This is a genomic window from Ferrimonas balearica (assembly GCF_019802085.1).
Lineage (GTDB): Bacteria > Pseudomonadota > Gammaproteobacteria > Enterobacterales > Shewanellaceae > Ferrimonas > Ferrimonas balearica_B.
In genome coordinates this window covers 279,224-336,894 of sequence record NZ_JAHVHV010000004.1, presented here as the reverse complement: position 1 = coordinate 336,894, position 57,671 = coordinate 279,224, and the positions used below count along the sequence as shown (strand labels likewise).

47 protein-coding genes and 1 tRNA gene (1 of these 48 cut by a window edge) are annotated in these 57,671 nt (G+C 61.5%); 28 read left to right on the top strand and 20 right to left on the bottom strand.

The window, feature by feature from the left end; translation table 11 throughout:
* Positions 1–26 precede the first annotated feature (26 nt).
* Positions 27–1,361, bottom strand: coding sequence for an outer membrane channel protein TolC (gene tolC / locus KUV81_RS16590; protein WP_222545006.1), 1,335 nt, complete (start codon positions 1,359–1,361; stop codon positions 27–29).
* Positions 1,362–1,573: 212 nt separating this feature from the next.
* Here tolC and KUV81_RS16585 point away from each other — a divergent pair, with 212 nt between their 5' ends.
* The 10 genes from KUV81_RS16585 to rraB all read left to right on the top strand — a co-directional run bounded on the left by KUV81_RS16585 (position 1,574) and on the right by rraB (position 11,391).
* Positions 1,574–2,200 carry an NUDIX domain-containing protein gene (locus tag KUV81_RS16585; protein WP_222545005.1) on the top strand — a complete coding sequence of 209 codons (627 nt, stop codon included), beginning with the start codon at positions 1,574–1,576 and terminating at the stop codon, positions 2,198–2,200.
* Entirely contained in the window at positions 2,197–2,655 is a 459-nt protein-coding gene (locus KUV81_RS16580) for a DUF1249 domain-containing protein (protein ID WP_222545004.1), read from the top strand. Before KUV81_RS16585 ends, KUV81_RS16580 begins: the two co-directional genes overlap by 4 nt.
* Positions 2,652–3,479 (top strand): 3',5'-cyclic-AMP phosphodiesterase, encoded by an 828-nt coding sequence (gene cpdA / locus KUV81_RS16575; protein WP_315900096.1) that lies wholly within the window; start codon positions 2,652–2,654, stop codon positions 3,477–3,479. Before KUV81_RS16580 ends, cpdA begins: the two co-directional genes overlap by 4 nt.
* A gap of 26 nt (positions 3,480–3,505) precedes the next feature.
* Positions 3,506–4,102 (top strand): YqiA/YcfP family alpha/beta fold hydrolase, encoded by a 597-nt coding sequence (locus tag KUV81_RS16570; protein ID WP_222545003.1) that lies wholly within the window; start codon positions 3,506–3,508, stop codon positions 4,100–4,102.
* 55 nt (positions 4,103–4,157) lie between these two features.
* Positions 4,158–6,050 carry a DNA topoisomerase IV subunit B gene (parE, locus tag KUV81_RS16565; RefSeq protein ID WP_222545002.1) on the top strand — a complete coding sequence of 631 codons (1,893 nt, stop codon included), beginning with the start codon at positions 4,158–4,160 and terminating at the stop codon, positions 6,048–6,050.
* Positions 6,051–6,111: 61 nt separating this feature from the next.
* Complete coding sequence (locus KUV81_RS16560; protein ID WP_222545040.1) at positions 6,112–7,197, top strand: PQQ-dependent sugar dehydrogenase; 1,086 nt, start codon at positions 6,112–6,114, stop codon at positions 7,195–7,197.
* A 5-nt stretch (positions 7,198–7,202) separates the two neighbouring features.
* Positions 7,203–9,467 (top strand): DNA topoisomerase IV subunit A, encoded by a 2,265-nt coding sequence (gene parC, locus KUV81_RS16555; RefSeq protein ID WP_222545001.1) that lies wholly within the window; start codon positions 7,203–7,205, stop codon positions 9,465–9,467.
* Between the two features lie 54 nt (positions 9,468–9,521).
* Positions 9,522–10,175 (top strand): CatA-like O-acetyltransferase, encoded by a 654-nt coding sequence (locus KUV81_RS16550; protein WP_222545000.1) that lies wholly within the window; start codon positions 9,522–9,524, stop codon positions 10,173–10,175.
* Positions 10,176–10,264: 89 nt separating this feature from the next.
* Positions 10,265–10,999 carry a 1-acylglycerol-3-phosphate O-acyltransferase gene (locus KUV81_RS16545; protein WP_222544999.1) on the top strand — a complete coding sequence of 245 codons (735 nt, stop codon included), beginning with the start codon at positions 10,265–10,267 and terminating at the stop codon, positions 10,997–10,999.
* Between the two features lie 26 nt (positions 11,000–11,025).
* Complete coding sequence (gene rraB, locus KUV81_RS16540) at positions 11,026–11,391, top strand: ribonuclease E inhibitor RraB (protein WP_222544998.1); 366 nt, start codon at positions 11,026–11,028, stop codon at positions 11,389–11,391.
* A gap of 247 nt (positions 11,392–11,638) precedes the next feature.
* On the opposite strand, the gene KUV81_RS16535 is transcribed toward rraB, so the two are convergent.
* Genes KUV81_RS16535 through KUV81_RS16525 form a run of 3 tightly spaced genes read right to left on the bottom strand, consistent with a single transcriptional unit; the run spans position 11,639 to position 14,049 of the window.
* Positions 11,639–12,142 carry a GNAT family N-acetyltransferase gene (locus tag KUV81_RS16535; protein ID WP_222544997.1) on the bottom strand — a complete coding sequence of 168 codons (504 nt, stop codon included), beginning with the start codon at positions 12,140–12,142 and terminating at the stop codon, positions 11,639–11,641.
* Positions 12,139–13,083, bottom strand: a complete 945-nt coding sequence (locus KUV81_RS16530) for a sensor domain-containing diguanylate cyclase (RefSeq protein WP_222544996.1) — start codon at positions 13,081–13,083, stop codon at positions 12,139–12,141. The genes KUV81_RS16535 and KUV81_RS16530 overlap by 4 nt, the downstream gene beginning before the upstream one ends.
* A 3-nt stretch (positions 13,084–13,086) precedes the next feature.
* Complete coding sequence (locus KUV81_RS16525) at positions 13,087–14,049, bottom strand: response regulator (RefSeq protein ID WP_222544995.1); 963 nt, start codon at positions 14,047–14,049, stop codon at positions 13,087–13,089.
* 117 nt (positions 14,050–14,166) lie between these two features.
* Between KUV81_RS16525 and KUV81_RS16520 the strand changes: the two genes are divergently transcribed.
* Positions 14,167–14,964 carry a crotonase/enoyl-CoA hydratase family protein gene (locus KUV81_RS16520; RefSeq protein WP_222544994.1) on the top strand — a complete coding sequence of 266 codons (798 nt, stop codon included), beginning with the start codon at positions 14,167–14,169 and terminating at the stop codon, positions 14,962–14,964.
* A 54-nt stretch (positions 14,965–15,018) separates the two neighbouring features.
* On the opposite strand, the gene rpoD is transcribed toward KUV81_RS16520, so the two are convergent.
* The 4 genes from rpoD to rpsU all read right to left on the bottom strand — a co-directional run bounded on the left by rpoD (position 15,019) and on the right by rpsU (position 19,475).
* The gene (gene rpoD, locus KUV81_RS16515; protein ID WP_222544993.1) at positions 15,019–16,842 is read right to left on the bottom strand and encodes an RNA polymerase sigma factor RpoD; all 1,824 of its coding nucleotides are present in this window, start codon (positions 16,840–16,842) and stop codon (positions 15,019–15,021) included.
* 76 nt (positions 16,843–16,918) lie between these two features.
* On the bottom strand, positions 16,919–18,715 hold the full coding sequence (gene dnaG, locus KUV81_RS16510; protein ID WP_222544992.1) for a DNA primase: 1,797 nt from the start codon (positions 18,713–18,715) through the stop codon (positions 16,919–16,921).
* 98 nt (positions 18,716–18,813) lie between these two features.
* Positions 18,814–19,257, bottom strand: a complete 444-nt coding sequence (locus tag KUV81_RS16505) for a GatB/YqeY domain-containing protein (protein WP_222544991.1) — start codon at positions 19,255–19,257, stop codon at positions 18,814–18,816.
* Positions 19,258–19,259: 2 nt separating this feature from the next.
* Positions 19,260–19,475, bottom strand: coding sequence for a 30S ribosomal protein S21 (gene rpsU / locus KUV81_RS16500; protein ID WP_013346774.1), 216 nt, complete (start codon positions 19,473–19,475; stop codon positions 19,260–19,262).
* A gap of 184 nt (positions 19,476–19,659) precedes the next feature.
* Here rpsU and tsaD point away from each other — a divergent pair, with 184 nt between their 5' ends.
* A complete protein-coding gene (gene tsaD / locus KUV81_RS16495; RefSeq protein ID WP_222544990.1) occupies positions 19,660–20,673 on the top strand; it encodes a tRNA (adenosine(37)-N6)-threonylcarbamoyltransferase complex transferase subunit TsaD in 1,014 nt (337 codons plus the stop codon).
* A gap of 30 nt (positions 20,674–20,703) precedes the next feature.
* Here the strand turns inward: tsaD and plsY are convergent, their stop codons facing one another.
* On the bottom strand, positions 20,704–21,300 hold the full coding sequence (gene plsY, locus KUV81_RS16490) for a glycerol-3-phosphate 1-O-acyltransferase PlsY (protein WP_222544989.1): 597 nt from the start codon (positions 21,298–21,300) through the stop codon (positions 20,704–20,706).
* A gap of 125 nt (positions 21,301–21,425) precedes the next feature.
* Here plsY and folB point away from each other — a divergent pair, with 125 nt between their 5' ends.
* The 3 genes from folB to KUV81_RS16475 are packed head-to-tail and all read left to right on the top strand — an operon-like array spanning position 21,426 to position 23,097.
* Entirely contained in the window at positions 21,426–21,782 is a 357-nt protein-coding gene (gene folB, locus KUV81_RS16485; RefSeq protein ID WP_222544988.1) for a dihydroneopterin aldolase, read from the top strand.
* Positions 21,782–22,276 carry a 2-amino-4-hydroxy-6-hydroxymethyldihydropteridine diphosphokinase gene (gene folK, locus KUV81_RS16480; RefSeq protein WP_222544987.1) on the top strand — a complete coding sequence of 165 codons (495 nt, stop codon included), beginning with the start codon at positions 21,782–21,784 and terminating at the stop codon, positions 22,274–22,276. Before folB ends, folK begins: the two co-directional genes overlap by 1 nt.
* A 26-nt stretch (positions 22,277–22,302) precedes the next feature.
* A complete protein-coding gene (locus KUV81_RS16475) occupies positions 22,303–23,097 on the top strand; it encodes an undecaprenyl-diphosphate phosphatase (protein ID WP_222544986.1) in 795 nt (264 codons plus the stop codon).
* Between the two features lie 60 nt (positions 23,098–23,157).
* Here the strand turns inward: KUV81_RS16475 and KUV81_RS16470 are convergent, their stop codons facing one another.
* Positions 23,158–24,381: a multifunctional CCA addition/repair protein gene (locus KUV81_RS16470; protein WP_222544985.1), complete on the bottom strand. Its 1,224-nt coding sequence runs from the start codon at positions 24,379–24,381 to the stop codon at positions 23,158–23,160.
* 107 nt (positions 24,382–24,488) lie between these two features.
* Between KUV81_RS16470 and KUV81_RS16465 the strand changes: the two genes are divergently transcribed.
* Together KUV81_RS16465 and KUV81_RS16460 are read left to right on the top strand one after the other, a co-directional pair.
* Entirely contained in the window at positions 24,489–26,024 is a 1,536-nt protein-coding gene (locus KUV81_RS16465) for an ExeA family protein (RefSeq protein WP_222544984.1), read from the top strand.
* A complete protein-coding gene (locus KUV81_RS16460) occupies positions 26,024–26,827 on the top strand; it encodes a general secretion pathway protein GspB (RefSeq protein WP_222544983.1) in 804 nt (267 codons plus the stop codon). Before KUV81_RS16465 ends, KUV81_RS16460 begins: the two co-directional genes overlap by 1 nt.
* A 55-nt stretch (positions 26,828–26,882) precedes the next feature.
* Here KUV81_RS16460 and lptG read toward each other — a convergent pair whose 3' ends face one another.
* Positions 26,883–27,944, bottom strand: a complete 1,062-nt coding sequence (lptG, locus tag KUV81_RS16455) for an LPS export ABC transporter permease LptG (RefSeq protein ID WP_222545039.1) — start codon at positions 27,942–27,944, stop codon at positions 26,883–26,885.
* Positions 27,944–29,062 carry an LPS export ABC transporter permease LptF gene (lptF, locus tag KUV81_RS16450; protein ID WP_222544982.1) on the bottom strand — a complete coding sequence of 373 codons (1,119 nt, stop codon included), beginning with the start codon at positions 29,060–29,062 and terminating at the stop codon, positions 27,944–27,946. The genes lptG and lptF overlap by 1 nt, the downstream gene beginning before the upstream one ends.
* Before the next feature lie 234 nt (positions 29,063–29,296).
* Here lptF and pepA point away from each other — a divergent pair, with 234 nt between their 5' ends.
* The 3 genes from pepA to KUV81_RS16435 all read left to right on the top strand — a co-directional run bounded on the left by pepA (position 29,297) and on the right by KUV81_RS16435 (position 34,197).
* Positions 29,297–30,805 (top strand): leucyl aminopeptidase, encoded by a 1,509-nt coding sequence (gene pepA, locus KUV81_RS16445; RefSeq protein WP_222544981.1) that lies wholly within the window; start codon positions 29,297–29,299, stop codon positions 30,803–30,805.
* Positions 30,806–30,880: 75 nt separating this feature from the next.
* On the top strand, positions 30,881–31,327 hold the full coding sequence (locus tag KUV81_RS16440) for a DNA polymerase III subunit chi (protein ID WP_222544980.1): 447 nt from the start codon (positions 30,881–30,883) through the stop codon (positions 31,325–31,327).
* 23 nt (positions 31,328–31,350) lie between these two features.
* The gene (locus tag KUV81_RS16435; protein WP_222544979.1) at positions 31,351–34,197 is read left to right on the top strand and encodes a valine--tRNA ligase; all 2,847 of its coding nucleotides are present in this window, start codon (positions 31,351–31,353) and stop codon (positions 34,195–34,197) included.
* Positions 34,198–34,297: 100 nt separating this feature from the next.
* Here KUV81_RS16435 and KUV81_RS16430 read toward each other — a convergent pair whose 3' ends face one another.
* The 3 genes from KUV81_RS16430 to KUV81_RS16420 form a co-directional block, all read right to left on the bottom strand.
* Complete coding sequence (locus KUV81_RS16430; protein WP_222544978.1) at positions 34,298–35,239, bottom strand: DUF2167 domain-containing protein; 942 nt, start codon at positions 35,237–35,239, stop codon at positions 34,298–34,300.
* Positions 35,240–35,345: 106 nt separating this feature from the next.
* Positions 35,346–39,164, bottom strand: coding sequence for a S8 family serine peptidase (locus KUV81_RS16425; RefSeq protein WP_222544977.1), 3,819 nt, complete (start codon positions 39,162–39,164; stop codon positions 35,346–35,348).
* A gap of 90 nt (positions 39,165–39,254) precedes the next feature.
* Entirely contained in the window at positions 39,255–42,842 is a 3,588-nt protein-coding gene (locus tag KUV81_RS16420) for a S8 family serine peptidase (protein ID WP_222544976.1), read from the bottom strand.
* A gap of 333 nt (positions 42,843–43,175) precedes the next feature.
* Here KUV81_RS16420 and KUV81_RS16415 point away from each other — a divergent pair, with 333 nt between their 5' ends.
* Complete coding sequence (locus tag KUV81_RS16415) at positions 43,176–45,230, top strand: winged helix-turn-helix domain-containing protein (protein WP_222544975.1); 2,055 nt, start codon at positions 43,176–43,178, stop codon at positions 45,228–45,230.
* 3 nt (positions 45,231–45,233) lie between these two features.
* Here KUV81_RS16415 and KUV81_RS16410 read toward each other — a convergent pair whose 3' ends face one another.
* A complete protein-coding gene (locus KUV81_RS16410; protein WP_222544974.1) occupies positions 45,234–45,662 on the bottom strand; it encodes a VOC family protein in 429 nt (142 codons plus the stop codon).
* Between the two features lie 40 nt (positions 45,663–45,702).
* Positions 45,703–46,329: a peroxiredoxin-like family protein gene (locus KUV81_RS16405; protein WP_222544973.1), complete on the bottom strand. Its 627-nt coding sequence runs from the start codon at positions 46,327–46,329 to the stop codon at positions 45,703–45,705.
* Positions 46,330–46,535: 206 nt separating this feature from the next.
* Between KUV81_RS16405 and KUV81_RS16400 the strand changes: the two genes are divergently transcribed.
* The 7 genes from KUV81_RS16400 (at position 46,536) to dndE (ending at position 54,855) form a co-directional block, all read left to right on the top strand.
* Positions 46,536–46,612: transfer RNA gene (locus tag KUV81_RS16400), tRNA-Ile, on the top strand.
* Between the two features lie 153 nt (positions 46,613–46,765).
* Positions 46,766–47,284, top strand: coding sequence for a hypothetical protein (locus tag KUV81_RS16395; RefSeq protein ID WP_222544972.1), 519 nt, complete (start codon positions 46,766–46,768; stop codon positions 47,282–47,284).
* A complete protein-coding gene (locus KUV81_RS16390) occupies positions 47,285–49,306 on the top strand; it encodes a DNA phosphorothioation-associated putative methyltransferase (protein ID WP_222544971.1) in 2,022 nt (673 codons plus the stop codon).
* 175 nt (positions 49,307–49,481) lie between these two features.
* Positions 49,482–50,591: a DNA sulfur modification protein DndB gene (dndB, locus tag KUV81_RS16385; RefSeq protein WP_222544970.1), complete on the top strand. Its 1,110-nt coding sequence runs from the start codon at positions 49,482–49,484 to the stop codon at positions 50,589–50,591.
* A complete protein-coding gene (locus KUV81_RS16380; RefSeq protein ID WP_222544969.1) occupies positions 50,584–52,509 on the top strand; it encodes a DNA phosphorothioation system sulfurtransferase DndC in 1,926 nt (641 codons plus the stop codon). The genes dndB and KUV81_RS16380 overlap by 8 nt, the downstream gene beginning before the upstream one ends.
* A 1-nt stretch (position 52,510) precedes the next feature.
* Complete coding sequence (gene dndD, locus KUV81_RS16375; protein WP_222544968.1) at positions 52,511–54,505, top strand: DNA sulfur modification protein DndD; 1,995 nt, start codon at positions 52,511–52,513, stop codon at positions 54,503–54,505.
* A gap of 2 nt (positions 54,506–54,507) precedes the next feature.
* Positions 54,508–54,855: a DNA sulfur modification protein DndE gene (gene dndE, locus KUV81_RS16370; protein ID WP_222544967.1), complete on the top strand. Its 348-nt coding sequence runs from the start codon at positions 54,508–54,510 to the stop codon at positions 54,853–54,855.
* Between the two features lie 161 nt (positions 54,856–55,016).
* On the opposite strand, the gene KUV81_RS16365 is transcribed toward dndE, so the two are convergent.
* The 3 genes from KUV81_RS16365 to KUV81_RS16355 all read right to left on the bottom strand — a co-directional run.
* Positions 55,017–56,243: a DGQHR domain-containing protein gene (locus KUV81_RS16365; protein ID WP_222544966.1), complete on the bottom strand. Its 1,227-nt coding sequence runs from the start codon at positions 56,241–56,243 to the stop codon at positions 55,017–55,019.
* The gene (locus tag KUV81_RS16360; protein ID WP_222544965.1) at positions 56,240–56,650 is read right to left on the bottom strand and encodes a hypothetical protein; all 411 of its coding nucleotides are present in this window, start codon (positions 56,648–56,650) and stop codon (positions 56,240–56,242) included. The genes KUV81_RS16365 and KUV81_RS16360 overlap by 4 nt, the downstream gene beginning before the upstream one ends.
* A 208-nt stretch (positions 56,651–56,858) precedes the next feature.
* A protein-coding gene (locus tag KUV81_RS16355) for a restriction endonuclease (protein ID WP_222544964.1) crosses the window boundary here: on the bottom strand, positions 56,859–57,671 show its 3' portion. It continues 9 nt past the right edge of the window; the window shows 813 of its 822 coding nt (coding positions 10–822); the start codon falls outside the window, past its right edge; the stop codon is at positions 56,859–56,861.

Below are 57,671 nucleotides of genomic sequence, written 5' to 3'. Positions count from 1 at the left end.
GGCGGGTTTTTTTATTGGGGCTTGGCTTACTTCTTGTCGCCGTCGCTGTCCGCCGCGGTGGCGGCCCGCAGCCCCTGGTTGATCATGGCGACGTCTTCCTCCGCCAGGGTGCCGGCGGCCTGTTTCAGGGCCAGCACCGCCACGATGTAGCCGTAACGGGCATCAGACAGCTGCTGCTTGGCGCTGTACAGCTGCTGGGTGGAGTTGAGCACGTCGACGATGGTCCGGGTGCCCACCTCGAAGCCCGCCTCGGTGGCCTTCAGGGCGCTTTCCGCGGACACCACGGACTGCTCGAAGGCGCGAATGGAGCTGATGGAGGCGTTGACGTTGTTCAGGCTGGCCCGCAGGTTACGCACCACGTTGCGGTGACTCTCTTCCAGGCTCTGCTGGGCACCGACGAAGTTGTAGTTGGCCTGCTTGACCTGGCTGGAGACGGCGAAGCCGGAGAAGATCGGGATCGCCACCTGGACGCCCACCGCCCCTTCACCGGTGTCCGGGGTGTTGGTGAAGGAGGCGTTCTCGTTATAGCTGGCGGTCAGGCCCACGCTCGGGAGGTGACCGGTCTTGGCCAGGCTGATCTGCTGTTTGGCGATCTCCACGCCCAGGCGGTCGATCAGCAGCTGCAGGCTGGAATCCTCGGCGATGGTCTGCCACTGCTCGTGGCTGGTCGGGCTGGGCTGGCTCGGGCTGAAGCGGGCGGTATCGAGGATGTGCAGATCGCTGTGGGCGATGCCGGTGATCTCCCGCAGGGCCTCGTAGCTGTTCTCCAGGCTGTTCTGGGCCTGGATCTCGTTGGCCACGGCCAGGTCAAACTGGGCCTGGGCTTCGTGCACGTCGGTGATGGCGGTCAGGCCCACGGCGAAACGCTGCTTGGTCTGCTCCAGCTGGCGTTCGATGGCGCGCTTGTTGGCCTGGACAAAATCCAGGTTGTCCTGGGCGGACAGCACGTCGAAGTAGGCCTGGGAGACCCGCACGATCAGCCCCTGCACCTGCAGGTTGTAGGCCAGCTCGGCCTGGCTGGCGGCCTGCTTGGTCAGGTCCAGGTTGACGTAGTTGGCGTGGTTGTAGATGGTCTGGCTCAGGGACAGGCCACCGGTGAAACCGTCGTCTTCACGGGTTTCGATCTCACGGTTGTAGAAGGTGTTGTTGTAGCCCAGGGTGGCGTTGATCTGGGGCAGCAGGGTGGCGCGGCTCTCGCCAATCGCCTCGTAGGCCGCGTCGCGGTTGGCCTTGGCTTGCAGCAAGATGGGGTCCTTGCTGAGCGCTTGCTGGTAGATCTGCAGCAGGTCATCGGCCTGGGCTGACAGGGAGGCGGAGGCCAGACCGACAGCCAAGCAGACGGAACGGAGTTTGAAGTTCATTCCCAATCCTTAAAATTTCACAAAAACGAGCCCACCTGTGGGCAGGCTGGCTGGGTAGTTGGCGGGTACCCCGCGAGATCCCCTAGACGACGATGACTTTGACAGCGATAGTTAACTGAATCGTCGCCTGTTAAGTCAACGTAAATTATCAGGCTAAGTGTAACAGAACACATATAAATCTGGCTGAATGACAGATAAATAGCAGTGGAAAAATGGCAAAACCCAAACCGCAACGATATGGACAGGCCGACCTCGAGTTTTTGACCACCGAACCCCTGTTTCAGGGCTTCTTCGCCATGGACGCCGTCACCGTGCGCCACCGTCGCTTCGATGGCCAATGGAGCGACCCCGTGCGCCGGGAGCTTTTTGAGCGCGGCGACGCCGTGGTGGTGTTGCCCTACGACCCGGTGAGCGACCGGGTGATCCTGGTGGAACAGCTGCGGATTCCGGCGGCTCGGACCAGCGAGACCCCCTGGCTGCTGGAGCTGCCGGCGGGGATCATCGAAGCCGGAGAACCCCGGGAGTCGGTGGCGCGACGTGAGCTTATCGAAGAGACGGGACTGGAAGCCAAGTCTTTGACCTTTCTTTACAGTTTCCTGCCAAGCCCCGGTGCCTGCTCGGAGCGGCTCTACCTCTACCTGGCCGAGGTGGTGGCCCCTGAACCCGGCGAGGCCCGTTTTGGTCTGGACCACGAGCAGGAGGACATCCTGCGTCACGTGGTCAGCCGGGAGCAGGCCCTGGCCTGGGTGGCCGACGGCACCATCGACAACGCCAGTGCCATCATGGGCCTGCAGTGGTTGGCCCTAAACCACGCCAAGGTGTCGGGCAGTCCAGCATGAGCTCCCGACGCTATGTGCCCAACCTCAACCGCTTCCTGGCACTGTGTGGGCGCAACTACGTCACCCTGCAACGGCTCATCAATCGCGCCCGGCGCCACCAGGGGCAGGGGCCCTACCTGTGGCGCCACATCGACCACAACCTCGACCTGACCATCCGCATCCTGGAGCAGACCCCCTACACGGATCTGCTGGAGCTGGAGCGTCACTCGGCCCCCATTCCACACGTGACGGTGCCAAAAATGACCATCCGGCTGTATCATGACGCCCGATTGGCAGAAGTGTTAAGCAGTCAACAGATTTCGAGGTTGATGGCGGTGTATGAGTATCCGAATGACAAGATGCTGCAGCGAAACGAGAAATTTCAAGTTAATCTATTCCTCGCTGAGCTGCTGGCTCAGTTCAACCAGCGGGATTGGCTGACCGTCAGCCAGAGTGAGGAGAGTCGGAAAACGTGACCATTCGTGTGGACAGCATCGCCCCGAAACACCAGGACGGGGTGATCCGTTTGGCGCAGATCAGCGATCCCCACCTGTTTGCCAACAAGCACACCGGCTTTCTCGGCATCAATCCCTGGCGCAGCCTGAGCGCCGTGGTGGATCAGCTGCACCAGGCCGAGGGCCTGGACATGCTGCTGGCCACCGGCGACATCAGTCAGGATCACAGCGCCACCGCCTACCTCCACTTTGCCGAAGCGGTGGGCCCCCTGGGCCTACCTACCTACGCCCTGCCGGGCAACCACGATGCCCCGGAGCTGATGATCCGCGCCCTGTCGCAAACTCCGGTTAAGTACGGCCGTCGCGTCCTGGCTGGCAACTGGCAGATCCTGATGCTGGACTCCACGGTACTGGGCCTGCCCGCCGGCCACCTGGCGCTGGATGAGCTGCGCTGGCTGCACGCGGTGCTGGAATCCGCGCCCCTGTGTCCCACCCTGGTGGCGCTGCATCACCACCCCAAACCCACGGAATGCGCCTGGCTGGATCAGCACGGGCTGGATAACGGCGCTGAATTCCTGAGTCTGCTGTGTCGCTATCCCCAGGTGAAAGGGGTGATCTGGGGGCACGTCCACCAGAGCATGGACATGATGCACGAGCACATTCGCCTGCTGGCGGTGCCCTCCACCAGTATCCAGTTTCTGCCCAAGAACGACGGTTTCGCCCTGGACCGGGCGCAGCCGGGCTATCGCTTGCTGAATCTCCACCCGGACGGCACCCTGGAAACCCAGGTCAAACGGGTGCCCGGTGCCGACTTCCAGCCGGACCCCAGCGCCACCGGCTACTGACGGCCCCGGGACAAGGAAAGGATCCCATGCTGCTCTACCTGCACGGCTTCAACAGCGCCCCCAGTTCCACCAAGGCCACCCAGGTGGCCCGTTATTTGGCTCGCCACCACCCCAATGAACCGGTGGCCATCCCCCATCTGGCCACGGCGCCGAACCGGGCCCGGGATCAGATCCTGCCGCTGGCGGCGTCGGCCCTGAAGACGGGGGAGCCGCTGAGGCTGATGGGCAGCTCCCTGGGGGGTTACCTGGCCAGTTTCCTGCTGGAGTCTCTGGTGGCCGAGGTCGGTGAAGGGGATCTCAGGGCGGTGCTGATCAACCCCGCGGTGCGCCCCTACGAGCTGCTGGCGGATTACATCGGCGAGCAGGAAAACCCCTACACCGGCGAGCGATACCGGGTGGAGGCGGAACACATGGGCCAGCTGCAGGCGCTGGATACCCCGGTGCTGGCCCAGCCTGAGCGTTACCTGGTGCTGCTGCAGACCGGCGATGAGGTACTGGATTACCGCCAGGCCGAAACCAAGTACCGCCAGAGTGAGCTGCGGATTGAACGCGGCGGAGACCACAGTTTTCAAGGCTTTGAGCAGCGCCTGCCGGAAGCCATGGCCTTCCTGGGCCTGGCTTGAACCCACCACGGGGCCCTCGCTATGATGGCCCGATAACCCCGACTTGGAACACCCGATGAGCACGCAATACACCTCTGATGCCATTGAGGTACTCAGTGGACTGGAGCCGGTGCAGAAGCGTCCCGGCATGTACACCGAGACCACCCGCCCCAACCACATGGGCCAGGAAGTGATCGACAACAGCGTCGATGAAGCCCTGGCCGGCCACGCCAGCGAGATCCAGGTGATCCTCCACCCGGACCAATCCCTGGAAGTGATCGACGACGGCCGCGGTATGCCGGTGGACATCCACCCGGAGGAGGGGGTTCCCGGGGTGGAGCTGATCCTCTGTCGCCTCCACGCCGGGGGCAAGTTCTCCAACAAGAACTATCAGTTCTCCGGGGGCCTGCACGGGGTGGGGATCTCCGTGGTCAACGCCCTGTCCCGTCGGGTAGAGGTCACGGTGCGCCGGGACGCCCAGGTGTACGAGATCGCCTTCGAGCACGGCAACAAGGTGCAGGATCTCACCGTCACCGGCACCTGCGGTCGGCGCAACACCGGTACCCGGGTCCACTTCTGGCCGGATCCCAAGTATTTCGACTCCGAAAAATTTTCCGCCACCAGGCTGATTCACCTGCTGCGGGCCAAGGCGGTGCTCTGCCCCGGGCTCAAGATCCGCTTCGACGACAAGGTCAAGGGTGAGAAGCACGAGTGGCACTTCGAAGATGGCCTGCGGGATTACCTGGTCGACGCGGTGAAGGAGTGGCCCAAGCTGCCCGAAGAGCCCTTTGTCGGCACCTTCTCCGGCAACAACGAGGCGGTGGACTGGGCGGTGCTCTGGCTGCCCGAGGGTGGCGACAGCGTCGGCGAGTCCTACGTGAACCTCATCCCCACGGCGTTGGGGGGCACCCACGTCAACGGCTTCCGCCAGGGTCTGCTGGAGGCGATGCGGGAGTTCTGTGAGTTCCGTAACCTGCTGCCCCGGGGCGTGAAGCTGGGGCCGGAGGACATCTGGGACAAGGCCAGCTACATCCTCTCCACCAAGATGCAGGATCCCCAGTTTGCCGGCCAGACCAAGGAGCGGCTCTCCTCCCGTCAGGCCTCCGCCTTCGTCTCCGGGGTGGTGCGGGACGCCTTCAGTCTGTGGCTGAACGAGCACACCGACCAGGCCGAGCTGCTGGCGGAGCTGTGCATCAGCAACGCCCAGAGCCGGTTGCGCAAGGCCAAGAAGGTGGCGCGCAAGAAGGTCACCTCCGGACCGGCCCTGCCGGGCAAACTGACCGATTGCGCCGGCCAGGACGCCAGCCGCGGTGAGCTGTTCCTGGTGGAGGGGGACTCCGCCGGCGGCAGCGCCAAGCAGGCCCGTGACAAGGAGTTCCAGGCCATCATGCCGCTGCGGGGTAAGATCTTGAACACCTGGGAGGTGGACGCCGCTCAGGTGCTGGCCTCCCAGGAGGTGCACGACATCTCCGTGGCCATTGGCTGCGATCCGGACTCCGACGACATCTCCGGCCTGCGTTACGGCAAGATCTGCATCCTGGCGGACGCCGACTCCGATGGTCTGCACATCGCCACCCTGCTGTGCGCACTCTTTATGCAGCACTTCAAAACCCTGGTGGAGAACGGCCACGTTTACGTGGCGATGCCGCCACTGTTCCGCGTCGATGTGGGCAAAGAGGTGTTCTACGCCCTGGACGAGGGCGAGAAGCAGGGGATCCTCGACCGCATCGCCGCCGAGAAACTGCGGGGCAAGGTGCAGGTCACCCGCTTTAAGGGCCTGGGTGAGATGAACCCGGTGCAGCTGCGGGAGACCACCATGGATCCCAACACCCGCCGCCTGGTGCAGCTGACGGTGGACGACGCCGAGGCGACCATGGCGCTGATGGACATGCTGCTGGCCAAGAAACGGGCCGGCGATCGCAAGGAGTGGCTGGAGCGCAATGGCGATCTGGCCGAGCTGGAGAACTGACAAGGAGCAGCCGATGAGCGCGTTGAAGGGACGGATCCTTCCCCTGGCCCTGCTGGGGGCGATGACCATGACCACCGGAGCCCAGGCGGCCGAACCGGCGGCCGTGACCCAGGCTAACCTGCCCGCGGGTTTCAGCCTGGAGGTCTACGTCGACGGGGTCGAGAACGCCCGCCAGATGGCCTGGGGCGATCAGGGCACCCTGTTTGTCGGCTCCCGCAAGGCCGGCCGGCTCTACGCGGTGACCGACAGCAACGAGGATGGCCAACCGGACAAGGTACAGGTGCTGGCGGACGGGCTCTTCCTGCCCTCGGGCATCGCTTTTCGCGACGGCGATCTCTACGTCGCTGCGGTGAGCGAGATCCTCCGCTATGCCGACATCGAGTCCCGGCTGGTCAACCCCGGCGAGCCGGAGGTGGTGTACGACGATCTCCCCTCCGACGCCCACCACGGCTGGAAATACCTGGATTTTGCCCCGGACGGACGCCTAGTGGTGCCGGTGGGCGCCCCCTGCAACATCTGTAACCCCGCCGAACCCTACGCCACCATCCTGGCATTGGACCTGGAGCGGGGCCGGCGGGAGGTGTTGGCCCGGGGGGTGCGCAACTCCGTGGGCTTCGATTTCCACCCCGAGACCGGGGAGCTGTGGTTCTCCGACAACGGCCGGGACTTTATGGGGGACGATCTGCCGCCGGATGAGATCAACCGCCTGGAGAGCGTTGGGGCCCACTTCGGCTACCCCTACTGGCACGGCGGCCAGGTGGACGATCCGGAGTTTCCGCCGCCCAAGTCGATGCGCGCCGAGTTCGTGGACCCGGTGGCCCGGTTGCAGGCCCACGTGGCCCCGCTGGGGGTGCACTTCTACCAGGGCAGCCAGTTTCCCAAGCGCTATCAGCAGGCGCTCTTTATCGCCGAGCACGGCAGCTGGAACCGCAGCACCAAGGTGGGCTACCGCATCAGCGCGCTGATCCCCGATGGGGGTGAGAATGGCGGCTACGAAGTGGTGGTGGACGGTTGGCTGGAGGGCGAAACGCCCCTGGCCCGACCGGTGGCCTTTTTGCCCCACCCGGACGGCTCTTTGCTGATTTCTGACGATTATAAGGGCCGGATCTACCGGCTCAGTTACAACCCCGGCGACGCCGGAAAGTGAGTACCATGACCGACCATACCGCGATGAGCCTGGAGGGCGTGGAGCAGCAGCCTCTGCGCCAGTTCACCGAGCAGGCGTACCTCAACTACGCCATGTACGTGATCATGGACCGGGCCCTGCCCCACGTGGGGGATGGCCTCAAGCCGGTGCAGCGGCGCATCATCTACGCCATGAGCGAGTTGGGCCTGTCCGCCACCGCCAAGTACAAGAAATCCGCCCGCACCGTGGGCGACGTGCTGGGTAAATACCACCCCCACGGGGACAGCGCCTGTTACGAGGCGATGGTGCTGATGGCCCAGCCTTTCACCTACCGCTACCCGCTGGTGGATGGTCAGGGCAACTGGGGGGCGCCGGACGATCCCAAGTCCTTCGCCGCCATGCGTTACACCGAATCCCGCCTGTCCCGCTTCTCCGAGGTGCTGCTGTCCGAGCTGGGGCAGGGCACCGTCGACTGGGGGCCCAACTTCGATGGCACCCTGAAAGAGCCCAAGCTGCTGCCGGCCCGATTGCCCCACATCCTGCTCAACGGGGTGACCGGCATCGCCGTGGGCATGGCTACCGACATCCCGCCCCACAACGCCCGTGAGGTGGCCGACGCCTGTGCCCACCTGCTGGAGCACCCCAAGGCGGAACTCGAGGAGTTGATGCAGTTCGTTCAGGGGCCCGATTACCCCACGGCGGCGGAGATCATCACCCCCAAGGCCGACATCGCCAAGATCTACAGCACCGGCAAGGGCTCCATCAAGATGCGCGCCGTCTACCAGGTGGTGGACGGGGAGGTGGTCATCACCGCGCTGCCTCACCAGGTTTCCGGGGCCAAGCTGATTGAACAGATCGCCAGCCAGATGCAGGCCAAGAAGCTGCCCATGGTGACGGACTTGCGGGACGAGTCGGACCACGAGAACCCGGTGCGTCTGGTGGTGGTGCCGCGCTCCAACCGCATCGACACCGAGCAGCTGATGGCCCACCTGTTCGCCACCACGGATCTGGAGAAGAGCTACCGGGTCAACCTCAACATGCTGGGGCTGGACAACCGTCCCGGGGTGCGGGGCCTGAAGTCGATCCTCAGCGAGTGGCTGGTTTACCGGACCGAGACGGTGCGCCGTCGTCTGCAGCATCGCCTGGATAAGGTGCTGGCCCGGCTGCACATCCTCGAAGGCCTGCTGATCGCCTTCCTCAACATCGACGAGGTGATTGAGATCATCCGCACCGAGGAGGATCCCAAGGCCGCGCTGATGAGCCGCTTCGGTCTGTCGGAGAAGCAGGCGGAGGCGATCCTAGAGATCAAGCTGCGTCAGTTGGCCAAGCTCGAGGAGATGAAGATCCGCGGCGAGCAGGAGGAGCTGGCTAAGGAGCGGGACAAGCTGGAGCTGATCCTCTCCTCCGAGCGCCGCCTCAAGACTTTGGTGAAAAAGGAGCTGCTGGCGGACGCCGAGACCTACGGCGACGATCGACGCAGCCCGCTGGTGGCCCGGGCTGAGGCCAAGGCCCTCAGCGATCAGGATCTGACCCCCGCCGAACCGGTCACCGTGGTGATGAGCGAAAAGGCCTGGGGCCGCTGCGCCAAAGGCCACGACGTGGACCCGGAAGGCCTCTCCTACAAGGCCGGCGATGGCTACCTGGCCCACGCCCGGGGACGCAGCAACCAGCCGGTGGTGTTCCTGGAAAGCTCGGGGCGCGCCTACACCACCGAGCCTCACAGTCTGCCCTCCGCCCGCAGTCAGGGGGAGCCCCTGTCCGGGCGCTTCAACCTGGTGGCCGGCTCCCGTCTGGAGCACGTGCTGATGGGGGCCGAGGAGGAGCATTACCTGCTGGCCAGCGACGCCGGCTACGGCTTCATTGGCCAGTTCAAGGAGATGGTCAGCCGCAACAAGGCGGGCAAGGCCCTGCTGACGGTGCCTGTGGGGGCGGAGATCCTGCCGCCACGGCGGATTGCGGACCAGGCCAGTGATCGCCTGCTGGCCATCAGCACCGAGGGGCGGATGCTGCTGTTCCCCCTGTCCCAGCTGCCGGTGCTGGCCAAGGGCAAGGGCAACAAGATCATCGGCATCCCCGGCGAGCGGGCCAAGAGCCGGGAGGAGTACGTCAAACACCTGCTGGTGCTGCCGCAGAACGCCCAGGTCACCCTCTGGGCCGGCAAGCGCAAGCTGACCCTCAAGCCCGACGATCTGGAACACTACCTGGGCGAGCGCGGCCGACGAGGCAACAAACTGCCCCGAGGCCTGCAGCGGGTCGACCGGGTGGAGCTGCAGCTGCCCGACGAAGGTTAACCTCCAGGGGCCGCAGCGCGGCCCCTGCTTCTTTTCATCCAAGCGAGCCGAGTCATGCGCGTACTGAGTCCCGAAACCTTTCCCCGTCAGCAGCAGTTTGATCACTTCCAGCAGGTGGCGGTGCCCTATGTGGGGATCTGTGCCGACGTCGAAGTGCAGGCCTTGCTGGCCCTGTGCCGGGCCGAGGGCTGGTCCGCCTACCGGGCCACGCTCTACGCCATCGCCCAGGTGGCCGAAGAGCTGGAGTGGCTGCGCTGGCGCATCCGCGACGGCCAGGTGATCTGCCACGACCGCCTGGACAGCGCCATCACGGTGCTGGGGGAGGACAACCAGGTGCGTTTCACCACGGTGCCCTGGCAGCCTGACTGGCCGGCGTTCGATCGCGCGGCGCAAAAGGTCAGTGCCGAGGCGGCGGCCTCCACCGCCCTCTACAACGGCAACCCGGCGGGCGATGAGGACGATGATCTGCTCTACCACTCCTGCGTGCCCTGGCTGCGCTTTACCCAGATGATCCAGCCGATGCCGCTGAACCCGGCCTGCTCCATCCCGCGCATCATGTGGGGCAAGTACGACGTCCAGGGGGCGCGCACCCTGATGCCGGTGGTGATCCAGGCCCACCACGCCCTGGCGGACGGTTTGCACCTGGCCCAGTTCTTCCAGGTGCTGCAGCGCAAACTCGATGAACCGGGCTTGTGGCTTCGATCCTGAATTCGGCGCACAAGCGTTAACCGAAATCGTTGCCTGGGGGGGCGACTGTCCCTATACTGGGCGCCCCCTGAGTTTCCGGAGTTGTGTGCGTGCTGTTACTCTTCCGATCCTTGATCCTGTCAGTCCTGCTGGTACTGGTGTTCCTTCTGTCCCTGGTCTATTCGCTGTTTCAGCCGTTTCACCGGGACAACGTGCATCGCATCGCTCGTTACTTTGGCAAGGTGTCCCCGCTGCTGGGCCTCAAGGTGATCCGCCGTGGGGAGGAGCGCATGAAGCCGGAGCCGGCGGTGGTCTACGTCGGCAACCACCAGAACAACTTCGACCTCTTTATCCAGAGCTCCATGGTGCCCAAGGGCACCGTCAGCATCGGCAAGAAGAGCCTGGTGTGGATCCCCTTTTTCGGTCAGCTCTACTGGCTGACCGGCAACATCCTGATTGACCGGAAAAACCGTTCCAAGGCCATCGCCACCATCGAAAACGCCGCCCGCAAGATCCGGGACAAGGCGCTGTCGGTGTGGATCTTCCCCGAGGGCACCCGTTCCCGGGGCCGCGGCCTGCTGCCGTTCAAAAGCGGCGCCTTCCACACCGCCATCCAGGCCGGGGTGCCTATTGTGCCGGTGATCTCCTCCTGCCAGGGGGACATCAAGCTGGGTCGACGTAAAAACGGCGTGGTGATCGTCGAAGCCCTGGAGCCCATCTGCACCAAGGGGCTGAGCCGGGAAGACGTGCGGGAGCTGGCGCAGAAGGTCTACGATGTGATGCAGAAGCGTTTTGAAGAGCTTAACGCCGAAGCGCGCAGACTCAGCCAGGCCAGCGCGGTATAATGGCCGCATTGCGTTAGGAGAAAACCATGGCCCTGGAACAACTGATTGCCGAGCAGCAGGAAGAGACCCGCGAGATCGTCGAGGCCCTGCTGGAGGATGGCTCCGTCAAGGACGCCAAGTACACCATCGAACACCACTTCGCCAGCGCCAACTTTGATGCCCTGGAGAAGGCGGCGGTGGACGCCTTTAAGGCCGGCTACGAGGTGGAGGACGCCGAAGAGGTGGAGCTGGACGACGGCGCCATCGTGTTCTGCTTCGATGCAGTAACCGAGCATGAGCTGGACATCGAGCGGCTGGACAAGGATTGCGAGGCGCTGATCCGGCTGGCGGACAAGCACGATGTGCTGTACGACGGTTGGGGCACCTACTTTATCGAGCCGGAAGAGGCTTAAAGTTAACGGAAAAGGCAGCCAGGGGGCTGCCTTTTTAGTGCCTTGTCCGCCGTGCAAACTGGCTGAATCGACTATAGTTATTCGCTGTTGTCCCCCAAACCGGAGAGGCAAGAGATGAAAGAGTTCAGCGGAGAAGATCGACGCCACCTCCAGCGTCGGCAGCAGGTGGACCGGCGGCTGGAGCTGCGTTGGGAGCCGGGTAAAGAGGACCGACGTCAGGGTTCCGGACGGCGCAAGGAGGACCGGCTCAGGACTTACGGTCTCTAAGATCCTTCTGCCAAAACTCGATGTCGAGCCAGCGGTCGAACTTGTAGCCCACCCGAAGCAGCTGGCCTTGCTGCACAAAGCCCAGCTTCTGGTGCAGCGCGGCACTGGCGGGGTTGGGGCTGGTCACCACGGCGATGGCCTGCTGGATCCCCTGGGCGGTGAGCGCTTGGAGTAAGGCCTGGTAGAGGCGCGTTCCCACCCCTTTTCCCTTGGCGGACTCTGCCAGGTAGACCGTAGTCTCGGCACAGTAGCGGTAAGCGCTGCGGGGCTTGAACGCCGTGGCGTAGGCGTACCCCAAACACTCCCCCCGTTCACTCTCCGCCACCAGCAGCGGGTAGCTACTCTGGATGGCGCTCAGCCGCTCGGCCATCTCGGCCTCGCTCAGCGGCGTCTCCTCGAAGGTCGCGGTGTGGTGACACACATGGTGGTTGTAGATGGCGGTGATGGCCGCGGTGTCCCGCGCCTCGGCCGGGCGGAGCTTCATGCCAGCTCCAGCCGGTTACGGCCATTCTGCTTGGCCTGGTACAGCGCCTTGTCGGCCCGATCAAACCAGGCCTGGGCCGAGTCCAGTTCGTGGCTGTAGGCGCACAGGCCCAGACTGACGGTGATCTTGAGCTTCTGGGGCACCGCCAGGGTCATCTCGGCCACCGCTTCGCGCAGCCGCTCCGCCAGGATCTTGCCCTGCTCCACCCGGGTCTCCGTCAGTAGGATGACAAACTCCTCCCCCCCGTAGCGGGCCACCAGATCGGTTTTGCGCAGCGAGTGGCCCAGCAGCTTGCCCAGCTCGTTGAGCACCTGATCCCCGGCGCCGTGGCCGTACTGGTCATTGACCGACTTGAAGTGATCGACGTCCACCACCACCAGGCAGCTGGGGGGCTGGTAGCGGCGGCAACGCTGATACTCCTGCTCCAGGGCCCGCTCCCACTGGCGTCGATTGGCCAACCCGGTGAGCGGGTCCAGCTGGCTGAGCTGCTCCAGCTTCTCGTTAGCGGTACTGAGCTGTTGCCGGTCTGCCGCCTGCACGCTGACGTCATAGAGGATGAGCGCCGCGTGGCTGACCTCGCCCCGGGTGTCCTGCAGCGGCTGGATGGTCATGTTCTGACACATCATCTGGTTGCCGCCGGTGACCGGACGGGAGTAGGCAAAGGGAAAGACAAAGGGGCGCTGCTCCCACACGGTAAAGGAGCGGCTGTTGAGCAGAAAGGCGGCTTCCAACTTACTGATCAGCCACTGGCGGGGCAGATCGGGAAAGAGTTCGAACAGCGACTGCTGACGCACCTCGCGGGCGCTGAGCCCGGAGTGGTTCTCCATAAAGCCGTTCCACATCTCCACCTGGTAATCCCGGTTGATCACCACCAGCCCCACCTCGATGCCGTGCAGCAGCTGGGACAGTCGGTGCAGATGCTCCATCTCGTGTTGTTTCACAGGCTACTCCAGCAGGTACTGCAAGTTGTGCTCAAGGCGAGTGAGGCTGTTCTGGGGGAAGAACAGCAGCAGATCGCAGAGGATCCGGTGGTTGGTAAGCCGATAGCTGATCTCCACCGCCAGGGTCTGGCCCTCCAGGTGGCAGGTGGGCACGCTGCTGAGCACCACAGGGTGGCTCTGGCAGAAGGGGATGTGCAGCTGCTGCGACAGGCCGCTTAAGAAGGAGGCGAACAGCAAATTGGCGGTGTCCATCTGCACCTCCAGCCGGGCAGCTTCGGTGTCCACCTCCACCAGCCCCATCAGCTTGCCCATGCTCTCGTAGCAGCTGCGCTCGAACAGCAGCAGGGCCTCCCCGGCAATGCCGTTGCCGATAAAGCCCTGGGAGATCACCTTGAGGTTGTCGTCGCTGAATGACTCGGCCAGCAGCATCTCCATCTCGCTGGAGCGCAGGCGGCGCAGTTTGGGCACCGGCAGCTCGATAAAGGCCCCCAGCACCTGGGCCATGGCGTCGGCAGCCCGTCCCATGGCGATGTTGCAGATCTCCCGCAGGGCGTCGTCCATGGCCACTTCGCTCAGCCCGTGGTGATTGAGTTCACCACTGCGGTAGAGATCGAACTGGACCAACTGGGATTTGAGCTCGGCGGCGCCGACGGGTTTTTTCAGGAAGTGCAGGGCCCCCAGATCCATCACCCGCTGGTAGGCCTGGGGCTGGATGTCGGCGGAGACCACCAGCACCTTGGGGGCGCCGGGTTGGCCCTGGAGTCGCTCAAGCACACCGTAGCCATCGAGCTTGGGCATGTTGAGATCGAGAAACAGCAGTTCGGCGGGGCGCTGGGCCAGTTGGGCCAGGGCGTCTTCACCGTCAACGGCATAGCGGATCTGGGCGTCCCAGTCCTGGGGCAGGCTGCGCGCCAGTTGCTTGCGCGCCATGGCGGAATCGTCGCAGATCAGTACCTGTACAGCCAACAGCCCGCCTCCTGCAGGATTGCCGATGAGTCTGCCCGCTAGTGTATTGAAATGCCTTAGGGTTGTCAGCAATTTAACAATCCTGATACGTTACTGGTCGGAGCAGAGGAGGCGCAGATGGAAGATCGGATTTTGTACCAGGTTCGGGATGGGGTGGCCTACGTCACTCTCAACCGACCAGAGAAGCGCAACGCCCTGGACACCGCCAGTTTCAAGGGGATCCTGGCGGTCCAGAAAAAGATCGCCAAGGACCGGGGCGTGCGGGCGGTGATCCTCAGTGGCGCCGGGGAGGATTTCTGCTCCGGCCTGGACGTCAAGTCGATGCTGAGCCAGCCCCGCAAAGCGGTGGAGCTGCTGGCCAAGTGGCTGCCCTGGCAGGCCAACAAGGCCCAGCGGGTGAGCACCGGCTGGCGGGACCTGCCGGTGCCGGTGTTTGCGGTGCTGCACGGGCGGACCTGGGGCGGTGGTCTGCAGGTGGCCCTGGGGGCGGACTTTCGCCTGGCCACGCCGAACAGTGACCTGTCGGTGATGGAGGCGCGCTGGGGCCTGATCCCCGACATGGGGGGCAGTCTGGCGCTGCGGGAGCTGATGGCCGCCGATCAGGCCCTGTGGCTGGCGATGAGTGCCGAGCGGGTGGACGCCAAGCAGGCGCTGAAGCTGGGGCTGTTGACCGAGGTGTGCGACGATCCCCTGGCCCGGGCCGAGGCCATGGTGGCCACCCTGGCCAGCCGCTCACCCGATACGGTGGCGGCGGTGAAGGGGCTGTTCCGACGCCGGGCGCTGCCCGGGGCCGGGCGTCTGCTGGCCTCGGAGACCTGGCGGCAAATTCGCGTCATGCTGGGCAAGAACCAGCGCATTGCGGTGGCCCGTCAGCAGGGGAAGGAGAAGGCCTACCTGCCGAGGAAAAGCTGGTGATGCCGGCATAAAAAAAGCCCCGCTTGGCGGGGCTTTTTTTTTGGCTCAGAGCGCTTACTCGTCGAGGAAGCTCTTGAGGATCTCGGAGCGGGAGGGGTGGCGCAGCTTGCGCAGGGCCTTGGCCTCGATCTGACGGATCCGCTCACGGGTCACGTCAAACTGCTTGCCCACCTCTTCCAGGGTGTGGTCGGTGTTCATCTCGATACCGAAGCGCATCCGCAGCACCTTGGCTTCCCGGGCGGTCAGACCGGCCAGCACCTCGGCGGTGGCCGCCTTGAGGCTCTCGGAGGTGGCGGAGTCCACCGGCTGGGCCAGGGTGGTGTCCTCGATGAAGTCCCCCAGATGGGAATCTTCGTCGTCGCCGATGGGGGTCTCCATGGAGATGGGTTCCTTGGCGATCTTCAACACCTTGCGGATCTTGTCCTCCGGCATCAGCATGCGCTCGGCCAGCTCCTCCGGGGTTGGCTCGCGGCCCATCTCCTGCAGCATCTGACGGGAGATGCGGTTGAGCTTGTTGATGGTCTCGATCATGTGCACCGGGATCCGGATGGTCCGGGCCTGGTCCGCAATGGAGCGGGTGATCGCCTGACGGATCCACCAGGTGGCGTAGGTGGAGAACTTGTATCCGCGACGGTACTCGAACTTGTCCACCGCCTTCATCAGGCCGATGTTGCCCTCCTGGATCAGATCCAGGAACTGCAGGCCGCGGTTGGTGTACTTCTTGGCGATGGAGATCACCAGACGGAGGTTGGCTTCCACCATCTCCTTCTTGGCGCGGCGGGCCTTGGCCTCACCGATGGACATGCGGCGGTTGATGTCCTTGATCTTGGCGATGGAGAGGCCGGTTTCCACCTGGATCTGGGCCAGCTTCTGAACGCAGCGGTTGATCTCGTCCTGATGCTCGGCCAGGGCCGCGCTGTAGGATTTGCCGGCGTCGATCTCGGCCTGCACCCACTCGGTTTCGGACTCGTGGCCAGCGAAGCACTTGAGGAAGTTCTTCTTCGGCATCTTGCACTGCTCGACACAGGTCTTCATGATCAGGCGCTCTTGAACCCGCACGCGGTCCATCATGGAGCGCATGTTGTTCACCAGCACGTCGAACTGCTTGGGCACCAGACGGAACTCTTTGAACAGCTCCGACAGCTTGGTGATGATCATCGCCGCTTCGAGGGAGTCCCGACCGTGGTCTTCGAAGGCTTTCTGCACCAGCTCGTAGTGCTCACGCAACGCGGTGAACTTCTCCTTCGCCTGGACCGGATCCGGGCCGCTCGGAGTGTCGTCATCGTCGTCGTCCTCCTCCTCCTCGTCCTCGTCCTCCAGCTCCTCCTTGGGCAGCTCGGAGCCAACGTGGGTGGCGGTGGGGGCTTCCTCCTCCTCGGTGACGAAGCCGGCGATGATCTCCGCCAGACGGATCTCTTCCGCCTCGAAGCGGTCCCACTGCTCCAGCAGGAAGCTGATCGCTTCGGGGTACTCGGCGATGGAGCACTGCACCTGGTTGATGCCGTCCTCGATGCGCTTGGCGATCAGGATCTCGCCTTCGCGGGTCAGCAGCTCGACGGTACCCATCTCACGCATGTACATGCGCACCGGATCCGTGGTGCGTCCCAGCTCACCCTCAACGCTGGCCAGGGCCTGGGCGGCCGCTTCGGCCGCGTCTTCGTCGGTGGCGTCTTCGGACATCATGAGCTCGTCCTGGTCCGGAGCGGACTCAAAGACCTGGATGCCCATGTCGTTAATCATCTGGATAATATCTTCGATCTGGTCGGAATCGACCATGTCCGCCGGCAGGTGATCATTCACCTCGGCGTAAGTCAAATAGCCTTGCTCTTTGCCTTTGGCGACCAAGAGCTTAAGTTGCGACTGCGGAGTTTGATCCATTGATATCATCCACTTAAGGTTAGGAACTCGGTGTAGCGGCTGTTGACGCGCAAATAGCCAATTATAACGGTCTTGTCTAGTGGCCGCTAGCCTTAGACGATTGCCTCAGGGCTGCCAAGGCCTCATGGAGCCCCTGCAGTTGGCGCAGCTCATCGGTAGTGATGGTGCCGTCGCGGGCTTTCTGATCCAGGGACTCGGATAAGTGTTCCAGGAAACGTTGGTTAAGCCACTGTAAACAATCGAAAAACTCTTTCTCCAGGTGGTCATCCACCTCGATCTGCCAGCCCAGCAATTTGCGCAGGATGGCGTGGTTGGGGGTCCCCCGGTAACGCTCCATCAGCTGCGCGGTGCTCAAGGGCGCCGGCCGGCAGATCTCCAGCATCTCCTTAAAGAGTGAGACGCCGCCAAGCGACAGGTGTTCCAGTGCCACCTGGGGTTCCAGGTTGTGCCCCAGCTGGGGCGACTGCAGCAGCAGGGCGATGGCCCGGCGAATGGGGGTGCCGCGGCCCTGTTGCGCCTGCTTCTGCGGGGCCGAAACCGGCTTGGCCGCCTGGAAGTGCTGTCGTGCGCCCCAGCCCAGCTCCTTCTCCAGGCGCTGGATGAGGGCCTCCTGCAATACGCCGTCACCAATCTGGGCGATCAGTGGCCGGATGCGGTTGAGGAAACTGGCCTTGCCCTCGTCGCCCCCCAGCTCCACCTCCTGTCGCAGGTGGTTGAATAGGTAATCCGACAGCGGGATCGCCTTCTCGATGCGGGCCTCGAAGGCGGTCTGGCCCTCTTTGCGCACCAGGCTGTCCGGATCTTCCCCATCCGGCAGGAACATGAACTTCAGCGCCTTGCCGCTTTTGAGCATCGGCAGGGCGGTTTCCAGGGCCCGCCAGGCGGCCTCGCGTCCGGCCCGGTCGCCGTCGTAGCAGCAGACCACCTCCTGGCTGGCGGTGCGCATCAGCATCTGTACGTGATCTGCGGTGGTGGAGGTGCCCAGGGACGCCACCGCGTAGTCGATGCCGTGTTGGGCCAGGGCCACCACGTCCATGTAGCCCTCCACCACCAGCACCCGCTCGGGGCTGCGGTGCTGTTGGCGCAACTCATAAAGGCCGTACAGCTCCCGGCCCTTATGGAAGATCGGGGTCTCCGGGGAGTTGAGGTACTTGGGGGTGTCATCGCCCAGCACCCGACCGCCGAAGGCGATCACCCGACCGCGACGGTCCAGGATGGGGAACATCAGTCGATCGCGGAAGCGGTCGTAGCGTTTGCCCCCCTCCTTCTCGATCAGCATGCCGCACTCGGCCAGCTTTTTCTGACCGGCGTTGTTGCCGCGCTGCTGGGCCAGCAGGTTGTCCCAGCCCGGGGGCGCAAAGCCGATGCCGAAACGTTTGACCGTTTCGCCATCCAGGCCCCGACCCTTGACGTAGTCGATCACCTTCTCTTTTTCCGGGTGCTGACGCAGCTGCTGCTGGTAGTACTTGGCCGCCCAGGCCATCAGGGCGTAGTGATCGTCCAGCTTGGGACCCTGGGCCGGTTTGCCCCCGCCGCTCCCGCCCCCGCGGCCACTACGGCCGGGGCCGGAGGATTCCCGGGGCACCTCGATGCCCAGAGTGCCGGCCAGCTCTTCGATGGCATCGACAAACTCCAGCCGGTCGTACTCCATCACGAAGTCGATGGCGTTGCCGTGGGCGCCGCAGCCGAAACAGTGGTAGAACTGCTTGTCCTGGCTGACGGTAAAGGAGGGGGTCTTTTCGTTGTGGAAGGGGCAGCAGGCGTGGTAGTTCTTGCCCGCCTTTTTCAGCTTCACTCGGCCGTCGATCAGCTCGACAATGTCGAGGCGCGATAGCAGTTGATCGATGAAATCTCTTGGGATCCGACCGGCCACGTGTCGCCTAACCTCCAGTTTGGAATTCGGTGTTCTTTATCACAAACAAGCAAGCCGTGCAGTAGGCACGGCTTGTTGCTGTGATCGGGGTTGAGCGTTCAGCTCAGCTGAGCCTTGATCTTCTGGCTCACCACGGCCATGTCGGCCCGCCCCTGGACCTGCGGTTTCAGCAGACCCATCACTTTGCCCATCTCCTGCATCGAGCTGGCGCCACTGTCAGCCAGGGCCTTCTCAATCAGGGCAGTCAGCTCTTCCTCGCTCAGGGGCTGAGGGAGAAACTCCTGGAGCACCACCACTTCGGCGGCTTCCACGTCGGCCAGGTCCTGACGACCGGCTTCCTCGTACTGTTTGATGGAATCCCGACGCTGCTTAACCATCTTGGTCAGCACCGCGGTGATCTCGTCATCGCCGAGGGTCGACTGGGAGTCAACTTCTACCTGTTTGATGGCCGCCAAGGCCAGGCGGATGGTGCCCAGGCGTGCCTTTTCTTTGGCACGCATGGCCGCCTTTTGGGCGTCTTTCAGTTGCTCGATCAGAGACATGATCAGTACAGACGAGTACGACGGGCGTTTTCGCGAGCCAGCTTCTTAGCTTGACGCTTGGAAGCGGCCGCTTTGGCGCGCTTGCGAGCAGTGGTCGGCTTCTCGTAGTGCTCACGGCGACGAACTTCAGACAGGACACCTGCCTTTTCGCAGGAACGCTTGAAGCGACGCAGAGCTACGTCGAAGGGCTCATTTTCACGAACTTTGATTACCGGCATGTGCCTTTCACCTCGAAAAAACTTCGGTTGGGGCTGGTCACTCTTTGAGCAGCCACGATTCAAAATGGTGCGAAATTCTACTTCGAACACGACCGGCTTGTAAAGCCCATCGATGACACGGCTGGCTTAAGAATTACAGCAACGCTAGAATTGCGCCACTTTGACCATAAGACGAGAGTTTACCATGCGGGTTTTGGGCATAGAAACCTCCTGCGATGAAACCGGCATCGCCATCTACGATGAGCGTGAGGGCCTGCTCTCCCACGCCCTCTACAGCCAGGTGAAACTGCACGCCGACTACGGTGGGGTGGTGCCCGAGCTGGCCTCTCGGGATCACGTTCGCAAACTGGTGCCCCTGGTGCGCCAGGCGCTGGCCGACGCAAAGGTCGACCCCCAGTCCCTGGACGGCGTGGCCTATACCGCCGGCCCCGGGCTTATCGGTGCCCTGCTGGTGGGCGCCTGCGCCGGTCGCTCCCTGGCCTACGCCTGGGGGATCCCCGCGGTGGCGGTGCACCATATGGAGGGCCACCTGCTGGCGCCCATGCTGGAGGAGACGCCGCCGGCGTTCCCCTTTGTGGCGCTGCTGGTCTCCGGCGGCCACACCATGCTGGTGCGGGTGGACGGCATCGGTCAGTACCAGGTGCTGGGGGAGTCCATCGACGACGCCGCCGGCGAGGCGTTCGACAAGACCGCCAAGCTGATGGGGCTGGACTACCCCGGCGGCCCCCTGCTGGCCAAGCTGGCGGCCCAGGGCAGTGCTGGCCGATTCAAGTTCCCCCGGCCGATGACCGACCGTCCTGGCCTGGACTTCAGCTTCTCCGGCCTTAAGACCTTTGCCGCCAACACCATTGCCGCCCACGGTGAGGAGGCCCTGGCGGACATCGCCCGGGCGTTCGAGGACGCGGTGGTGGATACCCTGGCGATCAAATGCCGCCGGGCGCTGGATCAGACCGGACTCAAGCGCCTGGTGGTGGCCGGGGGCGTCAGCGCCAACCGGCACCTGCGGGCCCAACTGGCCGAGATGATGGCCAAGCGGGGGGGCGAGGTGTTCTACCCCCGGCCGGAGTTTTGCACCGACAACGGCGCCATGATCGCCTACGCCGGTCTGCAGCGCCTTAAGGCCGGCGAGACCCAGCCTTTGGCGGTGAAGGGGCAGCCCCGCTGGCCGCTGGATCAGCTGTCGGCACCGGGCGCCTAAGAAAAGGGGCCCATCAACGCCGCGCGAGACTCAGTCCGCGCGGCGTTTTTTTTGCCCGAGTTTGGGCTCGGTGCCGCGCCACAGCCGGACGATGTTGGCGCGGTGGCGCCAGAGGATGAGCAGGGAGACCAGCACCACGGAGCCGGTGTACTGGGCTTTAAAGAGGTAGGTATATAGTGGGGCCACGATGCAGGTGACGATAGCGCCCAGGGAGGAGTAGCGGGTCACCAGGGCCACCAGCAGCCAGGTCACCACCAGAGCGCCGGTCATGTCCCAGCCGATGGGGGCCATGGCGCCGAAGGCAGTGGCCACCCCTTTGCCCCCCTTAAAGGCGAAGAACAGGGGGTAGATGTGGCCCAGGCAGGCCGCCGCGCCCACCAGGGCCAGGGCCAGGGGATCCAGACCGAGGAAGTAGCCGCCCCAGACCGGGATGGTGCCCTTGAGGATGTCGAACAGCAGCACCAGGATGGCGGGGAGTTTGCCTCCCAAACGCAATACGTTGGTGGCGCCGGGGTTGTGGGAGCCGTGCTCCCGGGGGTCCGGCAGGCCCCAGAGGCGACACACCAGCACGGCGCTGGAGATCGATCCCAGCAGGTAGGCGCAAAGGATGAAAACCCCTGTCAGCATCACCGTCACCGTGCTTTTTTCCCCCAGTCAGTTACGTTATCATCCGTCGCCCAAACCGGGGAACTTCCCCCGTTGCTGCAATCGAACTAGGGTATCCGACCCACCGCGGGAGCGCCAGTAACAACATGACCGACCACGTATTTATCCAAGGACTCGAATGCCAGGCCGTGATTGGCGTGTTCGAGTGGGAGAAAGCGATCCGGCAGACCCTGGTGCTGGACCTCGAGATGGCGTGGGATAACCGCAAGGCGGCCGCCGCCGACGACTACTCCCAAGCGCTCTGCTACGACAGCGTCAGCAAGGCGGTGACCGAGCTGGTGGAGGGCACCCCTCACGAGCTGGTGGAGACGGTGGCGGAGAAGGTGGCGGCCCTGGTGCAGAGCCGCTTTGCCGTGGCCGGGGTGCGGGTCCGGGTCAGCAAGCCCGGCGCGGTGGCCAACGCCCGCACCGTGGGCGTGCAGATCCAGCGTGGCCAGCTCTGATGGCCATCATCTACATCAGCCTGGGCAGCAACATCGACGCCGAGGCCCACATCCGCAAGGGGCTGGATGACCTGGCCGCCGAGTACACCAACCTGACCCTCTCGACGGTGTTCGAGTCCGAGGCGGTGGGGTTCGAGGGGGAGAACTTCCTCAACCTGGTGGCCCGGGCCGAAACCGAGCAGAGCATCGAGCAGGTGGTGGCCCGCTTCAAGGCCATCGAGGCGGACCACGGCCGCACCCGCGGGGCCAAGAAGTTTGCCCCCCGCACCCTGGATCTGGACCTGCTGCTCTACGACCAGGTGCGCTGCGAACGCCCCGTGGTGCTGCCGCGCCCGGAGATCTACCACAACGCCTTTGTGCTCTGGCCATTGGCGGAGCTGGCACCGGATCTGGTGCCGCCGGGCCAGCCCCACAGTCTGGGCGCGCTCTGGCAGGCGTACGACAAAACCCAACAACAACTCTGGCCGGTGCCCTTTCACTGGCCGACCCTTTGATTCTTCTTTAACAAGGAACGCAACTCGTGGATCCGATTCAGGCGATAGTCCTGGCCATCATTCAGGGCCTGACCGAATTTCTGCCCATCTCCAGCTCGGCTCACCTGATCCTGCCCGCCCAGATGTTTGGCTGGGAAGACCAGGGGCTGGCCTTCGATGTGGTGACTCACGCCGGCACCCTGGCGGCGGTGATCCTCTACTTCCGCAAGGACATCGCCAACCTGCTCTCCCATTGGCTGGTCTCCTTTACCGGTGAGCACAGCGAGTACAGCCGCCAGGCCTGGCTCATCATCCTGGCCACCATCCCGGCGGGCCTGGCGGGGCTGATGTTCAACGACGTCATCTCCACCTCCTTGCGCTCCACCACGGTGATCGCCACCACCACCTTGGTGTTCGGTCTGCTGATGTGGTACGCCGACGCCAACCCCAGCCAGCAGAAAGAGCTGAAGGACATCACCTGGCAGCTGGCCCTGCTGATCGGTCTGGCTCAGGCACTGGCGCTGATCCCCGGCACCTCCCGCTCCGGGGCCACCATCACCGCGGCCCTGCTGCTGGGCCTGACCCGCCTCAGCGCCGCCCGCTTCTCCTTCCTGCTGTCCATCCCGATCACCCTGGCGGCCAGCGGCTACGAGTCCCTGGGACTGCTGAAGAACCCCGAGCCGGTGGACTGGCTGCCCCTGACCCTGGGCGCCGTGGTGGCCTTCTTCTCGGCCTATGCCTGTATCCACCTATTCCTCAAGGCCATCGGCCGCATGGGCTTGATGCCCTTCGTGGTCTACCGACTGGCGCTGGCGGGGATCCTGTTCGCCTTCTTCGTCTGAAGAACCGCACGCAAAAAAGGGACGCCAATGGGCGTCCCTTTTTGTTGTTTGAGGCTCGGGTTATTGCGCCGCTTTCCAGCGGGCCAGCACCTGGGTGCGGCGCCGGGCTAGCTCATCGCGGATCGCCGCGCCGGTAAAGCCATCCGCCACCACCGCTTTGACCGCCACCCGGTTGGCCTCGGCCAAGGCGGCTCTCAGGTAGTCGGAGGCGGGGTAGGGGGTTTCGTCCTGACCCGGACGGCCCTGGGCATCGCACTGGCAACACAGCAGCACCTGCTCGAAGCGTTCGACCTTGCGCCAGGCATCCAGCTGGTCAAACAGCCGCACCAGGGTGCTGGGTTTGAGCTCCGCGGCCCGGTGGACAATCAGGTGGAACTCGGCCACCAGCTGCGCCAGCTCCCGGTAGTCGTTGGGCACCCGCAGCCGCTCGCACAGGGCCTTGAGTGGCTTCAGTCCGGCACGCTCATGGCCGATGTGGCGGGGCCACTGGGCTTCGGGGGTCAGCCCCTTACCCAAATCATGCACCAGCACGGCGAAGCGCTGTGCCGGTTCGGCTTTCAGGGTCACCGCCCGGGCCAGAGCCTTCAGGCTGTGCTGCCAGGCGTCCAGGCCCCCGTGCCACTGGGTCGGCTGGGGCACCCCTTGCAGCGCCGCTAACTCGGGAAACAGCACGGTTAGGGCGCGACACTCGGCCAGCACCTGGAAGTAAACCTCCGGGTGGGGCTCGGTCAGGGCGCGGGCGGTCTCCTGCCAGACCCGCTCGGCACTGAGAAAATCCAGCTCGCCGCTGTCGCTTAGGCGGCCCATCAGCGCCAGGGTCTCATCCGCGACGGTAAAACCCAGGTGGTGGAAACGGGCGGCGAAGCGGGCCACCCGCAGCACCCGCAGCGGATCCTCCTCGAAGGCGGGGGAGACGTGGCGTAGCTGGCGAGCCTTAAGGTCGGCCTGGCCGCCGTAGGGATCATGCAGGGTGCCATCCTGGCCCCGGGCCATGGCGTTGATGGTCAGGTCCCGGCGCTTGAGATCCGCCTCCAGGGTCACCGAGGGGGCGGCGTCGAAGTCGAAGCCACCGTAGCCGCGGCCGGTCTTACGCTCGGTGCGGGCCAGGGCGTACTCCTCGCCGCTGTCGGGGTGCAGAAACACCGGAAAGCTCTTGCCCACCTGGCGATAGCCCAGGGCCGTCATCTGCTCGGCGCTGGCCCCCACCACCAGGTGGTCCCGATCCTTCACCGGGATCCCCAGTAACTCGTCGCGGACGGCGCCGCCCACCAGATAGATCTCCACAGGCACTCCTTGGTTCTCAGAACCGCCATTATAGGCAGGGAGCGTTTTGACAAGCCATGGGGAACCTCGTACCTTGAATCCGATCCCCAATTTTGCTTTGGATAGCCATGTACAAAGGGTTCTATGGGCTGAATTCCAGCCCCTTTTCCATCGCGCCCAACCCCGCTTTCCTGTTTCTCAGCGACCGTCATCGGGAGGCCCTGGCTCACCTGACCTACGGCCTTGGCGAGAACGGCGGCTTTGTGCTGCTGACCGGCGAGGTGGGCACCGGCAAAACCACGGTCTCCCGCAGCCTGCTCACTCAGCTGCCGGAGAACACGGACCTGGCCTTCATCCTCAACCCGGCGCTGACCGAGTCTGAGCTGCTGGCCACCCTCTGCGATGAGCTCAAGATCCGTTACCCGGAGGCGCCCACCCTCAAGCAGCTGACCGATCAGATCAGCGCCTTTTTGATGGACAACCATCAGAAGGGGCGTCGCACCCTGATGGTGATCGACGAAGCCCAGCACCTCAAACCCGAGGTGCTGGAGCAGCTTCGCCTGCTGACCAACCTGGAGACGGACACCCGCAAACTGCTGCAGGTGATCCTCATCGGTCAGCCGGAGCTGCAGGCCCTGCTGCGCCGCCAGGAGCTGCGCCAGTTGGCCCAACGGATCACCGCCCGCTACCACCTGCTGCCCTTGCAGGAGGATGAGGTGGCCGCCTACGTCAACCACCGTCTGCACGTGGCCGGTCGCAGCCAGCCTTTGTTCCAGCGCGGCGCCATCAAGGCGCTGCACCGCTACAGTGGTGGCGTGCCGCGCCTTATTAACCTGCTCAGCGAGCGGGCCCTGATGGGGGGCTACGGTGCTCAGAAGCCGATGATTGACGGCAGTGATATCGACGCCGCGGCGGTGGAGGTGCTGGACGTGGCGCCCAAACGGCGCCGCCGCTGGCCCGCCCTGGTGGCGTCGCTGGTCACCGCGGCCCTGGGCTTTGCCGGGGCGCGGGCCCTGGCGCCGTTGCCTGAAGCCGTGGCGGTGGAACCGGTGGCCGTGCCGACGGCGGATCTGACGCGCTTGATCCCCACCCAGGGGCGGGAGCTTAACGCCTTCCAGGCGCTGTTCCACCACTGGGGGGAGCCGGTGCCCGCCGAACTGCCCTGCCGCTTTGCCGAGCTGCGCGGCCTGGCCTGCGAAGCGGCCCGGGGGGACTGGGCCCAGCTGGTGGCCCTGGACCGCCCGGCGGTGATCGCCCTGACCGACGAAAACGGCGCCCCCTTCTACGGCGCCTTGCTGGCCCGCGAAGCGGACCGCCTGCTGGTGCAGCTGGGGGAACAACAGCTGTGGATGAGCCCCGACTGGGTGCGTCGCCACTACCTGGGCAACTACACCCTGCTGTGGCGCCCGCCCCAAAGCCTGCCCAACCTTATCGGCCCGGACAGCGCCACCGGTCAGCTGCAGTGGCTGGAGAACCGGCTGGCCCGGGTGCAGACCCGTGACGCTCGCCTGCTGAGCGGCTTCGACCGTCAGCTGGAGGCGGACCTGCGTGCCTTCCAGCGCCAGCAGGGGCTGGCCATCGACGGCCTGGCCGGCCGCCATACCCTGGAGCGGCTGAGCATGCTGGGCTCGGAAACGGGCCCCCGATTGACGGAGGTGCAGTAATGTCCCTGTTGCTTGATGCGGTAAAGCGCGCCCGCCACAGCGAAGCGGCACAGCACGATCCCGCCCTGGCCCCGGAGCTACCCACCCGGCGCAAGCCCGCGCGGCCCTGGATCTGGAGCCTGCCCCTGGTCACCCTCGCCGTGGGCGCTGCCGCCGGCTGGGCCAGCGTGGTGCTGACCGCGAACCCCAATGACACCGCCGCCGCACCGCCGGAGGCGCCCCCCTACACCCTGGCCGGGCGGGTGAACCTGCCCCTGCCCACCGCCGTGGTTTCGACCCCGGCCTCTGAGCGCGTGCCGCTGGATGACCTCCCCGTGGTGGTGGAGCGTCCGTCGGCCCCGGCGGACACCCCGGTGCGCCAGCCGGCTCCGGAGCCCCAGCCGCAACTGGCGGCTGCCAGCGAGCCGGTGGCGCAGGCGGATCCCGCCCTGCTGGCGGCGTTCGAGCAGGCCCTGGCGGAGATGGGCGACGACGTCCTGACACCCCAGCCGCGCCTGGCCCAGCCGGTGGAGTCGCCGCTCGACTTGCAGCCGGATCCCGGCGTCACCACGGTGCCCGCCGCCGAGGTGCCCAAACTGGGGCAGATGCCCTGGGCGTTCCAGAAGCGAGTGCCCGATGTGGCGATCACCGCCCACGTCTACGCCACCAACCCGGCGGATCGCTGGCTGCGGGCCAACGGCCGGGAGCTTCAGGAGGGGGACGAGGCGGCCCCGGGGCTGACGGTCAGTGAGATCCTGCCCAACGAGGTGGTGCTGGAGATGGACGGCGAACGCTTCCGGATCCCGGCCTTGGGCTCCATCTGACGATGCGAACAACGAAAAAGGGCGCCCCTGGGGGCGCCCTTTTTGATGGGATGGGCTAACGCCTCTGCAAGAGATAAAACGCCGCCACCGCGAACAGCATGCTGGGCAACATGGCCCCAAGGAAGGTGGGCAGGCCCATCACCAGGCTCATGGGGCCGAAGATCTCGTTGGCGATGTAGAAGGTGAAACCGGTGATCACCCCCAGCAACACCCGGGCACCCATGGTCACGGTGCGCAGCGGGCCGAAGATGAAGGAGAGGGCCAGCATCATCATCACCCCCACGGTGACCGGCTGGGCCACCTTGCGCCACAGGGCCAGCTCGTAGCGGGTGGTGTCCTGACGGTTGGCTTCCAGGTAATCCAGGTACTCCAAAAGCCCCTCGATGGAGAGGGCCTCCGGCTTGACCGTCACCACCTGCAGCTTGTCCGGGGTCAGGGTGGACTGCCAGCGCTCCTCGTCGCGCTGGGAGGTGCTGACCTGCTCGTCTTCCATGGTGGTCTCGGTCACCCCCAGCAGACGCCAGGCCTTGCCGTCGTAGTAGCCCTGCTCGGCGTGGGTCACCTCCCGCAGCAGGTTGTCGCCATCGAAGCGGTAGATGGTGACGTCCTTGAGGGTGCGGGCGTCCTGCACCTCGGTGATGTTGACGAACAGCTCCCCATCCTTGGCCCAGGTGCCGCTTTTGGAGCTGATCAGGCTCCCCCCGGAGGTCTTCTGGGCCCGCATCTCCCGGGCGGTCTGCTCAGAGACCGGCGCCAGGTACTCGCCAATCAGCATGGAGAGCAGCATCAGGGGGATGGCGGTTTTCATCACCGAAGTGGCGATGTTGAGCCGCGACAGCCCCGCTGCCTGCATCACCACCAGCTCGGAGCTGGAGGCCAGCATGCCCATGCCGATCAGCGCGCCGAGCATGGCGGCGATGGGGAAGAACATCTCGATGTCCCGGGGCACCAGGAAGAGCACGTAGAGGGCCACGTCCCAGGTGGTGAAATCGCCGCGGCCCACCAGGCGCAGCTGGTCAACGAACTTGATGAGGCCGGACAGGCCGGTGAGCACCAGCAGGCATAACGCCGAGGTGTTGATGATGGTGCGGGCGATGTAGAGATCGAGGATGCGGATCATGCCTTGGCCTCCTTGCTGCGACGGAAGCTCAACATTCGCATCCATTTACGCCAGGCCGGGCGGCCACGGCCAATGAGCACCATGCCGATCACCAGTGCGGCCAGGTGGATCCACCACAGCCCCAGGGCCGGGGGGATCGCCTCGTTCTCGATCGCCTTGCGTCCGGCCATCAGCAGGCCGAAGTAGCCCAGGTAGATCAGGATGGCGGGCATCAGTTTGGCGAACTTGCCCTGGCGGACGTTGACCCGGGACATGGGCACGGCGATGAGGATCAGCAGGGGCAGGGCGATGGGCACCGCCAGACGCCAGTGGATCTCGGCCCAGGCGTGAGGGCTGCCCTCGTCGAACAGCTGCTCCATGGAGTAGGCCGACAGTTTGCGCCGCTTGTGGGACGCCTCCTGGGACTTAATCTCCATCTCGTACTCGCCGAACTGCACCAGGTTGTACTCTTTCTGGTTGATGACGCCGCTGAAGCGGTTGCCGTCGGTCAACTGCAGGCGCTGGGAGCCGTCCGACCCCTCGACGATGCGGCCGCCCTCGGCCAGCACCAGGGCGGTCTCCTCTTCCGACTTGTCCCGGTCCGGCAGCTGGGCCACGAACACCGTATCCAGCTTGCCCTTGGACAGCCCCTCAACGTAGATCACCGCCTTGCCGTTGGCGGCACGCTGGAAACGGCCCTGCACCAGGGCGGCCAGGCCGGCTTCCGACTCCGCCCGCTCCAGCACCTGGTACTCGGTTTCCTTGGCCCAGGGGGCCACGTAGATGGCGGTCAGGCCGGCCAGCAGGGCCATGATAAAGGCCAGCACCAGGGTCACCCGGGTGACGTACCACTCGGAGACCCCCACCGCGTGCAGCACCGTCATCTCGCTGTCGGCGTACATCCGCCCGTGGGCCATCATGACGCCCAGGAACAGGGAGAGGGGGAGGATGAGGGAGAGCAGCTCCGGCATGTTCAACGCCAGCAGGGTGGCCACCAATTTGCCGGGAAACTGGCCTTCGGCCGCGTCGGCCAGAATTTTCACAAACTGCTGACTGATGAAGATGGTCACCAGGACGGCAAGCACGGCGATCTGCGCCCGAAATGCTTCTCTCAGCAGGTACCTAAAAATGATCAAGGCCGGTGTCCGCTTAGTAAACTTGTAATTTCTCTGGAAACAGCTTGTTTTTTAAGTAAACTAGTTACTTTTGATACTTTTTGAACAGTCCCAGGGCCCTTGTGAGCCGAGAAAAGTAGGAAAATCCTACTATTCTGAGAGTTCAACGGCTGCCTCTCGAGGCGGCCCAAGCGTCAACAAAGGGATCATTATCTAACAATAAAAAGGCAATGTCTTTAAGAACCGGGAGACGCCATGGAGTTCAGTGTAAAAAGCGGCAGTCCAGAAAAGCAACGCAGTGCGTGCATTGTCGTGGGAGTCTTTGAGCCGCGCCGTTTGTCCGCAGTCGGTGAACAGTTGGATAAGATCAGTGACGGCTACATCAGCAACCTGCTGCGTCGCGGCGATCTGGAGGGCAAGCCCGGCCAGGTCCTGCTGCTGCACCATGTACCCAACGTGCTGTCCGAGCGCGTGCTGCTGGTGGGCTGTGGCAAGGAGCGTGAGCTGGACGAGCGCCAGTACAAGCAGATCATCGCCAAAACCATCAGCACCCTGAACGAAACCGGCTCCATGGAAGCGGTCTGCTTCCTGACCGAGCTGCACGTTAAGGGTCGCGATACTTACTGGAAGGTGCGCCAGGCGGTGGAGACCACCGAGTCCAGCCTCTACACCTTCGACGTGATGAAGAGCAAGAAGGACGAGACCCGTCGTCCCCTGCGCAAGATGGTGTTCAACGTGCCCACCCGCCGTGAACTGACCGTCGGCGAGAAGGCGATCAACCACGGCCTGGGCGTGGCCGCCGGCACCAAGCTGTGCCGCGACGTCGCCAACATGCCGCCCAACGTCTGCAACCCCGCCTACCTGGCCAGCCAGGGCCGGCAGATGGCGGAGAAGTACGAGAAACTCTCCGTCCAGGTGGTGGGCGAAGAGGAGATGGCGGATCTGGGCATGCACGCCTACCTGGCGGTGGGCCGCGGCTCCGAGAACGAGTCCATGATGACCGTTCTCAAGTACCAGGGCGCCCCGGACTCCGAGCAGAAGCCCATCGTGCTGGTGGGTAAGGGCCTGACCTTCGACTCCGGCGGCATCAGCCTGAAGCCCGGCGAAGGGATGGACGAGATGAAGTACGACATGGGCGGCGCCGCCGGTGTCGTGGGCACCATGAAGGCCCTGTGTGAGCTGGACCTGCCCATCAACGTGGTGGCGATCCTGGCCGGCTGTGAAAACATGCCCGATGGCAAGGCCTACCGCCCCGGTGACATCCTCACCTCCATGTCCGGCCAGACCATCGAGGTGCTCAACACCGACGCCGAAGGCCGCCTGGTGCTGTGCGATGCCCTGACCTACGTCGAGCGTTTCGATCCGGAACTGGTGATCGACACCGCCACCCTGACCGGTGCCTGCGTCATCGCCCTGGGTAAGCACGCTTCCGGGCTGCTCTCCAACCACAACGCCCTGGCCCACGAGCTGCAAAACGCCGGTGACGCCTCTGGCGACCGCTGCTGGCGCCTGCCCCTGTGGGACGACTACCAGGAGCAGATCGAGAGCCCCTTCGCCGACATGGCCAACATCGGTGGCCGTCCGGCGGGCACCATCACCGCCGGGGCCTTCCTGTCCCGCTTCACCAAGAAGTACCACTGGGCTCACCTGGACGTGGCCGGTACCGCTTGGAACAGCGGCAAGGATAAGGGTTCCACCGGTCGTCCGGTGCCGATCCTGACCCAGTTCCTGCTCGCCCGAGCCGGGGTGATGGATCAGGAGTAACGGCCGAGGAGTAACGCCGTTACAATGCAAGGCGGAGCGCAAGCTCCGCCTTTTGATTTTGGTATGGGGAACCGCATGGCCAACGCCCTTTTCTACGTCTTGACCGCCGACACCGCCGGTCCCGCTGCGCTGGCCTGCCAGGCCGCCGCCCGGGCCTACCGCAAGGGTCAGCGGGTCTACCTGCACTGCGCCAGCCAGGCCGACGCCGAGGCCCTGGATGAGCAGCTGTGGCAGTTCGAGCCGGACAGCTTCATTCCCCATAACCTGGTGGGGGAGGGCCCCCGCGGCGGTGCCCCGGTGGAGATCGGCTGGGACACGGCCCAGGCGTCGTCGCCGACAAATCGTCCGTTGTTGATCAACCTCGCCCCCGAGGTGCCGAATTTTGCGGTACAATTCGCCCACATCATCGATTTTGTCCCGGCTGACGAGCAGGCCAAGGCGCAGGCGCGAAGACGATTCGCCCACTACCGCCATCTGGGGGTGACCCTCACCACCCAGGATCTCGCCCGTCAGCCGTTTTGAGTTTTTCACGAGTCAAAGACCCCATGGATAAGACCTACAACCCCCAGTCGATTGAGCAGCGCCACTACCAGCGCTGGGAAGAGGCGGGCTACTTCAAGCCCCACGGTGACACCAGCCAAGATCCCTACTGCATCATGATCCCGCCGCCGAACGTCACCGGCAGCCTGCACATGGGTCACGCCTTCCAGGACACCATCATGGACACCCTGATCCGCTACCAGCGGATGCAGGGCAAGAACACCCTGTGGCAGGTGGGCACCGACCACGCCGGCATCGCCACCCAGATGGTGGTGGAGCGCAAGCTGGCGGCCGAGAACATCACCCGCCAGGACCTGGGCCGCGAAACCTTCATCGACAAGGTGTGGGAGTGGAAGGAAGAGTCCGGCGGCACCATCACCCAGCAGCTGCGCCGCATGGGCGCCTCCGTGGACTGGGACCGTGAGCGCTTCACCATGGATCCGGGCATGTCCGCCGCGGTGCAGGAGGTGTTCGTTCGCCTCTACAAAGAGGATCTCATCTACCGCGGCAAGCGCCTGGTGAACTGGGACCCGAAACTGCACACCGCGATCTCCGATCTCGAGGTGGAGAACAAGGACAAGAAGGGCCACATGTGGCACTTCCGCTACCCGCTGGCGGATGGCGTGAAAACCGCCGACGGCAAAGACTACATCGTGGTGGCCACCACCCGTCCGGAAACCATGCTGGGCGACACCGGCGTGGCGGTGAACCCGGAAGACCCGCGCTACAAAGATTTGATTGGCAAGGAGCTGATCCTGCCCATCGTGGACCGTCGCATTCCGATTGTCGGCGACGAGCACGCCGATATGGAGAAGGGCACCGGTTGTGTGAAGATCACCCCGGCCCACGACTTCAACGATTACGAGGTGGGTAAGCGTCACGCCCTGCCGATGATCAACGTGTTGACCTTCAATGCCGAGATCCGCGCCGAAGCCGAGGTGCTGGACACCAACGGCGAGGCCTCCGACGTCTACGCCGCCGCGCTGCCGGCCAAGTACGCTGGGATGGATCGCTTCGCCGCCCGCAAGGCGATCGTCGCCGAGTTCGATGAGCTGGGCCTGCTGGATGAGATCAAAGATCACGACCTGACCGTGCCCTACGGCGACCGCGGTGGCGTGGTGATCGAGCCCATGCTGACCGACCAGTGGTACGTGCGTGTGGCCCCCATGGCCAAGACCGCCACCGAAGCGGTGGAGAACGGCGACATCCAGTTCGTGCCCAAGCAGTACGAAAACATGTACTTCGCCTGGATGCGCGACATCCAGGACTGGTGCATTTCCCGTCAGCTGTGGTGGGGACACCGCATCCCGGCTTGGTACGACGAGTCCGGCAAGGTCTACGTTGGCAACACCGAAGCCGAAGTGCGTGCCGCCCACGGCCTTGGCGCCGACGTGGTGTTGCGCCAGGACGACGACGTGCTGGACACCTGGTTCTCCTCCGCCCTGTGGACCTTCGCCACCCTGGGCTGGCCGGAAGACACCGACGCGCTCAAGACCTTCCACCCCACCGACGTGCTGGTGACCGGTTTTGACATCATCTTCTTCTGGGTGGCCCGGATGATCATGATGACCATGCACTTCATCAAGGATGAGAACGGCAAGCCCCAGGTGCCGTTCAAGACCGTCTACGTGACGGGCCTTATCCGTGATGAGCAGGGCGACAAGATGTCCAAGTCCAAGGGCAACGTGCTGGACCCGCTGGATATGATCGACGGGATTGACCTCGAGAATCTGGTGGAAAAGCGAACTGGCAATATGATGCAGCCCCAGCTGGCCGCCAAGATTGAGAAGAGCACCCGCAAGCAGTTCCCGGAGGGCATCGCCGCCCACGGCACCGATGCGCTGCGCTTCACCCTGGCAGCCATGGCCTCCACCGGCCGTGACATCAACTGGGACATGAACCGTCTCGAGGGCTACCGCAACTTCGCCAACAAGCTGTGGAACGCCAGCCGCTACGTGCTGATGAACACCGAAGGGGAAGATTGCGGCAAGGACGGCGGCGAGATGGAGCTGAGCCTGGCGGATCGCTGGGTGCTGGCCCAGTACAACGACACCGTCAAGCACATCCGCGAAGCGATGGACACCTACCGCTTCGACATCGCCGCCAACATCGCCTACGAGTTCACCTGGAACCAGTTCTGCGACTGGTACCTGGAGCTGACCAAGCCGGTGCTGCAAAACGGCACCGAGGCCCAGCAGCGTGGCACCCGCCACACCCTGCTGACCGTGCTGGAGTCCCTGCTGCGCCTGATGCACCCGCTGATGCCCTACATCAGCGAGGAGATCTGGCAGACCGTGGCCCCCATGGTGGGCAAGGGCGGCGACACCATCATGCTGACCGCCTACCCGCAGTTCGATGAAGCCCTGGTGAACGAAGACGCCAAGGCGGATCTCGAGTGGGTGAAGCAGTTCATCGTTGCCGTGCGTAATGTCCGGGGTGAGCTCAACGTGGCCCCCTCCAAGCCGCTGAACGTGCTGCTGAAAAACGCCTCCGAGCAGGACCTGGCCCGAGTCGAAGCCAACCGCATCATGCTCAACAAGCTGGCTAATCTTGAGGCCATCTCTGAGCTGTCCGGCGACGCGCCCATGTCCACCACTCAGCTGATCGGTGAGATGGAGCTGCTGATCCCCATGGCGGGTCTGATCGACGTGGAAGCCGAACTGGCCCGCATCGACAAGCAGATCGCCAAGCTGGCCGGCGACGCCGAGCGGGTGGAGAAGAAGCTCTCCAACCAGGGCTTCCTGGCCAAGGCCCCCGAGGCTGTAGTGGCCAAGGAGCAGGCCAAGCTGGATGATGCCAAGCGCGACATCGCCAAGCTGGAAGAGCAGAAAGAGCAGCTCAAGTCGCTGTAATTGGACGTTCAGCCGTTAAGGAAAAGGCCACCCCACGGGGTGGCCTTTTTTGTGGGCCGAGGCACAGAGCTTCGCGGCCGCAGTCAGTACCGAAAGCCCCTCACTCTGCCCCTTTGGGTCGGAGTGCCCGCCCCAGGGCTTTGAACAGGCCCCAGATCGCCGCAGCGATAACAAACCAGAACTTCTTCAAAATCATCAGAATGGCGGCGAACACGCCAGTCTTGGCCAGCGCCTTACCGGCGATCAGCCCGCCGATGCCGTAGGCCGCGACGTTATCGAGGTCAGGATCAAAATCGGCGTAGCGGTTGTTGGGGGTGAAGTTGGCCAGGGCGAGGACGCCGGGGATCTCGCTTTGCAATTGGGCAAGCTGGTCCATAGTGGCGATAAAGCCCATCTGCAAGAACCCCTCCCGGCCCAGAATCCGAATGTCGTAGTTCAATGTACGCCCCTCACTGCGGGCAAATTGCAGTTCCTTGGCCCAATGCAGTTTGCGAGACTCGGCGTCGTAGTAGGGGCGGGTGGCCCAGCCGATCAGCTCCATCGCGTCGTAACCCTGCTCAACCCGAAGTTGGCTGCTTTGCGCGGTTTCCTCTTTCATCTGCACCAGCAACTCGTCGTAATCGATGCTGGCGGCGTCATCGTCTTTTACGTGTCCGTCGTGTACGTAATACAAGGTGGCCGCCCAACTGGCGTCTTCCAGTGGGTCGAGATCCGCGGGCATCAACAGGCCCAGGGTCTCGCTACCGGTGCCGGGCACGTTGCCCCAGATCTCGACCAGGATGGCTTCGGCATCGTCCGGGCTGAAGTAGTAGTACTGCTCCGGCACCTCCAGCTGCACCCGGCCCTGGGCGATCTGGACAGAACCTTGCTGGGGCGACAGCGGCGCGAGGGTGGTTCGGATGTGCTGGATATTGGCGATCTCTTCGGCGCTCAATTGAGGCTGAGCGAGGGCGTCTTCCAGCTGTTGCTCCAACACGGGCCAGGGGTTGGCCGCCAGGTTGAACGAGACGGTGCACAGCAGCACCGAGATCCACTTGGTCATGATTATCCTCCTTGATAACTCGGCTTAACTTGCCGCTATCGATATGACTTATCAATAAAAAAAGCGCCCCGAAGGGCGCTAAGACATGGTTGGAACCTGTTGTTGTTTAGCGGCGTCGGCCCAGGGCACCGGCCAGCAGGAGCAGGGCGAACCAGCCCAGGCTGCCGCCACTGTCGCTGTCACCGCCGCTGGGCGGGGTGACCGTGGCTTCGGCGGCCAGGTTGAGGGTGGCCACCACCGGCAGACTGGTGCCGGATTCGGTGGTCACCACCAGGGCGATCTCCGCCACCTGGTCGCTGGACAGGCTGGGCACCTCGACGCTCAAGGTCATGGTGTCGCTGCCACTGAGGGTCAGGGTGGGGCCGGAGAGCTGCTCCCACTGGTAGCTCAGGGTCTCCCCTTCGCCGCCCTGGCTGCCATCGGCGCTCAGCTCGACGCTGGCGGGGCTTTGCACCTCGAGGGTCAGCTCGGCCTCGCCGTTGATCATCGCCATGGGGCGGCCGGCGACCATCACGGTCTCGGCGATCGCGGTCAGCACCTTGCCCTCAGCGGTGTCCACCTCGTGGCTCAGGCTCAGGGCCAGCTCACTGTCGTTGACCACCGCCTCGGTGCTCACCTCCAGCACCAGGGACTGGCTTTCGCCACCGGCGGCCTGGACCAGGGTCCAGCTCACCTGGCTGCCGTCCACCTCGCCGCCCTCGGCGCTGTGCACGCTGAACCCTTCCGGCAGGGCCGTAGAGAGGCTGTAGGTGCGATCCGCAGCGCCTTGGTTGGCCATCAGTTCGATGCTGTAGCTCAGCACCTCACCGGCCTTGGCCTCGGTACGGTCCACCGACAGGCTGACGTCGTCGGCGCCGCGATGCAGTTCAAACTGCACCAGGCCCACGTTGTCCGGCAGGTCCGGATGGGTGCCCAGGGTGAAGGCGCCGTAGTAGACGTCCCCCTCTTCCATCGGCTGGTCCCAGTGCAGGTCCACGGCGAAGGTTTCGTTGGGCTCCACGCTGTCCGGGGCGGTCACGCTGAAGTTGCCCTCGGCCTTGTCCACCTTGCCGATGGCCACGGTGTGGCTGTCCCAGGCATCGGGCGCGGTGCCGGCAAAGTTGTGCACCACCACCAGGTAGCTGCCGGGCTGCGGGTTGTCGATGACGCAGGACTCCTGGCTGTCGACGCGGCCGCTGATGCAGCTGGCGTAGAACAGCTCGATGTAGGAGGCCTTCCCGTCCAGGTCGGTGTCGCGAACGATGTAGAGATCCAGGTCCGGGGCGTCGGCCTCGGTGATCCAGGCGGACAGCAGCCGGGTGTCGGCGTTGGTGCTGATGGGCACCGCGTGGTAGTTGTCCTCGCCGATATTGGAGTCGGTGGGGTTCTCATCGCCCAGCAGTTCGGCCTGGTGCATCCCCACCTTGGTGATGCCGTAGGGGGTCAGCTGCAGGTTGTCGCTGCCGATGGTGACGAAACCGTCCATGCGGTAGCTGTCGGCGTCCCGATGGGCGGTGATCACCGGGCCACGGCTGTCCGGGTCCGGCACCGGGGCGCTGCCGCCGGTGAAGTTGATCGCCGCGGTCAGGTGCTGCATCGGCAGGCCGCTGCTGCTGAGCTGTACCCGGCCGAACACCCAGTCGGAGGCCAGCGCGTCGTTGGCGGTGGCGGTCAGGGTCAGCTCCTGGGACTCGCCGGCGCTCAGGCTGAAGCTGGCGGGGGAGACCGCCATGTCGAAGCCCTCGGTCTGGTAGTCCATCGCCGTGGTCCAGCTGCCGTCCTCGGTGGCGGTCACGGTGCGGGTCCAGCTGCAGGAGACCACGCAGTCCACGGCCACCAGGGAGGGCAGGTTGAGATCCGCCGGATCGCCGCCCTCGGCCGGATCGGCCGCCAGGTACTCGGCTTCGCTGATGTCCATCAGCAGGCCGGCCTGCACCGCCTCGGCCACCCGGATGCTGCCGGTACCGGCATCGAAGGGGGTGGAGCGGGTTTTGACGCCGTCGTAGTCGTCATCGGTGTAGGTGACGGAGTTGGCGGTGCTCATCAGGGCCGACTGCACCTGGGCCGGGGTCCAGTCCGGGCGCAGGGCGGTCATCAGGGCCAGGGCACCGGCCACATGAGGGCTGGCCATGGAGGTGCCGCTCATGAAGGTGTACTCCGGCGGAGTGGTCTCCACGAAGGGCCACTCGGTGGTGTGGGCCGCCATGATGTCCACGCCGGGAGCCGCCAGGTCCGGGGCCAGGCTGGTGGGGAAGGGGTAGTTGGGGCCACGGGAGGTGAAGTCCCCGGCGACATCACCCAGCTCCGGATCCCGCACCATCTCGGCCGCCTCGATGGTGGCCTGGTGGCCCTCACCGCTGGCCAGCCAGGTCAGCAGGGCTTCGCCGTCGGTGGCGTTGAGCTGAATGGCGGGCAGGGCGTGCAGGTCGGGCTCGACGTTCTCGGCACCGCCGGCCACGTTGACCAGCACCAGGCCTCCGGCACCGCCGGCCAGCACGTTGGCGCCCTTCTCCACCCGGGCGATGTCGCCGCGACGACACACCACGATCTCACCGTCGAAGGTGTTCTCGGCGAAGGGGCTGTTGCAGTTGCCGTCACCGAAGGCGTTGGCGTCGACGATGGCACCGGTGTAGCCCTGGGTGGCGCCCTTGCCGTCCAGGGCGGACAGGGTGGTGTCACCGCCGGTGAAGCCGGTCAGCTGCTTGACGGTGTAGGAGCGGTCGTGGGTGTAGGCCGCCACTGTGGTGATCCAGGGGGAGTTGCCGGGAGCGCCCACGGTTTCCGGGCCCGGGCCGCTGTTGCCCGCGGAGGTGGCCACATGGATGCCGGCCACACGGGCGTTCAAAAAGGCCAGGGAGTCGGTGGCCTGCCAGGGGCTGTCGGCGCCGCCGCCCACGGAGTAGTTGATGACGTCCACGCCGTTCTCGATGGCGTGCTCCAGGGCCAGGATGGTCAGATCCGGGAAACAGCCCCCTTCGGAGCCGGCCGGCAGACAGACCTGGTAGGAGACGATGTTGGCCCGCGGGGCCACGCCGCTGATGGCGGGCATGCGGAACTGGGCCAGATCGCCGATGACGTTGTAGATCGGCAGGTCGGTCAGCGGGTTACCGGCGGCGGTGGAGGCCACGTGGGTGCCGTGACCCTGCATGTCCCAGCCGGTCTCGATGATCTCGGGGCGCTCGAAGCCCTCCACCGGTACCGCCGGGTACCAGGTGCGGATCTCCGGGTAGCTCACCACGCCGATGAGCTTGTCGTTACAGATCCAGTCGTGCTCCAGGCAGTCACCCAGGTAGACGCCGTCTCCCAGGGGGTTCTCGTGCATGTAGCCGTCGCTGGCCAGCGCGGTAAAGGAGGGGTGATCGGCGTCGATGCCGGTATCGATGATGCCGACAACCACGCCTTCGCCCTTGCTCGGCAGGTCGCTGCCCAGGCCGGCCCAGATGCGGTCGGCGCCGATGAACTCCGGGCCGGCATCGGTGTGCAGCTGGTGCAGGGTGACCTTATCCACCAGGGCGACGTCCTTGTGGCCGGCCAACAGGGCGGCCTCGGCGTCGCTCAGGCGCACGGTGGCGGCGTTGAGCACGGTGCCGTACTCGTTTTCAAACTCCAGGGCGCGGCCCAGGGTGTGGTTCAGCTGCTGGCGGACGCTGGCGCGGTCCTGGGCCAGACGAGCCAGGTATTGCTGGCTGGCGGGGGCCTTCACATTAAGGCGGCCACCCACCTGATTCATGGATTGGATCCCCACGCTCTGCAGGGATTGGGCGGCCACGGCCAGGGGCTCGCCTTTGAAATGGATAAAGTAGAGATCGCTGATGTCCCGCTGTTGGGCCTTCAGGGCCACGGCGGGCAGTACCGGCTCCGGTCGAGCCTGGTAGGGGAGGGCGCTGTCACCGGCCGTCACCGCCGCGGAGGCGACCAGGGAGGCCAAAAGGGTGAGTCTGAACACAACGTGACTCCTTCTCGTTATGTAGAAAGAAAAAGGGGGTGCCGGTAGAGGGATTAACCAGGGTGTATCCGGCACCCCTTGGTAAGCGCCTTACTTACGGCGACGCAGCATCAGCCAGGCCAGCAGCGGCAGGCCGAAGCCCAGGCTGCCACTGTCGTCTTCCGGCTGGGCTTCCACCGCCACGCTCATGGTGGCACTGACCTCGTTCACGCCGTCGCTGGCGGTCACGGTGGCGCTGAAGTTCCCCGCTTCCTCGGCGGTGCCGGAGATCATCAGGGTCTCGGCGCTGAACATCAGCCCCTCGGGCAGGCCGGTGACGGACAGGGTCACCATGTCACCCTCGGCGTCGCTGAAGATCCCCGCCAGGGACAGCTCCACCATGTCGCCTTCCATCACGCTGATGCTCGGCAGGGCGCCGTGCTGCACCGGGGCGATGTCGTTGGCGTTGAGGATGTCGATGGTCACGTCCACGCCGGGGGTCATGGAGTTGCCTTGACGGGTCTGCACCACCAGGGTCAGGGACTTGAGGTTCTCGTAGTCCAGGGCCTCAGGGTTGTTGACCGTCAGGGTGCCGTCCTTGGCCAGGGCGATGGGGGTGCCCGGGATGGCGTTGCCCAGCTGGAATTCGAAGGGGCTCCAGTCCTCTTCGTCGTAGCTGCCCAGGGCGAAGAAGCCGTAGCTGTCGGCCTCGAGCTTGCCGATGACGGTGCCCGCTTCGCTGTTCTCCATCACGTTGAAGTGCTGGTCCTCTTTAACGCTGGCCACCAGACCCATGGTGGGCTGGGACTCGGCCCACATCGCCATGTCGCTGTTGAGGCTCATCAGCAGGAAGTCGGACGGGGTGCAGCCGTCACCGGGGCCAATGCCCACGCCGCCGCACATGCCGTCCTTCTGGGCGTAGAGCATGGCGCTCTCCCCGGGGGCCAGCTCCATCATCTCGGTCCACTCGTTGCCTTCTACGCCCTCGGCGTCGAGGCTGTTGAGCTTCACTTCGCCGGTGCCGTAGGTGATCTGCTCAACCTCTTGGCCGGTGAACCAGTCGAAGTAGGTGGAGACAACTTCACGGCCGTACTTCACCGGGTTGAAGCGAACGATGGGGTCGCCGAAGTAGGGGAAGGTGTCGCGGTCGGTGGCGACGATGAAGCCCAGGTTGCGGTCGAAGTCCTCAACGCTGTCCACCTCGTGGTGGAACATCTCCTCCAGACAGAACTGGGCCACCACGTTGCTGCTGCCGGGGGTAAAGTAGGCGGGCAGCTTTGAGGTGGTGTAGCGACCGCTGGGGTTGCTCCAGTCGTACTCCTTGTTGAGATCGATGATGGTGGTGATGGGCTGGCCGTCCAGGTCCAGGGTGACCCAGCCGTAGCCGATCCACTCTTCGTCCATCAGGTAGGGGCTGTAGCTGACGCCCTTGTCCATCTCGTACATCTCCACCACTTCCGGGGTGTAGAGCTCGAAGTAGAACAGCACGTCGCCAATCTTATCCATGTGGTTGGAGACGGCGATGTCCATGGGGGCGTGCATGGTGGCACCCAGCATCATCTTCTTGCCACTGGTGCACTGAGGGGCGTCGAACACACCACCGGCCACGTGCTTGAGCAGGTTGTTGGTGTCTTCCTTGCCCTCGGGGCGGATTTTGGCGGAGTGCAGGATGGGCAGGGCCGCTACATTGAGGGTCTGATCACCGGTGTTGGTGAACGACTGCTTGCGCCCCTCGGTGTAGTCGGCCCAGGCCAAAGGGTGGTCGCTTTCGAAGTACTCCTCAAAGGTTTCGAAGTTGCGACGGATGTCGGCCTTGGCGCGGGGGAAGACGGACCAGCCCACGCTCAGGGTCGGCTGCTCGTCGGCGTCCAGCATCAGGTAGCCGTTAAGCTCCATCTTCTCCCAGTTCTCGAGACCGAAGTCGCCGGTCTTGGTCAGCGCCCAGGCCGGCAGGCTGGCGCTGTCGATCTCCAGGATCACCGGGACGGTGAGGGTGGCGTTGGCCGGTACGGTAACCGACTCGGGGAAGGTCCACTGGATGGCGGCATTGCCATCACGGCCTTCGTTGGCCGCAACACTCAGGGTGTAGGTCTGGGCTTCGTCGGAGTAGTTGCGCAGGGAGATCTCTTTGACCAGACGCGCGGTGCCGTTCACCTCCTGGTGACCGAACTTGAGGTGCGGCTGGTAGCTGTCCTTCTCCCAGGCGGCCACCGGAGAGGCCAGGGCGCCGTCGAGGTTCTCCACACCACCGCCAATCTGGGTGACGGAGGCGTTCTGACCGCTGTCGCCGCGCTGCACCATGTGGTTGGCTGTGTTGGTCAGCAGGGCCTTGACCTCCAGGTTGGAGAGGCCGGGGCGGGCGCTTTTGAGGATGGCGGCGGCCGCGGCAACGCGGGCCACGGAGAGATCCGGGTGGCTCAGCATCTCGGTGCCGTCACCGCTGCCCACGGTGGCCACGCTGATGTCGGAGGCGTAGCTGACCAGGTCAGGCTTGATGGTCTGGGTGCCACGCACCGGGCCGTGCGGGGTCCAGGGGGCGGTGGTGAAGGCGCCTTCACCGGCGGCTTCCACGCCACCGACCGCCAGGGAGTCGTCGGCAGCGGCCATCCAGGCCACGTTGTACTTGGAGGGGAACTCACCAAAGCTGCCGGCGGTGGTCACCACCAGCACGCCCTTGGAGGAGGCGGCTTTGACCATCTCGATGTCCAGCACCAGCGCCGAGCCCTGGGCGTCGCGGGGATCGTTGTAGGCGGCGAAGTGCGCACCGTAGATGTTGTGATCCACCATGATGATGTCGGCGCCCGCTTCCACAGCGTGTTCCATGGCGGCGGCCATGGAGGTGCGGGAGGGCAGGGACATCTGCAGGCCGGAACCCCAGGGGTCGGACACGCCAGCCATCTTGTAGGCCATCAGCTCGGCACCCGGGGCCAGGCCGTGCACCACGGAGGCCAGGGCGGTACCGCGACCGGTGGGGAACACCCAACCGCTCCAGTGCTCGTACGGGTCGGCGTTATCGATGGGGTTGAGATCCTCCCCCCAACCGGCTTCGGAGGAGAAGTCGTGGCCGGAGACCACCACTTCGGTGGGGAAGCCGTCGAACTCGGTCATGGCGTTGGCGGTGGCGCTTTCGAAGCTCTCGGCGCTGCCGTCGCCGCCCAGGCCAACGTGGGTGTAGTCGATGCCGGTGGAGAGGATGGCCACCTTGATGCCGGCGCCGGCGGCCTCATCGGCACTCAGGGCCGGGGCTTCGGAGCTGAAGGCCTTAACCGCGGTGTCCAGGTTCTGGCTGCGGGCCATCAGCTGGGCGTTGGCCTGGGGCTCGAAACGGGGCTGGTAGGCGTAGATCCCGCTCACCTCGGGGTGCACTTCCAGTGCCTTGGCGGCCTCGGCGGAGAGGCGCAGGTGCATGGAGTTGGTCAGCTTCATGCTGCTGGCCATCACTTGCACCGCCCCGTCCAGGGTACGGGCGTGGGCCAGCAGGCGGTCCTGGGCGGCCTGGGCCTGAGTCAGGCTGCCACCGGCGTGCCAGGCGCCCTTGGTGCGCAGTACGACGACGTACTGGTCCAGCTGTTGCTGCTGCTCGGCGGACACCTGCTGCAACTTGGCGTCGGTTTGCGGAGAGGCCATCACCGCCGCGGGGGCGATGGCCAGGCTGACACAGAGTGCCAGGCGGGTGAGGTTAAAGCGGTTCTGATTCATCCCTTGGTTCCTTATCGGGTTTGCTTCCGTTGGCGCTATTGTTGTTATGGGCGCGCCTTTGCGTTTGCCGTCGGGACCGGTGTGTGTCCGGTCACCTCTGTTGATACCCAAGGGGGGGATCCTCAGGGAAGCCAACTGGGGTCAGCTTCCTCTCCTGTTATTGTCATTTTTTTATCATTTCCTTTTTTATCAACGATTTGCGTGTTAATGCTTTGTGTCATTTCCCGACAGGCGTGTAACAGGCCGGGGCGCCAGGGTTGACATGAACCGTAGGAAATATGGTATTCGTGACATGCATAACAATAAGAAATACGGAATAAGGACGCAGGGACGATGGGCACCACGGAGTATCAGGTAAGCGGCTGGCACGTCATCCCTTCCGAGCTGAGATTGAGCCGGGCGCAGCAGGAGGAAACCCTGCCGCGTAAGGTGTTTGAGGTGCTGATGCACCTGCTCGAATCCCCGGGCCATACCGTCAGTCGCGACACCCTTATTGAGGCGGTGTGGGACGGCAATGCCGCGGTGGGCAACCGGGGGATCACCAACGCCATCTATCAGCTGCGCAAGCTGCTGGCCCAGGGCGACGACGAGGTGATCCGCACCATCGCCAAGACCGGCTACCAGCTGCTGTTGCCCGTCACCGAACTGACCCCAGAACCCATTGAACTCGCCGCCCCGGCGTCTCGTCGGGCCCAGCCCTGGCTGCTGGCCTCGGCGCTGGTGGTGGCGCTGTTGGTGGGGCTCTCCTGGAGCTGGCCCAAGCCCGCCCCGGCCCCGCTGAGTTATGGCAAACCCACCCCCCTGACCTACCTGGAGGGGGTGGAGGAGAACCCGGCACTCTCCCCGGATGGCCGTTACCTGGCCTTTATGTGGGAGCGGCACAATGAGCCGGCGCGCATCTTTATCCAGGACTTGAAGCAGCCCGAAGCGCCGCTGCGGCAGGTGAGTTTCAGCCGCAACACCGAGTCCAGCCCCAGCTGGTCGCCGGACGGCACCCGGCTGGCCTTTCTACGGGTGGCGGACACCGGCCAGTGCGACGTCTGGATCAAAACCCTGGACACCCTGGACGAACACCGAGTCACCACCTGCGTGCAGGAGCGCTTCCACAAGGCGCTGGACTGGTCGCCCTCCGGGCGGTATCTGGCGGTGATCGACAAGGTGCCTCAACAGGAGCACAGTGCGGTGTTTCTCTATGACCTCACCACCAACGAGCGGCGCCAGCTGACCCAGCCGGCGAAAGGGCAGGGGGACAACCAGCTGGCCTGGGCCCACGGTGACGATGAACTGGCCTTTATTCGCTACAGCGGGGCCTACCAGGCCGAGCTCTACACCGTGGATTTGGCGGGCAAGGAGCAGCAGCTGACCGACGATAGGGCCTCCATCCACGGCCTGACCTGGAGCCGGGACGACCGGGCCCTGGTGTTTAACTCCATGCGCGATGGCGGCCACAGCCTGTGGCGGCTGGACCGAGCCAGCGGCAGCCTGCACCCCATGGTGCGTGATCTCACCCCCTTTAACATCGAGGCCCTGGCCGAGCCCGACCATTACGCTTATGTGCGTCACGCTTCGCTGGAGTACCTGCAAAGCTGGCACGGCGAGGCCCACACCAACATCGAGTCCGCCGGGCGGGATCTCTACGCCACCCTAGCCCCCGACGGCGAGTCCATGGCTTTTCTCTCCAACCGCAGCGGCCAGTTTGAGCTCTGGACCGCCCAGCGCGACGGCAAGGGCGCCCGGGCGCTGACCCGCAAGGAGGGGCTGCCGGACCTGCCGGCCTGGTCACTGGATGGGCGCCAGCTGGTGGCGGCGTTGTCGATGGAGGGCAAAACCACCAGCCTGGTGCGCTTCGACCTGGCCCAGAACCAGCGGCAGATTCTGCTGCAGGACGACCACCTCTACCGCAACCCCCAGTGGAGCGCCGACGGCCTGAGCCTGGTGATGTCCAGCAACCGCGGCGGCAGCTGGCAGATCTGGCAGCTGGATCTCAAATCCGGCCAGCTGACCCAGCGCACCGAGCAGGGGGGCGTCTTCGCCCGCACTGACCGCCTCGGCCGGCTGTTCTTCACCCGGCCCAACGAGTCCGGCCTCTGGGTGAAGGAGGAGGAGGCCCCGGCGCGCAAGCTTATCGAGGAGCTGGCGACGGACGATTGGGGCAACTGGGTGTTGATGGAGGATGGGCTGCTCTACCTGCGCCGAGGCGCCGAGCGGGACGAACTGGTGCACTGGACGCCCGAGGGGCAGGAAGTGGTGCAGGGGTTTGAACGGGGCAGCATCAAAATTCACCGCAGTCTGTCCCGGGATGAGCAGGGCCGGCTGATGCTGACCCGGCTGGGGCGACGCGAGGCCAACATCCTGGCCATCGCCCCGCTGGAGAACACCGCCCTCTAGGGCTCAGCTCTCCCTGTCCTGGCCCTGGTGGGTGGCGAAGCTCCATCGGTAGCCGTCCAAATCCAGCGCCGTGTAGATGCGATCGCCCCAGAACATGTCCTGCACCGGCTGCATGATGCGGGCCCCCGCCTCCTGTGCCTGCTCGAAGTGAGCGTCCACATCGGGGCAATAGAGGTAGAGGCCCATGCCCTGGTCCAGGTTGCTGCTGGCGGGGCTTTTGGCCTCGCTGCCGAAGGCCCCCTCGCGGCCCATCATGATGCGACAGTCGTCGAACACCATCTCCGCGTGCTGCACCACCCCCTCCTCCACCATGGGCTCGCCGGCCCGTTCAAAGCCGAAGGCGGTCTGGTAGAAGTCCAGGGCCTGGCTGACGTCCTTGACCATCAGGTAGGGCATCAGTGTGGGGACGTCGCTGGGTTTGTAGTGGCTCATCGGGGGCTCCGGGGTAAAGGCCTTCCCAAGGGATAGCCCCTTAGGGCGCCAGCATCAAGCGCGCGGCGGTGAGCAGCAGCTGGGGATGCACCCGCACCTGGTAGCTGGGGTTCACGTAGGAGAACTGCACCCGGCCCTCGGCGTCGATAAGGTAGGCCGCCGGCACCGGCAGGACGACGCGCTCCTGTTCATCCAGCTTGAGGCGATCGCCCATCTTGCCCTTGTAGCGGGCGCCGGTGGGCGCATCCAGGGTGTAGGCCAGGCCGAACCCCAGGGTGGCTTCCAGGTCGCGATCGGACAGCAGCTGGTACTGGCCCTTGCCTTCGCCCTCCTTGAGCTTGGCCGGCGGCTCGGGGGAGAGGGCCAGCACCTGCACGCCGAGCTTATCCAACTCTTGTTCTATCTCCTGCAGCCCCGCCAACTGGGCGTTGCAGTAGGGGCACCAGCCGCCGCGGTAGAAGAGCACCAGGCTGGGCTTGCCCGCCATCTGGGCGTTGAGCGACAGGGCCTGGCCGTCGCTGTTCTGCACCTGAATGTCGGGCACCATCATGCCGTTGAGCAGCGGGCTGACCTGTTCGGGGCTGGCGGCGATCTCCGCCTGGGCGAGAGGGGCAACGAGGGTAAGGCACAGCGCCAGCAGGGCGCCGCTGAGAGTCCGTTTTTGCATTGTGGCAATCCTTGGAGTGGGAATGGGAACGGCCTAACAGACCGGCAGGGCCAGCAAGCGCTTTCATCCCGATGGCGGCATTTTAACCGGTTGAAAAACCCCGGGCACACCTGGCGGATGACAGTCACGGGGGGCTTGAGTATACTGCCTGCCGTATGCGTTTCGGCCCGCTCCGAAACCGGCACCGCCCGGTGCCACACACATCAGGCCCCTTAGCTCAGTTGGTTAGAGCAGGCGACTCATAATCGCTTGGTCGCGGGTTCAAGTCCCTCAGGGGCCACCATATTTTTCCCTGCTTACGCAGTGTCAGAAGCCCCAATCCTTTCGATCAAGGATTGGGGCTTTTTGCTTTAATTCGGCCCAGGTATTTGCCCTCTCTCCCTGTTATCTTCGTGAGCGTGTAATCTTTAGAGCAAATCACGAGTGGTTACATTGTATGGAGCTTTGCAACCTAATCGATTGGCATAGAGACCGGCACCCGGGAAGCAAAAACATCGACAACTCCCCAAAAGAGTCTGAAAGCTGGGATGCGCTCAGAGCAATTTCAGATAGCATTCTGCTGCCGACTGAGGAGCGCTTCGGGACTATCGAAATAACCTATGGTTTTACTTCTTTCAATTTACTTCGCTACATTCAGGGGCGGTCGCCTGGACACATGGCTCCGAACATTGATCAGCACGCGGCCCATGAACTGAACAGCAGAGGCAAACGTATTTGCCGGCGAGGTGGCGCCGCCTGCGATATCTGGCTACCGCAGCAAGGTAATGATATCCGCCCTGCCGCTCGATTCATTGCCTCCTCGCTGCCCTTTGACAGGCTCTATTTCTACGGCGATGGGCGGCCACTGCATGTGAGCTATGGCGATGAACACAAGCGCCAAGTCGTTCTAATGCAAACTATTCGAGGCCGGCGTATGCCCAAAGTGGTCGGGTTAGAGTTCTTCGAGGGCAACTGAATGCTCGATAAACACCAGTTTCTAGAGGCCATTGCTCACCTTCCTCATCGTAAGGTCTTGCCTGATTCGGTCTATCTGCATAAGTCAGCGCTGGAGACGGACTCCCCCGGACTCTTTCAGTTCGTTTCGGCTGTTGGTAAGGCTTTAAAAATCCCCCTTTCTGACTGGAACATCGCCAAGCTGGGCTCAAAAGAGTTTCGCCTTTCTCTACTTCACTACCCTAGGTTTGAACAGGATGCCTACCCGGCTTTGGCGCAGAGCATCAGCGTCGACCTCACTAAGCTGACTCACCGGGTGATCCAGTATGACCAGGAGGAGAATACCCCCATCCTCCACCGAAAGGAGACCATGGTTCGCCCGGACCATCCTCAAATAGAGAGCTTCAAGCTAATCACCCAGGAGGGAGAGGCGGCTGGCCTGTATGAAAACAGTCGAATGATTGGATTTAAGCAATCATGGGAGCGCTTGATTGCGCGCCATGGCTATGAGTTGGTGGATGGGCGGCTTTTTCGGGCTTCAAGCTTTCAAGCCCCAGAGCAAAGTGGCATTGACCGTCATAGGACTGCCATTGTCCGTCACGAGCTATCCACTCCCCTGAAGGCTTTGGCTCGGCATGGTTATCTCTCGGGGGATTTTTCGATCTTCGATTACGGCTGTGGGCGTGGTGATGACATGCGAGAGCTCGAAGCCCATGGCCTGGATGTGTTGGGGTGGGACCCGAACTTTCGGCCCGAAGGCGACAAGGTGGCATCTGACATCGTCAATATTGGCTTTGTGATTAACGTGATTGAAGACCCGGTAGAGCGAATAGAAGCCGTTGCCGGCGCCTGGGAGTTGACCGAAAAGCTGCTTGTGGTCTCAGCCATGCTTGCCAGCGAAGAGTTTGTTGCTCGATTTCGACCCTACAAAGACGGCGTGATTACCTCTCGAAACACCTTTCAGAAGTACTACAACCAGGCGGAGCTGCAAAGTTACATTGAGCGGACTTTGGATGAGTCGGCCATTGCCGTTGGCCCAGGTGTTTTCTATGTCTTTCGCGATAAGGTGGAGGAGCAGCGTTTTCTCGAGCATCGACAACGGCGCAAGCATCAGTGGACGCAGCTCACCGCGCCGAAAGTGGATGACGAGGATAAGGCCAGGTTGTTGCTGACGACTCACAAGCCTCTGTTCGATGCGTTTTGGATTAAAGTGCTTACCCTCGGGCGCCTCCCGGCGAACGATGAGTTTGAAGAGTCTGAACAGCTCAGAAAGCTCTGCGGCTCACATCGAAAGGCGCTCGCAATCATTGAAAGGCTTGTTGGAGGAGAGGAGCTCAAGCTGGCCAAGCAGAGCCGAATCGATGATCTGCTGGTGTACTTTGCCTTGAACCTGTTTGGTAAACGGAAGCCTTATGTCCACATGCCGGAGGACCTAAAGCGAGACATCAAAGCCTTCTTTGGTAGCTACAAAGAAGCCCAGGGCCAGGCCTCCGAGGCCCTCTATTCCATTGCCGATACAGAATTGATTGAAGCCGCCTGCTTGGAGGCACACCGAGACCTCTCCGCAAGCATACTGAACGATGGCCACTCGCTAATCCTTCACAAATCCCTCGCCCCGGACTTGCCGCCATTGCTGCGCATCTATGTTGGTGCAGCTACACAGCTCTATGGTGAGCTGGAGGATATCGACCTGGTTAAGGTGCACATTACTTCTGGCAAAGTCAGCTTGATGGGGTACGAAGGATTCTGCACTTCGCCGCTGCCGCGCTTGAGGGAGCGTGTGAAGATCAAAATGGCCGAGCAAGAGGTGGATTTTTTTGACTACATGGACGAGAGCAAACGCCCGCCGCTGTTGAACAAGTCTGCTCTAACCGACGACTCCTTTGCGGATCACAGCAAGCAACAGGGATTTGATAAGCGTGCCAGAGAGCTCGGGCTGCTCACGGTTGCTGGAGAGGAAAACATCACTGCTGTGGAGTTACAGCTTCGGCTCCAGCAGGCGGGTAAGGTTGTCAAAGGCTATCGATTCTTCGAACGAGAGTGACGCACTACCTAACATCAACTAGTTACGGTTCAGCATCACCTCCCTCTTCCGCATCGCCTTCTAGAGACGTAAAATGCCGAGATTAACGTTATTTGATGACGTAACCTTGTGCCACTTGACGTTATCATAATAACGTACCATAACCATGGTCGTACTTGCTTCCCGGACATCCATCATGACCAGCGCCAAAGACGGTTACTGCTACTCCTTCCCAGCCGTGAGAGGGCTACAGGCGGGTAAGCCTTTCTACATTGCGACGTGCCCGCTGAGCACGATCCCCAAGATCTTCATGTTTGATGAGCACGAAGTGCCGCCTGAGTTGCGAGCGCAGCGTACGTTAAACAAATCACGTATCCCTGAGATGGTGCGTTATCTGGTCGAAAACCCTAAAGACTACGTGTTCTCTGCCTTGACGGTCTCCGTCGGCTCAAACGTGGACTTTGTAGAAGCTTCTCAGGGGGAAATCCCCAATCTGGGGACGCTACGTGTGCCTATGGATGCACAGATCTTGATTAACGATGGGCAGCACCGTCGAGCGGCCATCGAAGCCGCACTGCGGGAGAAACCAGAGCTGGGTCATGACAACATTCCAGTGCTGTTTTTCGTCGATGAAGGCCTGGAGCGCAGTCAGCAAATGTTTGCTGACTTGAACAAGTATGCGGTGAAGCCCAGCCCTTCGCTTGGTGCGCTGTACGACCATCGGGATGAGAGCTCGGTGCTGGCCAGACATCTGGCACAAGAAGTGAAACCCTTCAAAGGGTTCACCGAGATGGAGAAGTCCAGTATCAGCTCCAAGAGTGGCAAGCTGTTCACTCTAAGCAGTCTCAAGCAAGCCAATCGTGCGTTGTTAGGCAAAGGGGCGAAGGAAGCGTACAGCGAAGATGAGAAAGCCTTGGCCATGCAGTATTGGCAAGCGGTTTTTGCCGCGACGCCAGAATGGCAGATGGTGCTTAACAAAGAGCTGTCTCCCTATCAGCTTCGCCAAGAGTACATCCACGCCCATGGGGTGGGGCTCCATGCCTTAGGGGCATTGGGCTGTGCGCTGATCACCGCGCAACCGGATACCTGGCAAGAGACGATTAAAGAGCTGCGAAAGGTGGATTGGCGAAAGGCGAACCCGCTTTGGGCTAACCGCAGCATGCTGCATGGCAAGCTCAGCAAAGCCTCTACCAACATTGCATTGACGACCAATGCCTTGAAACAGATTTTATCTCTCCCGCTGTCGCCTGAAGAGCGAGCGTTGGAGAATCAACACATTCCAAACAGCGAGGCATTCCATGGCTGAGTTATTTCAAGCCGATGCACTGGACGAAGAGCAGTACTCGTACATTCAAAACGAATACTTCGCGGGCTTTAAGCGATTTAGCAACCATGAGGGCTTGGTCGAAGCGCTCAACAAGTTTGAACGTCAGCATCGGGAGTTAAAGCACCCAAGCTACGGACTCTGTAAAGAGCTTCTGCGTGAGAGTGAGGCCGAAGGGTTCCCGCTGCGTCACTTTATCGATGACGTGCAAGCGGTCTACAACGCAGACAACCGCCCCTGGGTGATTGGCTACAGTGGAGGGAAAGACTCTACCGCTGTGGTGATCCTGGTATACCTAGCACTTTTAGCACTCGACGAGAGCAAACGGACAAAGCCGGTCTATGTCGTGGCGTCCGATACTCTGGTTGAAACGCCGTTGGTGGTGGATCACGTCAATAAGTCGCTGGAAGCCATTGGTCGGCAAGCGAAGCGCGATGGCTTGCCGCTAACGACTCATAAAGTGCTCCCCAAGCCGAATCAAACCTTTTGGTCTTGTCTGCTGGGCAAGGGCTATCCGGCACCAACACAAAGCTTCCGCTGGTGTACCGAGCGGATGAAGATCGACCCGGTCAGTGACTTCATCAAAGACAAGATCTCGCGTCATGAAGAGGTGATCGTTGTTCTTGGCTCACGCAGCCAGGAAAGTGCCTCTCGTGCTCAAGTGATTGCCAAGCACAAGATTGAAAACTCTCGTCTGGCACGGCACACCACGCTGGCTAATGCCTTTATCTTCACGCCCATCGATACATGGAGCATGGATGACGTTTGGAAGGTGATTCGCCAGTGCAGCCTGGATGTCACCATCTCGCCGATGGGCATTGGTAAGAAATGGAAGAATGAGTATGATCTCGAGTGGGAAAACCCTTGGGGTACCAAGAATCTGACCCTGTGGAACCTCTACAAGGACTCCTCGGATCAGGGTGAATGCCCCTTGGTGATCGACGACAGCACGCCCTCCTGTGGTAACTCCCGCTTTGGCTGTTGGACTTGCACCGTGGTAACCAAAGACAGAGCCATGGAGAGCTTGATTCAGAACGGCGAAGAGTGGATGCAGCCTCTGCTGACATTCCGCAACAAACTGGCTGAAACCAACGAGACCAAGAACAAAGACTACTACCGCAACTTTAAGCGTCGTACCGGTAAGGTACACGAGCAGCGTAAGGCACTGCCCAAAGAGATCCGCTCTGTGGAGCAGGTCGAGACGCTGCTACGTAGAGCAAACAATGATTATCTCGAGTTGCAGCCGGCACAGCAGTTGGTTGTGACCGAAGGCGAAGAGCAGATACAGCTGAAAGATGGCGATACGGTTATCGCTATGCTGACGCGCAATGCCGAGAAGCAAGTCTGGGAGCTGTTTCGTCATATCCCGGGGCCTTACTGGTTGAAGCACCGCAAAGCCTGGCTCAAAGAGCTGCTTGAGCAGGAGAAGGTGTTTAATCAGGACGGATATCAGGTCACGCTGGTCACCGAACCCGAACTCCATGCCATTCGCCAAGAGTGGCTGAATGACCCCAACGAGCCGGACTGGGCGGACTCTTTGCCAAAGATCTACCGCGAAGTGTACGGCAAAGACCTCGATTGGGTGGTGAACGACAACACCGCCTTTGGCGAGGTGGAAGCTCAGATCCTGGAAGAGCTGGGAGAGGAGTTTGGCGTCGCGCCTGAGATGGTGCAGAAGCTGCTCGACTTGGAAGTTTCCATGGAGGGCTTAAGCCGCCGTACTGGGATCTTTGACAAGATAGGCACTCTATTGCGCCAAGACTGGGGCAGCTTAGAACAGATCAAAGCCCGCAGTAATCAGGTGCAAGGTAAAGCCGAATTCGATGTGTTCAAGGAACAGATCGCGAAATACGAAGACGCCATTGCGGATCTGAACAAGCAAGCAGTGGTGGAGCTGTAAGATGATCATTAAAAGCCTGGTATTAAATAACTTCCGTGTCTTTCGTGGGGTGCATGAGATCGATCTCGAGCCGCGTAAGACCAATGCCTTTCAATCGAAAGCCGCTCCCATCGTTTTGTTTGGTGGCTTAAATGGCGCGGGTAAAACCTCTATTCTCACCGCCGTGCGAGTCGCTCTGTATGGGCGTGCAGCATTTGGCCGAGGCTTAAGTAGCGCCGATTATCAAGAGCAGCTCAACGCTTTGATTCATAAAGGCGTTGATTTGAGTGAGGGGAAAACCTCCATTGAACTGCTCTTTACCCATAGCCAAAACGGGGTAGAGAGCGAGTACCGCGTTATTCGAGGCTGGAAGAAGGGGCAAAAGGACAAGCTCTTGCTGGTGCAAGACGGCAAAGAGCTGGCCAACATGAGCCACGATCAATGCCAAAGCTTTCTCAATGAGTTGGTACCGACAGGTATCTCAGAGCTGTTCTTCTTCGATGGCGAAAAGATTGCGGAGCTGGCGGAAGATGAGTCCGGTGAAGTACTGCAGACCGCCGTTCGACGCTTGCTGGGCATCGATGTCGCCGAGCGGTTGCGTAACGACCTCGCTATCTATCTCAAGCGACATGATGCTGCTGCCATGCCAGACAGCATCAAAACGCAGATTGAAAAACTGGAAGAGGAACATCAGCAGGCCTCCCAAGAGGCGGACCTAGCCACTAATGAGGTTGCTCTTAGCCGTGCGAAGGTGGATCTGATTAATGCCGAGATCCATAAGGTCGAGCAAGAACTGTCAGCCCGTGGCGGTGCTTGGGCGCAAAGCCGAGAGCAAGAGCAAAAGCGGCAAATGGAGCTGGAAGGTGAGCGTAAAGAGCTAGAGAAGGTGCTGCGCTCTGAGATGGATGGCAGCCTGCCTCTCGCCTTGGCGCCTAAAGCGATGGCGAAGCTGCTTGAGCAACTGGAAACAGAGAAATCGCTTAAGCAAAAGCTCACATTCCAGAAGGAGCTGGATTCCTTCCTCACTCAGCTTGAGGAAAAAACGGCGGATAGCTCAGTGGTAAACGCTGCACGGGCCTTGGCTGCAGAGCAAGCGGAGCAGCTGGATGAGACCGAGATCCAATTGGATCTCTCAGACCGTGAATACAGCCAGCTTCATGCACAAGTGACCGTCTCAGCAGTTGGGTCGTATGAACGCTTTGATGCAGCGCGAAAGCGTCTAGTAGAGGTAGAGGAACTGATTGCTGAGCTTTCCATCAACATTGCTCGTGCCCCAGAAGAGGAGCAGATCCAAGGGCAGGTAGAGCAGCTGAAAGAGCTGAATGCCAAGAGAGCGAAAGTGCTGTTGGAGCATCAAGCTCAAACTGAGGCCGCGAAGAAGCAATATCGCTTGGCCATCGACCTAGCTCGCAAGGTTCAGCGACTGCATGAGAAACATAAGGTGGCCTCCAATGCGGAGTCATCTTTGGTGAATGCCCAAAACACCCATGCAATGCTGTCAGAGTTCAGTGAGAGCTTGACTGAGATCCGAGTGAAGCAGTTGGAGTCTGAGTTCATTAAGAGCTATCAAAAACTGGCTCGAAAAGAGGACCTACAGCTCTCTGCACGAATCAATACTGATACGTTTGATGTTGAGCTTATCGATGAGCACGAGCATGTCATTAATCGCAAAGCGCTGTCTGCAGGTGAGAAGCAAATCTACGCTATCTCTATCCTAGAGGCGCTGGCGAAGACATCAGGTAAGAACCTGCCTATCATCATCGATACCCCGCTGGGGCGCTTGGACTCTAAGCACCGAGACAAGCTGATTGAGCATTACTTCCCGGAGGCCAGCCACCAGGTCATCATTCTGTCTACTGATACCGAGATCGATGAAACCTATTTTGGTGATGGCTACCTAAAAGACGATATCTCTCATGCTTTTGAGATTGTCTTTGATGCTAAGACAAAATCCTCTAGCCTGCGCGAAGGCTATTTTTGGGAGCGTGATAACGCTCAAGCTGTGGGAGCGAACTGATTATGCTACCTAATCGAAATATAAGTCTTTCTAAAAGTGTTTCTGAACAGTTGTTCAGAATCAAACAATATACAGGGATTACCCCAAATTTATCCGCAAGGATCGCTTTCTTCCGCTCTTTTGAGACTGGCTTCCGATACTCTGGAGAGCCATTACTGCTTGATGGAACTAACTTGGATAAAGTTACATGGCTCGGTGAATGTGCTGATGTAACCGATCTCCTTCTGGAACAATATTATCCGGGAATGAGTAACAAAGAGCATCAAATGGCCTGGTCTGCACATGTTGAGCACGGGGTTTCTTCTTTAAGAAACTCTAAATCTATTTTAGAGCTTGCGGCGAGGCTTTGAAAATAGGATGATAAAAATGGCTTCTAAATTTTCTATTGAAGCCGAGTTCCAATTTGTCGCAATCTAGAATAAAAGTTTCACCCTCCCTTTAATGGATGTTTTAGTAGTATTTTTTAAGTCTGGCAGTTTTAATAAAATAAAACTGCCAGGCTAAATAAAAGCTACAAAATTTCTCTTACCTTGTTTATGTCGATTTTTCCATGTTCATCGCGATAGTCTTTGAGCGTATTATAATCTAGATGCTTATATATCTGACCTGATGACTTTGATACAGCATCTACGCTATAAAAATAATCACCTGGTATATTAGAGGACTGTGCCAGTATCTCAAATGAGCTAACTGGAATTACTTGTTCATCATCTAAATTTTTTGCTTCCCGTATTATGTTTACGCAGTTCCTTAGATAACGAACTAGGGCAATAAACCCAACAGTTTTATTCAGTACCGAGCCTTTGTTTGATTTGTCCCACTCTGTAGGCCAAGTATTCTCTACTGCACAGAAAAAGTTGTTAACATTCCAGGCAATAACCTCATCTCTTTCGTTTATGAAGCTTTTTCTGAAAACACATCTCTTTAAGCTCTTGCTGTCAGTGTATGAAAGTGATTTGTTTCTAAATCCCAAGAAGCCCTTTGCTTTACCGAGTAAAACATTCCTATCTTCTTTAGGTCTAGGGGATATTAGCTTAACCAGATTGGAAACAAATGCCGCTTGCGTCAAAAGCTCATTTTCTATAGTTTTTCCATCAGAATCTATAGATTTAACTCCTAATCTTTTTATTCTTTGGTGGAATGGAGAACCTTCTGTTTTGTTGAGTAAAACCGCTATTTGGTGTGCAGTTTTGTCTGGGCTTCTAGATGTAGAAAGCGACTCCAGATCATAAACCAGGCTAGGATTAACCTTTGTTTGATTCTGGTTCACCATTGCAAAAACTTTAGCTTGTATTGAAATGTCTCTTTCAACAAATACTGTCACAATAAGCTGAAAGTTGTTTTGTTCTCCACGCTCATCTAGGAAGTGCATGTTTGAACTATCGAAACCAGCTAATCTATGTTGGCCATCTAGTATTTTCGCAACTCTTTCTTTTTCAAAACTATCAAAAGATATACGCATTGTGCCGTTGTTATACGCCACATACTTTCCCTTAATTGATATGATTATCGAATTGGGAAATGTCGCATCCAGTGTTGAGATATATTCTTTTATGTCTTTTATACGGCTGTCTTTCAGTTCTCTTTGAATCCCTAAGTAATCCTCAACTTCTCGAGACATCGTTCTGATGTCTGAGTAAGAAATGGAGATTAAATCTTCTGCGTTGATTACTCCGATATAAAACTTGCCGATCGGCTGCTTTAACTCAAGTGCTTGGATTTCAATTGACTCTTTCACAAACCCGTGTCCTTTAAGCTATTAAAGTTATTTTCCAAATCAACTTGTTGCTTTTGAGATGCTTTACTACCAGTGTTAGGATTTGCGTTTGATGGAAGAGTCGACCAGTACCAAATAACTATGACACTAAAAACAATCAACATCTCAACTATAAGTAAAGCGTTTTCTGGAGCATAAGAATTCAGGTTCAACACTTTTGCTGAATAAGAAAATGTATATATAAGCGCTCCACCGAGTCCTGAAAAAAAGACAAGGCTCAGTATCAGCCCAGGAGGCTTAGTACTGTCTTTTACGTAAAAAACAAAGAATGCTGATAAATATGCAGAGGTATAAAGAAACACTTCTCCTTTCTTAAAGGCTGAAACAAATGAATCATAAAATGTCTCGGGAGTAAACCAAATTTTCACGAGGCAGGCTAATAAAATTGGGGAGAGAGAGCACAAAACTGTAATAGTTAGATCCCGCAAAGTTAGTGTGTGCGGGACGATCTTTCTATTTATAAGGTTGCTCCCAGCAAGCCACATTAGAAAAGATAATAAGATTAGTGCGATAAGAATAAGCATAGTATTAAGTTACACTAGTTGAGTTCCCTTCATTGCGGTTATGAATACAACGCTAGTCCAACGAGAAAAAATTCTTGTCGACCTCAAAAACACGGTATGTATTAGCAACTGCTACCCCTAAGCCATATTGAACGAGCAAATCTGTTAGTAAATTACCATCGATCAATGTTATTGTCATATTTTGAGCATTTTTTGCATGACATATAGCTTGTTCCGTAAAGTTAGACGAAGTAAAAAATACACCTTTTCTTGCCCCTTTAATAGCCATTGCACCTACAAAGTCTCTAACATCGGATGGAGTTACATTATTATTTCCATACCGTTTGGCCTGAATATAAATTTTTTCAAGACCAAGCTTGTCCTCATTAATTATTCCATCTATTCCTTCATCTCCTTTTCCTCCAGTTACATTACCAGACTTAGATTTATCCCAGCCATACCCCATGCTCAACAATAGCTTTACCACTAGCGACTCGAAGAACTCCGGCTCAGACAGTTTGATGTATTCAAGCAGTTGAGTACTAACAGAATTTATATGGTCTGTGTATGATGCGTGAATCCTTTCTTCTGGTAGCGCATCTTTTTTCATACTCGCTTCAGAATTGCCTTTCTCTGAACTCCCATCCCATATTTTGTATAGCGCAGACCTTGAGTTTACTTGTCCATTGGCTTGCACAAAGAGCTTCTTAGGGCTTGCACTAGGAAAATCTAATCCAAAGCAGTGTTTACGGATCTTGCTCCGTACAACTGACAATGGGTCTTTTGCCCCAAAAGAATAGTAGTTCATCTTCACAATTCTGTTATATATATCTTTATGCCCTAATGGTTCTTTTGATTCATTAAGGACTCTTGTTATAGCATCTGT

Excerpts from the sequence above, each read along its gene's own strand:
- KUV81_RS16585 (WP_222545005.1), top strand. The coding sequence starts at position 1,574 with ATGGCAAAACCCAAACCGCAACGATATGGACAGGCCGACCTCGAGTTT.
- KUV81_RS16465 (WP_222544984.1), top strand. The coding sequence starts at position 24,489 with ATGTACAAAGGGTTCTATGGGCTGAATTCCAGCCCCTTTTCCATCGCG.
- KUV81_RS16570 (WP_222545003.1), top strand. The coding sequence starts at position 3,506 with ATGCTGCTCTACCTGCACGGCTTCAACAGCGCCCCCAGTTCCACCAAG.
- KUV81_RS16395 (WP_222544972.1), top strand. The coding sequence starts at position 46,766 with ATGGAGCTTTGCAACCTAATCGATTGGCATAGAGACCGGCACCCGGGA.
- plsY (WP_222544989.1), bottom strand. The coding sequence starts at position 21,300 with ATGCTGACAGGGGTTTTCATCCTTTGCGCCTACCTGCTGGGATCGATC.
- KUV81_RS16390 (WP_222544971.1), top strand. The coding sequence starts at position 47,285 with ATGCTCGATAAACACCAGTTTCTAGAGGCCATTGCTCACCTTCCTCAT.
- dndD (WP_222544968.1), top strand. The coding sequence starts at position 52,511 with ATGATCATTAAAAGCCTGGTATTAAATAACTTCCGTGTCTTTCGTGGG.
- rpsU (WP_013346774.1), bottom strand. The coding sequence starts at position 19,475 with ATGCCGGTAATCAAAGTTCGTGAAAATGAGCCCTTCGACGTAGCTCTG.
- KUV81_RS16460 (WP_222544983.1), top strand. The coding sequence starts at position 26,024 with ATGTCCCTGTTGCTTGATGCGGTAAAGCGCGCCCGCCACAGCGAAGCG.
- tolC (WP_222545006.1), bottom strand. The coding sequence starts at position 1,361 with ATGAACTTCAAACTCCGTTCCGTCTGCTTGGCTGTCGGTCTGGCCTCC.
- KUV81_RS16420 (WP_222544976.1), bottom strand. The coding sequence starts at position 42,842 with ATGAATCAGAACCGCTTTAACCTCACCCGCCTGGCACTCTGTGTCAGC.
- KUV81_RS16410 (WP_222544974.1), bottom strand. The coding sequence starts at position 45,662 with ATGAGCCACTACAAACCCAGCGACGTCCCCACACTGATGCCCTACCTG.
- KUV81_RS16405 (WP_222544973.1), bottom strand. The coding sequence starts at position 46,329 with ATGCAAAAACGGACTCTCAGCGGCGCCCTGCTGGCGCTGTGCCTTACC.
- KUV81_RS16415 (WP_222544975.1), top strand. The coding sequence starts at position 43,176 with ATGGGCACCACGGAGTATCAGGTAAGCGGCTGGCACGTCATCCCTTCC.
- KUV81_RS16560 (WP_222545040.1), top strand. The coding sequence starts at position 6,112 with ATGACCATGACCACCGGAGCCCAGGCGGCCGAACCGGCGGCCGTGACC.
- parE (WP_222545002.1), top strand. The coding sequence starts at position 4,158 with ATGAGCACGCAATACACCTCTGATGCCATTGAGGTACTCAGTGGACTG.
- rpoD (WP_222544993.1), bottom strand. The coding sequence starts at position 16,842 with ATGGATCAAACTCCGCAGTCGCAACTTAAGCTCTTGGTCGCCAAAGGC.
- parC (WP_222545001.1), top strand. The coding sequence starts at position 7,203 with ATGACCGACCATACCGCGATGAGCCTGGAGGGCGTGGAGCAGCAGCCT.
- folB (WP_222544988.1), top strand. The coding sequence starts at position 21,426 with ATGACCGACCACGTATTTATCCAAGGACTCGAATGCCAGGCCGTGATT.
- KUV81_RS16430 (WP_222544978.1), bottom strand. The coding sequence starts at position 35,239 with ATGACCAAGTGGATCTCGGTGCTGCTGTGCACCGTCTCGTTCAACCTG.
- KUV81_RS16505 (WP_222544991.1), bottom strand. The coding sequence starts at position 19,257 with ATGTCTCTGATCGAGCAACTGAAAGACGCCCAAAAGGCGGCCATGCGT.
- tsaD (WP_222544990.1), top strand. The coding sequence starts at position 19,660 with ATGCGGGTTTTGGGCATAGAAACCTCCTGCGATGAAACCGGCATCGCC.
- KUV81_RS16435 (WP_222544979.1), top strand. The coding sequence starts at position 31,351 with ATGGATAAGACCTACAACCCCCAGTCGATTGAGCAGCGCCACTACCAG.
- KUV81_RS16380 (WP_222544969.1), top strand. The coding sequence starts at position 50,584 with ATGGCTGAGTTATTTCAAGCCGATGCACTGGACGAAGAGCAGTACTCG.
- KUV81_RS16550 (WP_222545000.1), top strand. The coding sequence starts at position 9,522 with ATGCGCGTACTGAGTCCCGAAACCTTTCCCCGTCAGCAGCAGTTTGAT.
- pepA (WP_222544981.1), top strand. The coding sequence starts at position 29,297 with ATGGAGTTCAGTGTAAAAAGCGGCAGTCCAGAAAAGCAACGCAGTGCG.
- KUV81_RS16580 (WP_222545004.1), top strand. The coding sequence starts at position 2,197 with ATGAGCTCCCGACGCTATGTGCCCAACCTCAACCGCTTCCTGGCACTG.
- rraB (WP_222544998.1), top strand. The coding sequence starts at position 11,026 with ATGGCCCTGGAACAACTGATTGCCGAGCAGCAGGAAGAGACCCGCGAG.
- KUV81_RS16440 (WP_222544980.1), top strand. The coding sequence starts at position 30,881 with ATGGCCAACGCCCTTTTCTACGTCTTGACCGCCGACACCGCCGGTCCC.
- KUV81_RS16535 (WP_222544997.1), bottom strand. The coding sequence starts at position 12,142 with ATGAAGCTCCGCCCGGCCGAGGCGCGGGACACCGCGGCCATCACCGCC.
- KUV81_RS16520 (WP_222544994.1), top strand. The coding sequence starts at position 14,167 with ATGGAAGATCGGATTTTGTACCAGGTTCGGGATGGGGTGGCCTACGTC.
- folK (WP_222544987.1), top strand. The coding sequence starts at position 21,782 with ATGGCCATCATCTACATCAGCCTGGGCAGCAACATCGACGCCGAGGCC.
- dndE (WP_222544967.1), top strand. The coding sequence starts at position 54,508 with ATGCTACCTAATCGAAATATAAGTCTTTCTAAAAGTGTTTCTGAACAG.
- dndB (WP_222544970.1), top strand. The coding sequence starts at position 49,482 with ATGACCAGCGCCAAAGACGGTTACTGCTACTCCTTCCCAGCCGTGAGA.